A 57,671-nucleotide genomic window follows, 5' to 3' on the forward strand; every position below is an offset into this window, starting at 1 on the left:
ATTTACGCAGGCGGTCGAAATCGCAAGTAAACCAATGCATACTTTTATGCTGCAACAAACAAGGGAAGATGATCTGTCTATGTTTGCAGAGATGGCAGATGTGAAGTTGGATGAACCAGAAACTGTGCCTTTTAAGGTGTTAATTCCCGCTTTTATGACCAGTGAGTTAAAAACGGCCTTTCAAATCGGTTTTATGATTTTCATTCCTTTTTTAATTATTGATTTGGTGATTGCTAGCTTATTGATGTCCATGGGGATGATGATGCTCTCACCCATGATTATCTCCCTGCCTTTCAAACTCATGTTATTTGTTTTAATTGATGGTTGGACATTGATTATGGGGACTTTGGCCAATAGTTTTGTAGTTTCTGGAGGCGTTTAAATGCAACCCGATACAGTACTGACTTTGGGACAGAAAATGTTGGAAGTGGTTATCCTGCTTTCAGCTCCGTTGCTTATTCCTACACTGATCGTTGGATTGTTGATCGGGATGTTTCAAGCGGCTACGCAAATCAATGAGATGACCTTAAGTTTTATTCCTAAGTTGGCAGCAGTGGTTTTGGTGTTAATTTTAGCAGGCCCGTGGATGATGGATACCTTGCTTTCTTTTACCCGAGAACTTTATACCAATATTCCGAATTTGATTGGATAGGAAAAGGGTCGTGACCTTCTCCTACTCTGAATTTTTACAACTGATCAGTCTTTACTTTTACCCTTTTGTTCGCTTGACGGCAATGTTTGCTGTTCTGCCAATTTTTAGTAGTCAAGCAGTCAGTAATCGTTCTAAAATCATTCTCTCTATCTTCATTACCATGGTGATTGCCCCTAATTTAACTCTGCCAGAAGCGGTTTCGCCCTTTACTTGGGCTGGAATTTTATTGATTTTGCAACAAGTGGTGATTGGTTTAGCCATGGGCGTCATTTTTCTGGTGGTTTTTCAAGCATTTGTCTTTGCAGGTCATATGATTGCTTTAGCCATGGGGTTGTCTTTTGCGACAATGGTGGATCCAGCATCGGGTGTGCAATCACCCGTTGTCAGTCAATACTATATAATTTTAGTCTCACTCCTATTTCTGGATATGAACGGTCATTTATTGGTCATTCAATTGTTGAGCCAATCGTTTGAATATTTGCCGGTTTCATTACATGCGCTCTCGATAGAGAGTTTAAAAAGTGTTTATCAATTTGGCAGCTTTATTTTTAGTGCAGGCTTATTAATTGCCTTACCAGCTGTGACCGCACTGTTGTTGGTGAATATTGCATTTGGCGTTATCTCGCGTGCGGCGCCTGCTTTAAATATTTTTGCTGTGGGCTTTCCCATTACTTTAATTGCGGGGCTTGTGTTGCTCTATCTCACAACACCAGTACTGGTGCCCCATTTTCAAGAACTGATGAATCGGGCAGTTGACGTTGTACGTCAGCTTCACTTTTAAACGAGAAAAGTAAGTGAATCATGGCTGAGAACGAAGACGGTTCAGAAAAGACAGAAGACCCCTCCGAGAAAAAACTTCGAGAAGCGAGAGAAAAAGGTCAAATACCGCGGTCTAGAGAGTTGACGACGCTCTTGATGACGCTTTCAGCGGCGCTTTATTTTCTTTTTTTTGGTCAGGGGATGATGGAGGGCTTTATTACCATCATGACCAAAGGGCTCTCTTTTGACCGATCCTATGCTTTTGACCTCCAAAAAATGGCCGGTCTCATTTTTGAGCTTTTTAATGAAGCGTTAATCATGTCATTGCCTTTTCTATTTTTAATGGTCTTGATTGCGATTGTTTCGCCAATGCTGTTAGGGGGTTGGAGTTTTTCTACCTCTACTTGGGTGCCCAAGCTGAGTAAGTTGAATCCGATTTCAGGTTTTAAAAGAATGTTTTCTCTTAAGGCATTGATGGAGCTTTTAAAAGCACTCGCAAAATTTTTATTGGTGACGGCTGTGGCCACCTATTATTTATACAGTGTTTTTGATCAAGTGTTGGCTGTCAGTCAAGAGTCCCTTTACCAAGGGATGCTGCATTCAGCCATTTTAATTATGCAAGCTTTTGTCTTTGTGAGTTTATCCCTGTTAATCGTGGCGATGATTGATGTCCCTTTTCAACTATGGGAGCATACGAAACAGTTAAAAATGACAAAGCAAGAAGTGAAAGAGGAGTTTAAACAGCAAGAAGGGAATCCGGAAGTTAAAGGTCGAATTCGTCAGTTACAACGACAGATGGCTCAGCAGAGAATGATGCAGAAAGTTCCAGAAGCAGATGTTATTGTAACCAACCCGACACATTTTGCAGTGGCATTAAAATATGATCCAGAGCAGATGCAAGAGCCGGTCGTTGTGGCAATGGGTGCGGATTTTATGGCCAGTCAAATTCGAGTCATTGCTCAAGAGCATAATATTCCTGTGGTAGAAGCGCCGCCATTGGCACGTGCTTTATACTATAATGCTGAGATTGATCAACCCATACCTTACGAACTGTTTAAAGCGGTAGCAGCAATTTTAGCTTATGTTTTTCAGTTGCGTCAGGGACAAAAGGTGGCAGAAGTTGATTTTAATAATCTGCCGATTCCTGAAGCGCTTCAAGTAGAACAATAATAGATATTTATGGATGTTAAGCAAATCGTTCAACAAGTTAAGAACTTTGTAGCCAGTGGGTTAGGGATCCCCATTGCGATTTTAGCTTTGTTGGCGATGATGGTAATTCCGCTGCCACCATTTTTATTGGATGTCTTTTTTACCTTTAATATTGCGCTTTCCTTAGTTGTTTTAATGGTCACGCTTTATGCCAAGCGTCCGTTAGATTTTGCAGTGTTCCCGACCATTATCTTGGTGGCAACGCTTTTTCGTTTGGCATTAAATATCGCTTCAACGCGAGTGATTTTATTAGAAGGACATAATGGGCCCCAAGCAGCTGGACATGTGATCGAAGCCTTCGGGGAATTTGTAATTGGTGGTAACTATGCTGTGGGGTTAGTGGTTTTTGCGATCTTGGTGGTGATTAACTTTGTGGTGATTACCAAAGGCGCAGGTCGCGTAGCAGAGGTCAGTGCACGATTTACCTTGGACTCGATGCCCGGAAAACAGATGGCAATTGATGCTGACCTGAATGCGGGTCTAATTACGCAAGAAGAAGCGCAAAAACGGCGAGAAGAGATAGCAGCAGAAGCCAGCTTTTATGGTTCAATGGATGGTGCCAGTAAATTTGTAAGAGGAGATGCCATTGCAGGCATTGTCATTCTGTTTATTAATATTATTGGTGGTTTTGCCATTGGTATGGGACAGCATGGGATGTCTTTTTCAGATGCAGTCAAAGTTTATACCTTACTCACTTTAGGGGATGGTTTGGTTGCACAAATCCCAGCCCTGTTACTCTCAACCGCTACAGCAATTATTGTTACGCGCGTTGCGGGGGATAAAGGTGAGATTAATGAACAATTGATGAAGCAAATGTTTGGCAGCCCTCGAGCTTTAGGGGTGACCGCTGGGATTGTTGCCATTTTTGGTTTAATTCCGGGAATGCCAAACTTAGCTTTCTTGACCTTTGCGGCCGTAGCTGGCTTGGGTGCTTGGTTGATTTCCAAAAAACAAAAAGAAGCGGAACAAATTGAAGCTGAAGAGGGGTTAGAGTCTACGGAAGCAGAAGAAGAGACTGCAACCGAATTAAGCTGGGAAGATGTGCAAAATGTTGATACATTAGGATTAGAGGTGGGATATCGCTTGATTCCAATGGTTGATCCAGCTCAGAATGGACAGCTTTTAGATAGAGTTAAAGGTTTACGCCGTAAGCTCTCTCAAGAATTAGGGTTTTTAATCCCATCTGTGCATATTCGAGATAACTTAGACCTGGGTCCGAATCAATACCGGATTATGCTGCATGGGGTGGTCGCTGGTGAAGGCGAAGTTTATCCGGATAAAGAATTGGCCATAAATCCTGGGCAAGTCTTTGGAGAGATACAGGGGATTCAAACCAAGGATCCCACTTTTGGTTTGGATGCTGTTTGGATTGATCCGAGTGATCGTGAACAAGCTCAAGCTTTAGGCTATACTGTGGTTGATGCCAGCACGGTTGTCGCTACCCATTTAAGTCAGGTCATTAAAGACTATGCTTATGAATTGTTGGGCTATGATGAAGTGCAGAAATTATTGGATAAGGTGAAACAGAATTATCCTAAACTGGTGGAAGACCTGATACCCGATAAATTGCCACTTTCGACGCTGGTGCAAATTTTGCAAAATTTAATTATGGAAAATGTCCCTATTCGAGATATGCGAACGATTTTAGAAGTGCTCACTGAAAAAGCGGCAATGACTCAGGATCCTTATGTACTGACACAATATGTTCGTGAAGGATTAGGTCGAGCGATTGTTCAAGAGATTGCAGGATCTGAAGATGAGTTGCAAGTCATTACTTTAGATCCTGGGTTGGAACAGTTATTGCTTCAAGCGACTCAAGGCGTACCTGAGGGACAAATTGCGATAGATCCCGGCTTGGCGGAAAGATTGCACAGTGCGCTCAGAGATGAGGTACAAAAGATTGAAAATGAAGGGCATCCGGCGATATTATTGGTTGCCCCTCAAATTCGCGCGCAGCTAGCTAGATTATTTAAGCATAGTTTGCCCACATTGCATGTATTGGCATATTCTGAAATTCCAGAAAATCGTCGAATTAAAGTGGTGGCAAATGTGGGGCAGAATGCTGCACAAGGGGAAAATGAATGAAGCTTAAGCGTTATGTCGCACCGACTTCGCGAGAAGCTATGGCGCTTATTAGGGAAGAGTTAGGTCCAGAAGCTGTCATTATGTCCACCCGAAATACGGATGAAGGCATTGAAGTGGTGGCGGCGATTGATCCTGAAGTGCTTGAAGAGAAGGCGCGTTTAGCGAAAGAGAAAGCGCGTGGTTCAAGAACGCATTATGTTTCGAATGAAATAGAGCCTGCCAGTACCCAGCAATCTCAATTAGAGATTTCTAAAATGGCTCAAGAGCTGCAAGCTGTGCGCAATATGTTAGAAAATCAGCTTTCGGGGTTGGCATGGAATCACTCTGAGGCGATGGAACCGCATAAGGTAGATCTAATTAAACGTTTGATGCGTTTGGGGATTGGTTGGGAACTGTCACAAGATTTAGTCAATAGCGTAGATATCTCTTTTGAGCGTGCATGGGGATTAATTCTGCAAGAAATTGAGGCCAGGGTACCTGTCCATCAAGAAGATATTATTGAAAAAGGTGGAATTGTGGCCTTAGTAGGCCCAACAGGGGTGGGTAAAACAACCACTATTGCCAAGATGGCCAGTCGTTTTGTCATGCGTAATGCCCCAAATGCTCTTGCTTTGGTGACGACAGATTGCTATAAAATTGGCGCTCAGGCACAACTTAAAACCTTTGCGGATTTAATTGGCGTACCAGTGTATGTGGCCAGTACGCAAGCTGAGCTTTATAATTTATTAGCCTCATTGGCACACAAAAAATTAATTTTGATTGACACGGCGGGCATGAGCCAAAGAGATATAAAACTCTCACAACAGCTAACGGCACATCAAGAAGCCTTTGATAGAGTTCATAATTACTTAGTAATGTCAGCAGCTACTCAACTGCATGTCATGCAAGATATCGTGCAAGCCTTTGATCAGATTGGATTAGAAGGGTGTGTCATGACGAAAATGGATGAGGCGTTGCAATTAGGGAATATTTTAACAGTCCTTATTGAAAATAAACTGCCACTCTCCTACATCTCAAATGGGCAAAAAGTGCCGGAAGATTTAGAAAGAGCAGATGTTAGGACATTGATTGATAGAGCGATTGTTTTGAGTCAGCAGAATCAACATTATCGTTCTTATAATGAAGCATTAAGATTGGGAATGGGAAAGGAAGTGAGTGATGGTTAAAGATCAGGCTGCAGGCCTAAGAGCCATGCAAGCTCAAACAAGACAAACTGCAGAAATTTCACATGATGCGGATCGACAAAGAACAGAAGGTCGAAAACCAGTCAAGGTGATTACGGTTGCCAGTGGAAAAGGGGGCGTCGGTAAAACCAATATTTCGGTTAACCTGGGTGTGAGTCTCAGTAAGTTAGGTCATCGTGTCCTATTGATGGATGCGGATATGGGGCTGGCTAATGTCGATATTATGTTAGGTTTACAAACTCGATATAATCTTTCTCATGTTTTAGATGGTGAAAAGAGTTTAAAAGAGGTCATGATAGAAGGACCAGCAGGGTTAAAAGTGATTCCTGCGGCCTCAGGCGTGAAAAGAATGGCACAACTCTCTCCCATGGAGAATGCTGGCATTATTAATGCTTTCTCAGAATTAAGTGATGATCTAGATATTTTGATTGTGGATGCAGCTGCCGGTATTGCAGATAGCGTTGTCAGTTTCTGTCGAGCTGCACAAGAAGTGGTTGTAGTGGTTACAGATGAGCCGGCTTCTATTACCGATGCCTATGCATTGATAAAGGTTTTAAGTAAAGATTTTGGATTGACCCGTTTTAGATTATTGGCTAATATGACACGAACTTCCAAACATGGTGAAATGCTTTATCAAAAGTTAGCAAAGGTGTGTGATCAATTTTTAGATGTCGCCATCGACTATTTGGGAAGTGTTCCTTTTGATCATGATCTTCGTGCAGCTGTGCAGAAGCAAACACCGGTAACCATTGCCAGTCCGAATAGTGATGCGGCAAAAGCTTTTCGTCAAATTGCCCGGAAAGTTGAATCCTGGCCTGTGCAAAAGGGGCCTACAGGATATTTACAATTTTTTGTTGAGCAGCTTTTTCAACAAAATACATAAGGGTTGAAACAACGAATGACAGGGACACAGGCATACGCAAATATTGCGAAGAGTACTCAAACAGAAGAAATAAAAATCGAGGACTACTTGCCATTAGTCAAGCGCATTGCGTATCACTTGAAAGGGCGTTTACCAGCCAGTGTTTTTGTTGAAGATCTCATTCAAGCTGGAACAATAGGGTTAATTGAGGCAGCCGCCAAATATAATGCCGCTCAGGGAGCCAGCTTTGAAACTTTTGCGGGAATTCGTATTCGTGGGGCGATGCTGGATGAAATTCGTAAGGGAGATTGGACACCTCGTTCAGTCTATCGAAAGGGACGAGAAGTCGCTGAAGCGATTAATCGGGTTGAGTCAAGACTTGGTAGAGAAGCGAGAGATGAAGAGGTCGCTAATGAAATGGGTGTGAGTCTAGAAGAGTATTATCATATCTTGCAAGACACAAATTCCACACAACTGTTGTCTATAGATGAACCTGATCATGACGAGCTTTCAGAAGATCGAATGTTGGCACAAACGAAAACACCTGTGGCGGAATTAGCTGAGGAGCGTTTTCAGCAGCAGTTAAGTCAAGAAATTGGCAATTTGCCAGAAAAGGAAAAACTTGTGATGGCGCTCTACTATGATGAGGAATTAAACCTCAAAGAAATTGGTGAAGTGCTTGGAGTCAGTGAATCTCGAGTCAGCCAAATTCATAGTCAAGCGATTAAACGGTTGAGATCTCGTTTATCAGAGTGGATATAGTCTTGAATTTTTTGATTTGAGAAATATATCATGGTACATAATTAAAACTACAAAAAATAGGGAATGCTGATGAATCTTGATAGAGACATTAATATTTTAATTGTAGACGACTTTTCTACAATGCGTCGTATCGTAAAGAATTTACTTAAAGAGCTTGGTTTCAGTAAGTTTGATGAAGCGGATGATGGTGCAACCGCATGGCCCATGATTCAAACCGGTAAATATGACTTTATCGTCAGTGACTGGAATATGCCTAAAATGACAGGTATCGACTTATTGCGTCATGTGAGGGCGGATCCTAAATTAAAAGATACGCCTTTTTTGCTGATTACTGCGGAGGCAAAACGTAGTCAAATTTTAGAGGCAGCACAAGCAGGCGTTGATGGTTATATTGTGAAGCCTTTTACTGCTGCAACGTTAAATGAAAAAATTCAAAAGATTTTTCAGCGGCAGGCGGAAAAGAAAAAAGCACAAGCATCAGCTCAATAAAAATCAAATGAATCATCGATATTAACTAAGCCCTAGCTTTTTACAAATAAAAGCAGGGCTTTTTTATTAGGAGAGAAAAATGCTAAGTGAAAATATAGAGTTAGAAACTGTAGAAGCATTAAAACAAGCCATCATCGAGCAAAATTTTCAAAAAGGTGATGAACTTTTGCATCAGCTGTTTGCTCAATCAGAAAGGGAGATTGTGGAGGGCATGGAGGATTTGGCAAACCAGATTCAAAACACCTTAATCTCATTTGCTGAAGAAACCGATTTACTGACTCAGGCGAAACATGATTTGCCCGATGCCACTGAAAGATTGAATTATGTCATCGAAGAAACTGAAAAAGCCAGTCATTCTACATTGGAAGCCGCAGAGAAAATCTATGAGACTTTAGAACAAGCTTTGAATGAAGCTGAACAAGAGTCAGTAAAAAATCAAATTCAAGAAGCGATGAGTTTAATTAATACAATAATACTTGCTCAAGGCTTTCAAGATTTAACGGGTCAGGTTTTGAAAAAAGTGATTCACTTAGTCACAGAGCTGGAACGAAATTTAAAAACATTAATTGAAAAGTCTGGCATTGATTATGATTTTATTTCGAATAAAACAGAAGCGGAAAAGCAAGCGGAACGTGAAAAAGGAATGGGCCCCAATGTCACACAAAAATCCAAACAAGATGCTGTTTCCGATCAAGGCGATGTCGATGACTTATTGGCAAATTTAGGGATTTGAAAGGAAAAAAGTGCCAGTTGCTCAGCAATAGACAAACAACCCTCTTTTTTATGGCATGAAGCTTGCTTTGACTTAAGCATTGAGAAAGTCAGAAAAACTAGACCTGGAAGGAGCCTTGCAGTGGATGAAGAAATTTTACAGGACTTTTTAGTCGAAGCAATGGAGCTGGTTGAGCAGCTTAATGAAATGCTGGTTGATTTAGAAAAGACACCAGATGATACAGAGCTGTTAAATGCGGTGTTTCGCGCTTTTCACACCATTAAAGGCGGTGCAGGATTTTTAGGGGTTAAGCCATTAATAGAAGTCTGTCACCGTGCTGAAAATGTATTTGATAAGATTCGAAATGGTGATTTGGCTTATGATAATAATGTTGCTGATGCCATTCTTAGAGCTTTTGATGTGATTTCAGAGTACATTCAAGCTTTGAATGAGGGGGAGCGTGAGCTATCTGATGTAGATCCAGAACTGTTACAGGAATTAGACGCCTATAGTAAAGGGCAGGTTCCGGAAGCATCTCAAGAAGATACAAAAGTAGAAACTGACGCTTCTGTTGTCGATGTTCAGTTGGAATTACCGGAAGGCGTAGATCCAGAGGGCGAAATTAGTGATGATGAATTTGAAGCCTTACTGGCTCAACGGGAAGAAAAAATTTCAAGTCATGTTGAGAGTACGCCTACAACGCCAGAAGTGAAACTTGAATTACCTGAAGGGGTGGACCCAGACGGTGAAATTAGTGATGAAGAATTTGAACAATTACTACAACAGAGAGATAGCTTGATTTCAGGGGAACCCACTAACCCCCCTGAGAAATCAGAAAATACACCGATAGAAAATGTTAAGCCGACTGCAGTCAATCCAAAAAAAGAGAGTCCGCAAATGAAGTCGGAAGAGAAAAAAGATCATAAACCTTCTCCTGCAAAATCCTCTAATACCACTGAATCAACGGTTCGAGTGGATACTCGTCGACTAGATGAGATTATGAATTTAGTGGGTGAATTGGTGTTAGTGAGAAACCGCTTATTAACACTTAAAGACAGTCATGATTCTGGGGATGACTTGGCTACAGCAGTTGCCAATTTAGACCATGTGACCACAGATTTACAAAACTCGGTGATGAAAACCCGTATGCAACCGGTGAAAAAGGTCTTTGGCCGTTTTCCTCGAGTGGTTCGTGATTTGGCAAGAAAACTCAATAAAGAGATTGAGCTTGAGTTGAGAGGAGAAGAGACAGATTTAGATAAAAATTTGGTAGAAGCCCTTGCGGATCCGTTAGTGCATTTGATCCGAAATTCTGTTGATCATGGAATTGAATTGCCCGAGGAAAGGGAGAAGAAAGGTAAACCTCGCGTTGGTAAGATTATTCTAGAAGCTAAGCAGGAAGGGGATCATATTTTACTTTCTATCACGGACGATGGACGTGGGATGGATCCTGATGCATTGAGAAGAAAAGCTGTTGAAAAAGGATTGATGGATGAGGTCACCGCCAATCAATTGACTGACAAAGAAGCTTTTGAATTGATTATGGCCGCAGGTTTTTCTACAGCTGAAACCATTAGTGATATTTCCGGTCGTGGCGTCGGCATGGATGTGGTGAAAAACATGATTTCAAAGCTCAATGGGAGCATTGAAATTAATTCTGTGTTAGATGAAGGGACCCAAATTATTATTCGTGTTCCGCTCACTTTAGCTATTTTACCGACGCTTATGGTCAGTTTTGGTATAGAAAGTTATGCCATTCCTTTAACCAGTGTTCAAGAAATTTTTGATTATGACGAAGAACAAACCAATCGCATTGATGGACAAATGATGGTTCGGCTTCGTGAAAAAAGCATCCCCTTATTTTTCTTAACAGAGTGGTTATCGCCAGAGAATGAAAAGCATGACTATTCCGATAATAAGGTGGTGATTGTTTTAGTGGGTAATCAACGTGTAGGACTGGTGGTGGATCAAGTAGATGGTCAAGAAGAAGTTGTGATTAAGCCACTGGGAATGATGTTAAAGCATATTGAAGGTTATGCAGGCGCAACCATTACCGGTAATGGTAATATTGCGTTGATTTTGGATTTACCAGGCGTAATTCAACGTTTTCAATAGGAAGGGAAGATAGTGGAATTTACAAATCAAACAACAATGTTAGAGCAACCAAACTCTATGCCTGATCTGGATGATGAAGTTATTGGACCAACCATGCGTTGTGTTTTATTCCAGCTGGATTCTGAAATTTATGGGGTAGATGTTAAGCGCATTAAAGAGGTTCTAAGAGTTTCAACAATTCGACCTGTACCAGGGACAGAAGCGCAAGTTTTGGGTGTCATTAATGTTCGTGGGGTGATCGTCACCATTTTAGATTTGCGTCGATTTTTTGGGATTCAACCTAAAGAACATGATGATCTTTCACGGATCATTATTTTTGAACTGTCTGAAGATCAAATGGTGGGGGTCTTAGTTGATTCCGTAATGGAAGTCAAAGATATTCCTGAAGATAAGTTCGATACCATTACAACTGGAAAAGAATCAAAACGAGTAGATAATCGCCATATTCAAGCGATTGCGCATTACAATAATAATGTAGTCATTTTGATCGATATTGATTCCATGTTTGGTGAAATTGAATAACACAGAACAATTACATTAGATTTATTTAAAAATGGGACGTCTTTGATGACAATAAGGGCGTTTTCCTGTTTTTTGGTAATAATTTTGATGGTAGGCTTCGGCAGGGTAAAAGATGTGTTGCCTAGCATCAATCAATTGAGTTGCAGGTTGATAGCCTAAATTTTGTAATATGTTGATCAATTTTAACAAAATCTGTTTCTCTGCATCATTTTGATAAAATGCAGCAGACAGATATTGAGGGCCTAAGTCGGGCCCTTGACCATTCGTTTGTTCAAAGTCGTGAATTTCAAAAAATAGTTTTGCCAGTCTTGTAAAGTCGACTTGGTTAGGGTCATACAAAACTTCAACTGTTTCTAAATGTCCCGTATTCTTTTGACAGACCTGTTCATAAGTCGGGTGGGCAATTTGCCCTCCCATGTAACCGCTGGTAGCTTTAATCACACCGGGACACTGTTGATAGAGATATTCAACTCCCCAGAAGCAGCCCCCTGCGAAATAAGCTTTCATCAGGTTAGTCATTATTAGGCTCAGGTTTAAAAATAAGAGACAGTGAATTCACGCAATGGCGTGTATTTTTGGGTGTGAACCCTTCACCATAAAATACATGGCCTAAATGCGCCTGACAATTGGCACAAATGATCTCAGTGCGTCTTCCATCAGGGTCAGCGCGAGTTTGAACCTTATTCTCTATGCTTTCATCAAAACTTGGCCACCCACAGCCGCTGTGAAATTTAGCCGATGCGTTATAAAGTGGTGCATCACATCGCTTACAGTGATAAATTCCAGGTTGGAATAAATCTGTATATTCTCCTGAAAAAGGGGGCTCTGTCCCCCTAAGTTCAATAATATGACGCTCTTCATCGGTTAAAGAGCGGAATTGATCTTTCATCGGCTGCCTTCTTTTAAAATTTCTTCATTAATGACATCCATCACGCGCATTTCACAGCCTAGTGGAAAGGCTTCTCCTGCGATTTCGGTATTGATTTCTAACTCTTTGACAGAAGCAGGCGGATAGGGCTCTGAAGCCATTTCTTGTTCGGTATCGGTTAGTGTATATTTACCGGTCGCAAAATATTCTGATAGTTGCGCTTGGAAAACACCAAAAGCTTCAGAGTCGATATCTCCATAATAAGCTTTAATGATGATTTCATCTTCATTTAGGATTTCTTGTAAAGAGAAGGTACCGAAGATGAGCTTATTGGCATCAAACTCTTCTCCCTCTTCTAAATCAATTTCAAGATCGAACCAATCCCCTTGCTCTTTTTGCACAACCGCTAAGCTGGCCAACTGTTGTTGTGAGGCTTCTTCTTCTGAATGAATGATCCCTCGACGCACTGCATCGGCAGCAGAGGGTTTGATGGTTAAGATATTAAAAGTGCGAATTTCTTCAGCTAAAAATAATGTCTCTTCATCTTCATTATCTTCCTCATCTTCAGAAACCATTTCTATGTCTAAATCTAATGCATTGGCTGTATAGTAATGAAAAATGTGGTCAATGGTGGTGAGATCGTACTCTTGGTTTTCGGTGATAATGGATTCACACGGGATATAATCATCGGCAAGTACGGCTTCTTTTTGCTCTGGTGTAAGATAGCCCGCAAAGTATTCTCCCCCTGTCCCTGAAATATGTAGTTCAACGCGTTTCATAGATGTCTCCTAATTAAGATGTTGGAATAATGTATAGTATAAAACAGAATAAGGCCTTTTAACGAGCGATATGCGAATTCTGGCTTCATAGTTTAATTGACACCCTTTCTCTACTAGAGTAGCATTTACTCAATTTTTAGGCTTCTAAGTTTTATATGGATAAAGTAATTGATTTAAAGGGCTCGATTCTCTCTTTAACGGTTCTACAGTTATTAAATGAGGATATTGCAGTCACAAAAGCAGCCATTGTCAAAAAAGTTGAAAAGGCGCCTGCTTTTTTTACAGGTATTCCTATAGTGATTGAACCGAAGGTAAAGATTGAAGATGCGACTTATTTGGCGCTATTGGTGGAACAGTTGCATCAACTGCAGATGATTCCCATTGGCATTCGGACGGATGATCCTCAGATACAAGAACAGGCTGAATATGCTGGATTAGCACTGTTTCCTAAAGAAGAAAAACGAAAAAAAGAGAAAAAGAAAAAAGCAGTTGCCACTGAAAATACGCAACCCGAGTCTCCAGGATTAAAAACCGCGCACCTTGTAAAAGGGACGGTGCGTTCTGGTCAGCAAGTCTATGCAAAAGATCGTGATTTGATTGTCATGGGCGATATCAACCCAGGTGCCGAGGTTGTGGCTGATGGACATGTTCATATATTGGGCAAGGTTCGAGGCAAGGTTTTTGCAGGTGCCAGCGGGGAAACTTCTGCTCAAATTTTTGCGGATGCATTAGAGCCAGAGTTGATTTGTATTGCGGGAATGTATCAACTTGATGAAGATATTGATGATAAATATAAAGGATGTCGAGTCGCTGTTATGCTTGATGGCGAACAACTCGCTTTTACGCCTTTAAATTCATAATATTTAAAGATAGCAGCCAGTAACAGTAAGGAGAAAAAATGTCTAAAGTGATTGTGGTGACCTCAGGAAAAGGTGGTGTGGGAAAAACCACCACCAGTGCCAGTTTTGCAACTGGTTTGGCACAAAAAGGATACAAGGTCGCAGTGATTGATTTTGATGTGGGTTTGCGTAATTTAGATTTAATTTTAGGCGTTGAACGCCGTGTGGTTTATGACTTTGTTAATGTGGTTCAAGGTGAAGCTTCTATAAAACAAGCTTTGATTCGGGATAAGCGTGTCAATAATCTCTATATTTTAGCGGCTTCTCAGACGCGTGATAAAGATGCGCTAACAAAAGAAGGTGTAGGTCAGGTCATTGAAGACCTAAAATCAGATGGTTTTGATTTTATCATCTGCGATTCTCCTGCAGGGATTGAAAAAGGCGCGCAATTGGCCCTTTATTATGCAGATGAAGCTTTAATTGTCACCAATCCAGAAGTTTCATCTGTGCGTGACTCTGACCGTATTTTAGGGATTTTACAAGCCAAGTCTAAACGAGCTGAAGAAGGGGCAGAACCCATAGTTGAACATTTAATTTTGACACGTTATAACCCCGAACGGGTTGAAACAGGTGAGATGATGTCTGCGGAAGACATCGTAGAAGATGTTTTGAAAATTCCATTATTAGGTGTTGTGCCAGAATCTGAAGAAGTTTTGAATGCGTCCAATGCCGGTACTCCAGTGATTCTTTTGGAAAATACCGATGCAGCTGAGGCCTATAAAGACATTATTGATCGTTTTTTAGGAGAAGAGAAGCCACATCGCTTTTTACAGGTGGAAAAGAAAGGGTTACTTCAAAAACTATTTGGGAAATAAGCCATGGCATTATTAGATTATTTTTTAGGACAGCGCAAGAAGAAAAGTGCAACCGTGGCGAAAGAGCGGTTGCAAATTTTATTAGCGCATGAACGCTCAGAACGCAAAGCCCCAACTTATCTGCCTCAAATGCGTGAAGAGATTTTACAAGTGATCGCAAAATATGTAGAAATTGATTCGGAAAATCTACAAATTTCCATTGATGAAGCCAATGGCGTAGAAGTTTTGGAGTTGAATTTGGTTTTGCCGGACAATCAAAAAGCGGGATGATATGGATTGGTCGAAAGAAGAATGCGCCATTTTGAATCGCGTGGTAGACAAACCTGAGAAATCTCGTTTTGGAATGTACATGGATTTGAGCTATTTTTCGATGAGCGTTTACACTCTTTTATCAATAGATTTAAAAGGTAGGTAAACGCACATCTATATGGGTGGAATACCGGTTTATTATTGCGTTAAGTTGGCAATCGCATGTTTAACTTGTATGATATACATCAATGCTGGCCCGCCATGCATTAACACAGCCTGCATTGCGGCTTCTAAAACCTCTTGTTCAGTGGCGCCAGCATCTATTGCATTTTTGACGTGTAAGGTTATGCACCATTCGCATTGAGCTGAAACAGCTAAAGCCACATTGATCAATGCCTTATCTTTAGTCTGAATTGCCCCCGCTTTTTCTGTTTGCTGAGCAAAGTGCATAAAAGCATTTATTTCATCAGGGAGTTCTTTTTTTAAATTTGTTATTAATTCATTGATTTCTAAAAGTTTTTGCTGACTTTCATTCATGATCTATCCCTCCGTCTTTTGTATTAATGCAAGAAAGTGACTACTATCCAAATCAACTCCATTAAAAGCGTGAATAGCTAGTTTTTAAATTATAGAGAAATTTCCTATTTTTATGAGGTTTTTTCAAGCTTAGCAATGTCTTCAATGGTTCTGAGAACACTGTCTGGATTGAGACTGATCGAATCAATCCCTAATTTGACAAGATATTCTGCGATTTCAGGATAATCTGATGGAGCTTGACCGCAGATGCCGCTATGGCGATGATTGCGCTGACAACCTTCGACTGCTAAACGAATCATCTCTTTAACCCCTTCATCCCGTTCATCATAGTCAAAAGCCACCACTTCACTGTCTCGATCGACCCCCAATGTCAATTGGGTTAAATCGTTACTGCCAATGCTGAAGCCGTCAAATAGTTGGCTGAAGCGATCAATTTGAATAACGTTGTTGGGAATTTCACACATGACATAAATTTGGAGACCATTTTCCCCTTTTTTGAGTCCATATTTTTTCATCGTCTCTAAGACACGTTCACCTTCATTAACACGACGGCAAAATGGAATCATTAAGATGACATTTTCAAAGCCCATCTCATCACGTACACGTTTCATCGCGGCACATTCCAGGGCAAAGCCTTCTTCATAATTTGGATGTGAGTAGCGGGACGCACCACGGAAACCAATCATTGGGTTATCTTCTTTGATTTCAAAAATTTCTCCACCGAGTAGGGAAGCATATTCATTGGATTTAAAATCACTCATGCGAACCACGCAAGGCTTTGGATAGACGGCTGAAGCGATGGTGGCGACCCCTTCTGAAAGGGTTTTGATAAAGAAATCTTCCATAGAAGTATAGGCTTGAGATAAGCTTTCTAACTTTTCTCGAGTGGCTTCATCCACTTTTTCAGGATGTTTAAGAGCCATGGGGTGTGCTTTGATGTATTCATTGATAATAAACTCCATTCTGGCTAATCCGACTCCATCTACGGGTAAAGAAGCTAGAGAAAAGGCCAAATCAGGATTACCTAAGTTCATCATAATTTCAGTTTTAGTTTTTGGAAGGTGACTTAAATCGGTTTGAATGACTTCATACTCCAGAAGCCCTTCATAAACACGGCCAATATCACCTTCGGCACAACTCACAGTAACATCGCCTACATCTTTAAGCACTTCGGTCGCATTCTCACACCCCACCACCGCGGGAATACCCAGTTCACGAGAAAGAATGGCGGCATGACAGGTTCGTCCACCTTTATTGGTAATAATGGCACCTGCGATTTTCATAATCGGTTCCCAATCGGGATTGGTGGTGTCTGCTACCAGCACTTCACCCGCTTTAAATTGATCCAGTTCATCAACACTGGCAATATAGTGGGCTCTTCCTTGTCCTATTTTGGTGCCAATGGCTTGTCCGGTAACCAGAACCTTGCCAGTTTCTTTAAGATGATAGGTTTCAAGTAGAGTGCCTTTTTTCTGTGATTGAACGGTTTCAGGTCGTGCTTGCACCATATAGAGTTGGCCATCTAATCCATCTTTGGCCCACTCCATATCCATAGGTTTGTGATAGCCTGCTTTTTTAGAATAGTGATCTTCAATCTTTATGGCGTAATCCGCCAGTACCATCACCTCTTCATCACTGATGCAGAAATGATGCTGTTCTTCTGGTGTGGTTGGGATGTTTTGGGTATATTCAACTGCAATATTGTCTAAATTAATATTGTCTGATAAGACCATCTTTTTCTCTTTGCTTCCCAATGAGCGTTTGAGCACCGCTTTAAATCCTTTTTTAAAGGTCGGTTTATGCACATAAAACGCATCTGGATTAATGGTGCCTTGCACAACATTTTCCCCCAATCCTAAAGCGCCATTGATAAAGACCACATCTTTAAAGCCGGTTTCGGTATCAAGAGAAAACATAACACCGCTTGCAGCCAAATCGCTGCGAACCATTTTCATTACGACCACAGAAAGATAAACCTTAAGGTAATCAAACCCATGATCATATTTATAATGAATCGAGCGGTCTGTGAAGTTAGACGCTAGGCAGCGCTTATAGGCGTCTAATAACGCTTCTTCAGTGGAAATATTTAAATAGGTATCATTCTGGCCAGCAAAAGAGGCTTCAGGGGAGTCTTCTGCTGTCGCTGATGAACGCACAGCCAGTGAAAGCGTCTCTCCATACTCAGCTTTGAGTTGTTGAAAACCTGCTAAAATTTCTGATTGTAAATCTTCTGGTAATTTCGCTTGGTAGACAATTTCACGACACTGTTTACCCGCTTTTTGTAGGGCGTCCACATCATTGACATCTAAGTTATCTAGGAGTGCATGCAGTTGCCCCCATGCATCATTGGCATCCAGAACATATTTATAGGCATGAGCCGTTACTGCGAAACCATTTGGCACGAGTACGCCTTCTGCAGTAAGGTTTTGATACATCTCGCCGAGGGAAGCATTCTTACCGCCTACTTCATCAACATCTTCGATTGAGATCTCTTTAAACCATTTAATATATTGTGACATTCTGAACTCCTTGAGATGCATTAAGAAAGTGATTGTTTAAATCAGTATATCTTTTTAATTTTCAAAGAAACATCATTCAGTGCAAGATTCATGAAAATTTAATATTTTGCATTTTGATGTAACTTTTCTGTTCTCATTTTCTTCATCTTTACCGTATTATTTAATTAAAAAACTAGGAACTAAATAGTGTAGACTTTTCAAAAAGTCATGCGTGTGTTGTGGCCAAAAAAGTTCCGCGCTCTTGACGCCTTTTATTGATTTATGGTGAATAAAGGAAAGAAAATGAACAAGTTAATCGCAGAAGAGATGTACTATTTGATGGCGCTTGGTCGAGCCTTTGAGTATGCTGCTAAAGAACATTATATGAAAGGAAATATATCTGGATTTTTACACCTAGATATTGGTCAAGAAGCGTTAAGCGTGGGGGCAGTTAAAGCTTTCGAAAAAGGAGATATTTTTGCCAGCTATCGAGAGCATGTGATTGCTATGGCTCGCGGGATTGAACCAAAAGCGGTGATGGCTGAGTTGTTTGGTAAAGCAACGGGCGTTAGCGGCGGTAAAGGGGGGTCAATGCACCTGTTTGAACCAAATGCCTATTTTTATGGTGGAGATGCGATTGTTGGCGGACACATTCCCAATGCAGTGGGTTGTGCTTATGCTAGAGCCTATCAACAAGAAGAAGCAGGTGTCATGGCGATCTTCGGAGATGGGGCTGCTAATGGTGGCGCATTTTTTGAATCCTTAAATATTGCGGCCACGCATAAATTACCGCTGCTATTTTTATGTGAAAACAATGAGTATGCCATTGGCACTAAAATTACACGCGCTGCCCCTTTTAGAGAGCAGGCTAAAAAAGCGGAACCCTTTATGCCAACCTACGAAGTGGATGGCATGGATGCAGAAGCGGTGTATGAAGTCATTAGCGAGGCGAAAAAGTTAATCGAGATGGGACATGGTCCCATTTTTGTCGAAGCCTTTACCTGCCGTTATGAAGGGCACTCCATGAGTGACGCCAACCGTTACCGTAGTGCACAGGAAATGGCACATTGTAAAGCCAAAGATCCGATTGAACGCTTTAAAAAATCCTTGCTGGAGAAGTGGCAATTGACACCCCAAGAAATTAAAACAATAGAAGACCGTGCACAAAATGCAGTAGAGGAAGCGGTTCACTATGCCGAAACTTCCCCAGAACCCGATGCCGACACACTGTTTGAACATGTTTTTTATGAGGAGAATCGCCATGCTATATCGTGAAGCCTTAAATAAAGCCCTGGATGAAGTCATGGAAGCAGATGATACGGTAGTCATTTTGGGAGAAGATGTGGGTCTTTATGGGGGCAGCTATCGAGTCACCGAAGGCTTGGTCGAAAAGTATGGTGAAAAACGGGTGATCGATACGCCCATTGCTGAATTAAGTATTGTCGGCAATGCTGTGGGAATGGCCATTGGCGGTTTACGCCCAGTAGCAGAAATAATGACTGCAAATTTCTCCCTTTTGGCCTTCGATCAAATTATGAATCATATGGCTAAATTACATTACATGAGTAATGGCAAAATCGTTTTACCTATGGTGGTGCGTTTCCCTCAAGGTGTGAGTCGTCAACTGGCGGCCCAGCACAGTGAAAGCTATGAACAGATGCTCTCTGCTGTACCCGGTCTAAGGGTTTTGAGTGCCAGTGATGTGAACTATGCGTATCATGCATTGAAATATGCCGTCTTATCTGATGACCCTGTGATCTTTATTGAACATGAATTGTTGTACAACAAAAAAGGGGAAGTGAATTTTGCACAGCTTTTAGACCCTTTTAAAGCAAGAATTGTGAAGCCAGGACAGGACATCACGATTATTAGCTACCTGAAAATGGTTGATGATGTGATGCAAGCGGTGCCTGAAATTGAAAAGACACTGGGATGCAGTTGTGAAGTGATCGACCTCTGTGCACTTAACCCTATAGATTATGAAACCTTAAAACAATCCATTGAGAAAACAGCCCATCTGGTGGTGGTTGAAGAGGACCACAAAACGGGCGGTTATGGTGCACAAATTGTGGCCTGGGCAGCCGAAAATCTATTTTACGCTTTAGATGCTGCGCCCCTGCGCATAGCAGGAGCAGATGTTCCTATTCCTTATAATCGAAGTTTGGAGTTGAGTAGTATTCCGACACCAGAATCGATCACTCAAGCAATCGTTGCATGGGGTAAGCAAAATGAGCTATGAAATTGTCATGCCACAGCTGTCTGATTCCATGGAAGAGGGCACCTTAATTAGTTGGAAAGTGAAAGAGGGGCAAACGGTTAAAACTGGCGATGTGATTGCTGAAATAGAGAGCGACAAAGCCATTATGGATGTGCAGACCTTTAAGAGTGGAACTGTGCAGAAATTATTGGTCAAAGAGAATGAAGTGGTTCCTGTTGGACAAGTTATCGCCGTGATTGATACGGAATCCTCATCTAATGAGTCTATTTCAGAGTCATCAGCAGCAGCGCCACAAGAAAAAAGCCGTGCACCGGCTAAAGAGCAAACGCCCATAGAAAAGAAAATACCGACTTCAAAGCTTGTTCCTAACGCAGACTCAAGTCAAACGGATGAGCCAGCCACTGCCGTTAAGATCCCTTCGATTAAAGCTCAGGAACAAACCGGCATTTCACCTAAGGCTAGAGCCAAAGCTGCGCAATATGGCATTGATATTCAGGCCATTTTAAAGCGATCTTCAACAAAAATTGTGCATGAAAAAGAGATTGATGCTTATTTAAAAATGCATTATTTTACGCCCAAGGCCTTGTCACTATTGGAGCAGTATCATTTAGATTATGCGCTCTTTGATTTAAACCACAAAATAGATGAAGCTGAGGTTCAAGCTTATATTGAACAGCATCAACTTGCTTTACCTCAACCGCTCACTTCCATGCAAAAAGCGATTATTGCTAGTGTGAGTGAAGCCGCGCAAAAGCCAATTTATCATCTTTATGATCACCTGGATGCGAGCCTGCTTTTAGCGCATAAAAAAAACTACAGTATGACCACTTGGCTGATTAAAATTTTTGCTAAGACGATGATGGCGCATGAAGCTTTTCGTTCACACCTAGAAAAGGATCATTTGATTATAGATCCACATGCTTCACTCGCCATTGCGGTGGCAGATGCTAAAAACCTGTATATGCCAGTGATTAAAGCGGCGGACAAGCTTTCTGTGGTTGAAATTGGTAAGCAACTCGCCCGTTTTAAAGATAAACTTCAAACGAAATCTTTCCGTGCAGAAGAGATGCAAGGTTCTAATTTCGGTATTTCCAATCTAGGCATGTTGGGTGTGGAATCCTTTGATGCGATGATCAATAAAAATGACTCAGGAATTGCCGCCATTGGTGGACTGATCGATAACAAAATTTCCGTGACCTTAACGATTGATCACCGTTTAATTAATGGCTATGAAGCGGCCTTATTTATGCGCGATCTAAAAAATGAAGTGCTAAATCCACAAAACTTTGAGGAGTAGAGGCGATGTATGACATTATTTTTATCGGCGGTGGACTCAACTACGCAGGGGCGGTCAAGGCTGCAAGAAAAGGTAAAAAGGTCGCTCTGATTGAAAAAGATTTAGCGCATCTAGGCGGTGTCTGTCTGCACAATGGCTGCATTCCCTCTAAGATGTATTTAGCCTATGCGGAAACGGTTTTAGCCAGCCGAGCATCGGTGTTAGACGGTGAAGTCCAACTTTCCCTACAGAAGCTGTTGGATGAAAAAAAGGCGTTAATTGACCGCGCCACTCAAGGCGTGAGGCACCAATGTGCTCAGGTGGATTTAATTGAAGGTGAAGCTAAGCTTACTGCGCCCCATCAAGTTGCGGTCAATGGTCAAGTTTATGAAGGGGAAGCAATTGTGATGGGCACTGGTGCTTCTCATGAGATCCCCAGCGGCATTGATTATAACGCCCGAGATATTATTACCAGCGATGAAGTGTTAACAATGGAAACCCTACCTGAGTCAATAGCGATTTATGGGGTAGGTGAAATTGGTTTAGAGATGGCCAGCTTTTTTGCGGCCTTACAGACAGATGTAACCTTGATCAATCCCGGTGACAAAGTTTTAGAGTCAGCGCACCCCAAGATCCAGAAAGCCATTAGAAGCCAGTTGGCACAATTGGGGATTGAATTACTGGAGAATCAACGCATTCAAAGCGCAAAAAGCACGAAAAAGGGTGTGCATATCACTTTTGAAGACAAAAGCAGTTTGTATACGCCTATTCTTTTAGTCGCTGTAGGAAGGAAAGCGAATACAGCCTTTATTGAATGTCCAGAGATTCAGGTGGATGAAAAGGGGATTGTCACCGATCGATTTTTTGAGACCACACTGCCTAAACATTATGCCATTGGGGATTGTAATGGAAAGGTGCAATGGGCACATGCTGCACGCGCTGAAGTATTAAATGTTGTTGCACGTATTCTAGGTGAAGCGCCTCCACCCTTAGACCTGGATCAAGTGGTCAAATTTATTCATACTTTACCGATGAGTTATGCGGCGATAGGCAATACAAAAACAGAAGCCTCTAGCTGGGAACCCTTAAATCAATACCCCTATTCGGCTTATCATCAAGCCACTGCTGGAATGATGATCAGTTATGCGGATCATCAAGGCTTTATCACAGGGGCAGAGATTTTTGCACCTCGTGCGGAAGAGTTGGCTGCGATCGTAGGCATGAGTTTGGCCGGTGAAATGGATGCCAATCATGCTAAAAAAACCATTTTTGGCCATCCTACCTTCAGTGAAGCCTTGCAGAGTAGTTTTGCAAAGCTTCATAAATAAGTCTATCAAGGAATGCTAATGAAAAATTCGCAACTCATTTTAGTGCGTCATGGACAGAGCACCTATAATCAAAAAAACATCTTTACTGGCTGGACAGATGTTGATTTAACTGATCAAGGAAGGGAGGAAGCGACAAAAGCAGGGTTACTCCTTAAACAACATGACCTCTATCCTGACATCTGCTTTACTTCCTGGTTAAAACGCGCCATTCATACGGGACAAATTATGCTCAATGCATTGCAGTGGGAGCATATTGATGTTTTAAAAAGCTATCAGCTCAATGAACGCCATTATGGTGATTGGCAAGGAAGAAATAAAGATGAGGTTAAACAGATCTATGGCGAAGAAATGTTTCTGGCTGTCAGACGAGGTTACGACGTCGCGCCGCCACCTCTGCCTGAAGAGGATGAACGAAATGCTTGGCATGAAAAAAAATATGCCCAATTTGATCGAACTCAATTACCCCGTCATGAATCACTAAAAGACACGCAGAAAAGAGTTTTAGCCTATTATCATGCGAAAATTGTTCCACAATTACAGAAGGGGAAAAAAGTACTCATTTCAGCGCATGGTAATACCCTTCGCGCTTTAGTGATGGAGCTTGAGCAAATGTCCCCAGCAGCCATTGTTCAGTTTGAAATTCTAACCGGTGAAATTCTGGTTTATGATTTTGATACAGCCATGCAAGTGATCCATAAAGAGATGCTGGTGGTCAATGAATGATCTCGTTTTAACTTATTTATTCATTGTCGATCAACCAGCACTCCTTGCTTCCTTTGTCGTATAACCTTGGCCAATAACTTACTGTGCAGATTCAAATAGGGTTTTCATAAAGTTTTGAGCTTCTTGTTGGATCTGTGTTAAATGCTCCTCTGACAAAAAGCTTTCTGCATAGATTTTATAAATCTCTTCAGTTCCAGATGGGCGCATGGCGACCCAGCCATTTTGGGTAATGATCTTAAGCCCCCCAATTGGAGCATGATTTCCTGAGGCTTCTGTCAAGATGCTTTCTATTTTTTCACCTGCAAGGGTGTCAAGTTGGAGGGCATCGGCATTAAGATTTTTTAGAATCCGTTTTTGTTCTGAAGAGGCGGGCGCATCAATGCGAGCGTAATAGGAGGTACCAAACTCAGCTTCAAACTCTGCATAGATATCCGCAATATCTTTACCTGTGACCGCCATGATTTCCGCTGCGAGCAAAGTCAAAAGCAGACCATCTTTATCGGTCGTCCAGACAGTGGCATCTTTTCTTAAGAAAGAGGCGCCAGCGCTCTCTTCTCCGCCAAACCCAAGCCAGCCTTCAAATAAGCCCTCTGCAAACCATTTAAAACCGACCGGAACTTCATAAATTTCTATGCCTAAACTGGCACAGACTCGGTCTATCATGGCGCTGGAAACTAAAGTTTTACCTACTTTTAAATGATGGGTGAAATTTTTGCGGTGGGTAAAGAGGTACCAAATCGCTACGCTCAGATAATGATTAGGATTGATTAAACCGCCTTTAGGGGTCACAATTCCGTGTCGATCTGCATCGGTATCGTTTGCAAAGGCCAGGTCATATTGGTCTTTTAGTTTCAGTAACGAGGCCATGGCATATGGGGAAGAACAGTCCATGCGGATTTTACCGTCATGATCCAAAGTCATAAATGAAAAAGTGTAATCAACATAGGGATGGATAATATCCATATCCAGTTGATAGTGAGACTTTATCTTTTCATAAACGGGGATGGCAGATCCACCAAGCGGGTCTGCAGCCAATTTGAAGCGAGCATTTTGAATGGCTGAAAAATCAATGATTTCGTCAAGCGCTTCAACATAGGGTGTTATGAAGTCATACTCAGTTACTAAAGGCGATTGAAGGGCCTCTTCATAAGAAAGCAAAGCCACTTCTTTGAGTCCATTTTGTAGAATTTCATTGGCGCGTTTTTCAATGACGGAGGTGACATCAACATCAGCTGGCCCACCATTGGGTGGATTATATTTAAATCCCCCATCTTCAGGCGGGTTGTGAGAAGGGGTAATCACAATGCCATCAGCCAGTGCATGCGTATTTTTATTATGCTCAATAATCGCGAAAGAGACTAAAGGCGTCGGGGTATAAGTATCTTCTTTAGCGATAGCTACTTGAATACCATTGGCTGCACAAACGCGTAAGGCGCTAATTTGTGCCGGAGTAGAAAGGGGATGCGTATCTTTACCAATATACAAAGGCCCCTCATAACCCATTTTTTGCTTATATTCACAGACCGCCTGAGTAATCGCAAAAACATGCGCTTGATTAAAGCTTTTCTTAAACGCACTGCCGCGATGGCCCGAAGTGCCAAAACTAACTTTTTCACTGGTTTCAGCTGGGTTCGGATCTTTTTCATAATAATCGCTTAAAAGCGCAGCGACATCAATGCGTTTAGAATAGGGCGCAGGTTTACCTGCTAATGGATTCAACATTTTTAAACTCCGAGCAAAGGTTTTTTTATTTCTTAGAGACCTTTGCATGAGTGGGATGCGAGCTAAAAATGAGAAAAAATTTTCCATATCTAGGCGGGAAATGCAGGTAATAGCCAGCTATTGCCAAGTTTTCCAACAACGATAGGGGAAATTTTAGCCATTTTTAGCCGTAGAACCATCTCGTGCAAAGGTCTCTCTTACTCAGAATATATAAGTAAAGCGCAGATGTAAAGTGAAGATTAGATGAAATTTAGGGTAGGGAATGTGAAGAATCGAATAGAAATTATTAATTAATCAAGCCATTCAGCTTGATTAATTAATTGAGCAGGATTATTTTTATTTTCCGCGATAGGTAATACGACCCTTTGTCAGATCGTAAGGGGTGAGTTCCACTTTAACCTTATCGCCTGCCAGAATACGGATGTAGTTTTTGCGCATTCTGCCAGAAATGTGCGCTAGAATTTCATGTCCATTTTCTAGCTGAACTTTAAACATAGTGTTAGGAAGGGTTTCAATGACCGTTCCTTCAAATTCGATGACATCTTGTTTTGCCATATTTCCTCATTTATGAGTTTTTTAAGAAAGCAATTATTATACGGATTTTTACTCAAAAAACAAGTCGATCAGAATTAAGTTTCATTTTTTTTATGATGATTGAGGTTTCCAGTTTAAGGCTAAAGATGGCCAATCACAGTCAAATTGCCATTTTTTGAGAGGTGCTGGCACCTGAGTTGCCTGTTGTAAAATCTGTTCAAATTCTGATCTGAGGATATTGATCGCACCAAAACGATTAAGGTGATCGGTTTCGACTTGAGTGTCAATTAAAGCAAATTCCCACTGAATTAGCTGCATCACCAGCGCAGTAAAAGCAATTTTTGACGCATCCGGTTTTAAAGCAAACATGGATTCTCCATAAAAAACCTTACCGATGGCCACGCCATAGAGTCCGCCTACGAGGTTGCCTTCTGCATCCCAAGCTTCTACCGAGTGTGCATAACCTGATTCGTGCAGCTGTCCATAGGCGTGTTTAATTTCCTCTGTAATCCAGGTGCCTTCTTGATCAGGTCGAGGCACGGCGGCACAGTGTTTTAAAACTGATTTAAAATTATGATCTAAAGTAATGATATAGGGTTGTTTTTTGATTTTTTGTTTTAAGCTTCGAGCAATTTTAAAATTGTGAGGAAATAGAACTGAGCGCGGATTAGGTGTCCACCATAGAATGGGCTCTCCGGGATTAAACCAAGGAAAAATCCCTTTTTGATAGGCATGCAAAAGCCATTCCACTGTCAATCCGCCACCAATGGCAAGCAGTCCATTGGGATCTTCTAAAGCTAATGATGTCGGAGGGAAGGTTACAGGGGCAGGTTCTAACCAAAAGGGACCAGTGCTATTCATATAATGTGATTCAATCTCTATTCATGGGATAAAATAATCAGCGAGAGATCTTAGCATGAATGATATGCGAGCTAAAAATCAAAAATTTTTACCATGTAGCCGTTTTGTGCAAAGATCGTGATCTAATTAGAGACCTTTGCATGAGTGGGATACGAGCTAAAAATGAGATAAAATTTTCCATATCTAGGCGGGAAACGCAGGGAATAGCCAGCTATTGCCAAGTTTTCCAACAACGATAAGGGAAATTTTAGCCATTTTTAGCCGTAGAACCATCTCGTGTAAAGGTCTCTATAAATCTTTTGGAATCTCAAATCGTTTATGACGCAATTTGTACACCTTCACGTTCATTCTGAATACTCCGTTGTTGATAGCACTTTAAAAATCAATCAACTCATCGATTTTTGCCAAACCCAACAGCAGCCCGCCATTGCGCTAACAGATCAAAATAATCTGTACGCTTTAGTGAAATTCTATAACGCCGCTCGAAAAGCCGGGGTTAAACCCATTATTGGTGCAGATGTTTGGATTGAGAATGAACAGAATGAAGCCTATCGACTGGTGTTGCTCTGTCAAAATAATGAAGGTTTTTTAAACCTCTCGCGATTAATCACAAAAGCGTTTAAAGAGAATCAAAGATTGGTTGAAGGGGAGGTTCTGCCCCTTATTCAAAAGTCATGGTTGGCTGAACGCAATGCCGGCTTGATTGCACTTTCTGCCAGTATAGAAGGGGAGTTAGGGCAAGCGATTTTGAGTGAAAAAGTGAATCAAGTGGCCAAACAAATTGAGTGGTGGCAACGCTTTTTCCCTAACCGCTTCTATTTGGAGCTGACAAGAACCGATAAGCCTGAAGAGGAACCCTATATTCAAACCGCCTTAGAGGTGGCACACCGTTATCAATTGCCAGTGGTGGCGACCAATAATGTGCGCTTTTTAACGGAAAAAGATTTTGATGTTCATGAGGTTCGGGTCTGCATTCATCAAGGCTATGTGATGGAAGATCCCAATCGTCCTAAATCTTACTCGCCGCAACAGTATCTTAAATCAACAACTGAGATGGTCTCGCTGTTTGCAGACATTCCTGAGGCCATTGAAAATACGGTGGCCATTGCACAGCGCTGTAATGTTGAGCTGACCTTAGGCACCTATTTCTTGCCCAATTTCCCCGTGCCGGAAGGCATGACGATGGATGAGTATTTTGTCGTGGAGAGCCGTAAAGGCTTAGAGGAACGGCTTCAATTTCTATATGGGCATCTACCACAAGCAGAATTTGAAAAGGTGCGTCAGCCCTATGATGAACGCCTGAAATTTGAGCTTGAAATCATTATTCAAATGGGCTTTCCAGGCTACTTTTTTATCGTTGCAGACTTTATTCAGTGGGCCAAAAATCATGGCATTCCGGTGGGGCCCGGTCGAGGTTCTGGCGCTGGGTCATTGGTGGCCTATTCTTTAAAAATTACCGATCTGGATCCTCTACAGTATGACCTACTGTTTGAGCGCTTTCTCAATCCAGAACGGGTTTCGATGCCGGACTTTGATGTTGATTTCTGTATGGAACGTCGCGATGAAGTGATTGAATATGTGTCTGAACATTATGGGCGAGACCATGTTTCGCAGATTGTCACCTTTGGTACCATGGCTGCAAAAGCGGTAGTGCGGGATGTAGGCCGCGTGTTGGGTTATGGCTATGGTATGGTCGATTCAGTCGCCAAATTGATTCCGAATGATTTGGGCATTAAGCTAAAAGATGCTTTAGAAGTTGAAGAACTAAAAAGGCGCTATGAGCAAGAAGACGACGTACGCTTGCTCATGGAATTTGGTCTAAAACTTGAGGGAACGGTTCGCAATACGGGCAAGCATGCCGGAGGCGTGGTGATTGGCCCGAAACCTTTGGAAGAGTTTTGTCCAGTGCAGTGCGAAGCCGATGGCAGCTCTGCGGTGACACAGCTGGATAAAAATGATGTTGAAACCGCAGGACTGGTGAAATTTGACTTTTTAGGCTTGCGCACCTTAACCATTATTGATTGGGCGCTGAATGCCATTAATGAAGGTAAGCAGCCAGGGGATGAAGGCTTTGTGGATATTGCCCGTATTCCTTTAGATGACGCCAAAACATTTGAATTAATCAAAACCGGTCATACCACAGGGATATTCCAGTTGGAATCCTCTGGGATGCAAAAGTTGATTGTCAAACTGCGTCCAGACAGTTTCGAAGATATTATCGCCTTGGTCGCCCTGTTTCGTCCGGGTCCTTTAGATTCGGGAATGGTGGATAACTTTATCAAGCGTAAACATGGTGAAGAGCGGATCGCCTATCCCGATCCACAATATCAACATGAGCTGTTAAAGCCAATCTTAGAACCTACCTATGGCATTATCCTTTATCAAGAGCAAGTAATGCAGATTGCACAGGTTCTGGCTGGCTATACCTTAGGTGGCGCGGATATGTTGCGGCGCGCGATGGGGAAAAAGAAACCAGAGGAGATGGAAAAGCAACGTTCGGTTTTCCGGGAAGGGGCAATCAAAAATGGAATTGATGCCGATCTGGCGATGAAAATTTTTGATTTGGTAGAGAAATTTGCCGGCTATGGTTTTAACAAATCTCACTCAGCTGCTTATGCCTTAGTCTCCTATCAATCGGCTTGGCTCAAAACCCATTATCCTGCAGAATTTATGGCCGCTCAGATTTCTTCTGATATGGATAACACCGATAAGGTGGTGCATATGGTTAATGAGTGTCATAAGATGGGATTGACGGTTTTACGACCGGATATTAATCAATCTGACATTCAGTTTACCGCAGTTAAAGAGCAAGAAAAAACGATTCGCTTTGGCTTGGGTGCCATAAAAGGCGTTGGTGAAGCGGCGCTAGAAGGGATTATCGCTGAAAGGAGAGAAAATGGACCTTACCAAGATCTATTTGATTTCTGTTTAAGGGCCAATAAAAAAGCCAATAAAAGGGTCATTGAAGCGCTGATTTTAAGCGGTGCTATGGATTGTTTGCATGACAATCGACAAGCGATGTTAGCCAGTCTGCCCATGGCGTTGAAGCAGGCTGAACAGCATCAAAAAAATGCTGACAGTGGGCAGGTAGATCTGTTTGGAGAATTGATCGGCGAAAATGATCCAGTGCAAACCCAATTGCTTGAGGTGCCGGAAATGTCGCTAAAAATGCGGCTTAAGGGAGAGAAAGAAGTTTTAGGCCTCTATGTGACCGGCCATCCTATTGATCTATATGATAAAGAAATTCAATCACTTGTTGGCCATACTTTAAGTCAGCTCAAGCCTGAAAAGTGGCAGAAAAAATGGGCGGCAGGCTTGATTGTGGAAATGCGCACCAAGTTCACCAAAACAGGCAGTAAAATGGGATTCCTCCTGTTAGAGGATAGAACCGCACGGATGGATGTTGTATTGCGTCCCAATGTTTTAGAGGCAGTCGAACCCTTACTCAAACCCGATACTGTGATTATGGTGCAGGGGGAAGTGTCAGAAGACACCTTTAATGGGGATAGGAAACTTAAGATTAATGCGGAAACAATTATTAATTTGGCAGAAGCGCGCGCCGAAAAAGGACGAGCGATTAAAATTTTTGCAAAACAAGCAACCTCCATTGAACAACTTCAAGCGCTATCCATACTTTTAGGGGCTTATGGCATCGATAAAACAACTGAAAATGAAAGCGAAAACAGAGGGTTGCCGATTGTTTTAGAGTATGAAAACGAGGCAGCAAAAGGCCAAGTGGTGACGAAATCTCAAACCTATCGCCCGGAAGATGATTTAATCGAAGCCTTAGCTGCCCAAGGCTGGTGTCCGCAAATCGTTTTTTAGAAATGCCAGGAGCTTATTGACCGTTTCATAAAAAATTTGGGTTTTATCTTTAAAGAATAATTTAAATTTTATAGGGTTTGCAGTAAGATGAGCAAACTATCATTTTTCCATTAACTTGAATCGATATTTATCCAGATTCAAGTCTTTCAAGGAGTATGTTATGTCACAAAATATCGAGTCCGTTTTAAACGAAAATCGTGTTTTCCCACCTTCTGAAGCTTTTACTCAGCAGGCAAATGTCACGCCTGAAATTTATCAGCAGATGCTTAAAAAAGTCGAAGAAGATTATGAAGGCTTTTGGGTGGATTTAGCTAAAGAGAAGTTGGATTGGTCCAAACCCTTTACTCAAGGTTTAGATGAAAGCCGAGCTCCGCATTTTTCCTGGTTCGCCGATGGGGAGCTGAATGCTTCTTATAACTGTATTGATCGCCATCTAGAAGAAAAGGAAGATAAGGTCGCGATTATTTTTGAGGCTGACGATGGTGAAGTGACGCAATATACCTATAAAGAATTACACGATGAAGTGGCACGTTTTGCCAATGTACTTAAAGCGCAAGGCGTTGAAAAAGGGGATCGTGTGGTGATCTATATGCCAATGATTCCCCAAGCCGTGTTTGCGATGCAAGCCTGTGCACGCATTGGCGCGATTCACTCTGTCGTATTCGGTGGCTTTTCTGCCGAAGCTTTAAAAGATCGCATTGAAGATGCTGGCGCCAAAGTGGTGGTTACAGCAGATGGCGGGCATCGCGGCGGCAAGACGGTTCCTCTTAAGGCGGCAGTAGATGAAGCCCTAGAAAACGGCGCTTATTGTGTAAAAAAAGTGATCGTCTATCAGCGCACCGGCGATGAGATTGAGATGAAAGAAGGGCGAGACATCTACTGGCATGAAGCTGAAGCGGGGATGAGTAATTATTGTGACCCTGTTATGGTTGAAGCGGAACATCCTCTATTTTTGCTTTACACATCTGGCTCGACAGGTAAGCCGAAAGGTGTCCAACACAGTACAGGTGGCTATCTATTAAATGCCTATGTCACCAATGAATGGGTGTTTGACTTAAAAGATAATGATGTTTTCTGGTGTACAGCAGATGTAGGTTGGATTACAGGGCACACCTATGTTGCTTATGGGCCATTGGCCATGGGGATGACGATAGTCATGTTTGAAGGGGTGCCGACCTATCCGGATGCGGGACGCTTTTGGCAGGTCTGTCAAGATCATGGTGTCACGGTTTTCTATACTGCCCCTACAGCCATTCGGGCACTGATGAAATCTGGAGATGAGATTCCAAACCAATATGATCTCTCAAAACTTCGTCTATTAGGGACTGTGGGTGAGCCGATCAACCCTGAAGCATGGATGTGGTATTACACCGTAATTGGTAAAGAAAAATGCCCAATCGTTGATACTTGGTGGCAGACCGAAACCGGTGCCCATATGATCGCCCCTCTCCCTGGCGTCACCCCTTTAAAACCAGGTTCTTGTACCTTACCGCTTCCTGGCATTGATGCAGCCGTGTTTGATGAGCATGGGAACGAAATCCCTTATGGGGAGGGTGGGCTGCTTGTGATTCGTAAGCCTTGGCCTTCGATGATTCGAACGGTCTGGGGAAATGATGAGCGCTATCAAAAAACCTATTTTGGTGAGTTTGGTGACCACACTTATGTGGTGGGGGATTCAGCGCGCCGAGACGAGGATGGCTATTTCTGGATTATGGGTCGAATTGATGATGTAATCAATGTCTCAGGGCATCGACTCGGGACAATGGAAATTGAATCTGCATTGGTTTCGCATCCAAAAGTGGCAGAAGCTGCAGTTGTGAGTCGTCCTCATGAAATCAAAGGGGAAGCGATTGTCGCCTTTGTGGTGCTGAATACAGAGATTCCAGAAGGGGAAGCGCGCCAAGCCCTCATTCAAGAACTACGCAACTGGGTGGCAAAAGAGATTGGCCCGATTGCGAAACCGGATGACATTCGTTTTGGAACCAACTTACCTAAAACCCGTTCCGGTAAGATTATGCGTCGTCTGTTACGCGCCATTGCCAAAGATGAGCCGATTACTCAAGATACTTCAACCCTAGAAGATCCCTCTATCTTGGATCAATTTATGCAAAAATAAAATAACCTGCTGATAAGGTTACGTTTAAGGGGCTTAACAGCCCCTTTTTTGTCGTTGAATCCTCTCGTGCAAAGGTCTCTTTTATTGTGTTTTCAATAAACATCTTTTATAATGCTACGTTTTTAAGTGCTTTTGTGCTTGAAAATTCCTTGTCTCACTGACGGTCACTTTTTGAAGACTGGACAGGAGACTGTTTTTAATCCATAAGGAGAAAGAGAATGCGTCATTATGAAGTCGTATTTTTAGTGCACCCTGATCAAAGTGAACAGGTACCTGCCATGTTAGAGCGTTATCGTACGCTTATCGAAGGAAATGGTGGAAAAATCCATCGTTTGGAAGACTGGGGTCGTCGTCAATTAGCCTATCTAATTGACAAAGTCCACAAAGCTCACTATATCTTGATGAATATCGAATGTGATGCTGAGACTTTAAAAGAGCTGGATAGCTTGTTTTATTACAACGATGCAGTTTTGCGTAACCTCGTCATTAAGCGTGACAAAGCGATTACTGAGCCTTCAGTAATGGCGAACCAAAAAGATTAAGGAGAGCGATCATGGCAAAAGGTTTTGGTAGAAAAAAATACTGTCGTTTCACTGCAGAGGGTGTAACTGAGATCGACTATAAAGATCTAGATACTTTGAGAAGTTACATCACTGAAACAGGCAAAATTGTCCCGAGTCGTATTACAGGGACCAGTGCGAAATACCAGCGTCAGTTAGCAACAGCGATTAAGCGTGCTCGCTTTTTGGCTTTGCTACCTTACACTGATCAGCATAAATAATTAGAGACGGAAATAGCATGTTAGCCATTGCTAATACGGTGATGAAGGGGCCTAAACAGGCTTACCTATTAGCAAGTTTGTTGGCTTTTTTGACCCTTTTATTTTCGCCTGTTGGCCTTTTATGGGGGGCCGTGATAGTGCTCGTCACTTTAAGGGTCGGCACGCAGGAAGGGTTAAAACTTTTGGCAGTATCTGCTTTGGTGAATATTTTAGGCACGCTGGTGATCACGGGCAGCTATCTGCCTGCATTGGCGGCAGTGATGGAATATGCTGCCCCAGTTTGGGCTTTTGCCGCCCTATTAAGACAAACCCAATCGTTAGAAACCACTTTAACAGCCATTATGTTGGTCGTGGTGGGCAGCATCCTAGCCTTTTATCTAGCAGTGGGTAACCCAGAGCAATGGTGGTTACAAGTGATCACACAGATCCTTGAACCGGTGATGACTCAGGCGAATCTTGATCTGCCAGCTGAGGCTTTACAAGAATTTGCCCATATGCTGACCTTTTTAATGGGCATGTTTATGGTCATCCTCTGGTTTGGCATTGTGCTTTGGGGTCGCTGGTGGCAGAGCCGTTTGTATTATCCAGGTCAATTTCAAAAAGATTTTTATCGTTTGAAATTGCCGGCAAGTGTGGTTTATGCAGCAATTATTCTATCTGTTGCTGGATTGATTTTCAGTCAATCCACCTTGTTAATGGATCTTACTGGCGTGTTGATGGCTGGGCTCATGTTCCAAGGGCTGGCAATTGCGCATAAGGTATTTAGCGCTAAACATAAAGCGTGGTTAATTGGCCTCTATGTGCTGCTATTTCTATTTCCGCAAACGATTTTGATATTGGCAACCATTGCCTTGTTGGACTTCTGGTTTGATTTCCGCAAGCTTGATGGTGAGACACCCAGTAATGGGTAACAAATTTTTAAAGAGGTTTAAGCTATGAATGTTATTCTGCTTGAAAAAATACCTAATTTAGGTGACTTAGGTGATGTAGTTTCTGTTAAAGCGGGATTTGCTCGCAACTTTTTAATCCCACAAGGTAAGGCAAAACCCGCAACAAAAGAGAATTTAGCCGATTTTGAAGCGCGTCGTGCTGAGCTGGAAAAACAAGCGGCTGAAGCGAAAGCGGCAGCTGAAGCGGTTTATGAGAAAATGAATGGCACTGTGGTGACGATTCCTGCTCAAGCGGGTGATGAAGGTAAACTGTTCGGTTCTGTCGGCACGCAAGATATTGCAGATGCTCTAAAAGTGGCTGGTTTTGAGGTCGAGCGTCGTGATATCCGTTTGCCTGAAGGTGTTTTCCGTCATATTGGGACTTATGAAGTGGCGGTTCAGTTGCACTCCGATATCGTTGCAGACATTACAATTGATGTCGTCCCTGAAGACGCGGAGTAAGTTAAAGGGATTTTTTCCTTTAATTGATTGATGTTAAAAGGAGCTTCGGCTCCTTTTTTTGTGCTTCAAGCAGTGGTCACTTAAAGATTTGAGTATAATATCAAGCTTGCTAAGTTAATCGAGAACGCCCCATTTTATGCAATCAAATTCTCAATCTTCAACAGGTTTATTGAAAACCCCTCCCCACTCTATTGAAGCAGAACAAGCGGTTTTAGCTGGACTGATGTTGGCTAATGACAAGATGGATGATGTCATGGCCATTCTCAATGAGTATGATTTTTATACGCAAGCGCACCAAGCCATTTTCGCCACGATCATACAACTCCATCAACAAAAACGACCGTTTGATTTGGTCAGTGTGGTTGAAGCCTTAGAAAATAATGGAAAATTGGCTGAAGTAGGGGATAAACAGTATCTCGCTGAATTGGTAGAGAATTCATCTGGGGCAGCTAATTTAACCTATTACGCCCAGATTGTGCGAGATAAATCGATTTTGCGCAGCTTAATTAAAGATGCCAATGAAATCTCTGAAACTTGCTACTTCCCGCAAGGAAAAAGTGTGCGAGATATTTTGGATATTGCAGAATCCAAAATTATGGCAATTGCAGAGCACGGCTCTGGAAAGCAGCGCAACTATAAAACGATGGAGACATTACTGGAAAGTGCGCTCAATAAAATTGATGAACTGTTTAATTCAGATGGTAATATTACCGGGGTAGAGACGCATTTAACCAAATTTGATGAGGTGACTTCGGGCTTACAAGCAGGAGACTTGATTATTGTGGCCGGGCGTCCATCCATGGGGAAAACCACTTTTTCGATGAATATTGCCGAAAATGTGGCCACCCGAAGCGAGGTTCCAGTGGCGGTATTTAGTATGGAGATGCCGGGCGAGCAGCTGGCGATGCGGATGTTGAGCTCTTTAGGACGTATTGATGCGCAACGCATGCGAACCGGGAAATTGACCACGGATGATTGGCCTAAACTCAATCGAGCGGTTGGACTCTTATCCAATGCTGAAATCTATATTGATGATACCCCAGCCTTGATGATTACTGAGTTGCGTGCGCGAGCGCGTCGAATTGATATGGATATCCGAGAAAAACAACGAAAAGCCGCTGTTGAAGCAGGCGTGGAGGATCCAGAATCACAGGTCACAGGGTTAGGGTTAATTGTGATCGATTACCTGCAGTTAATGCGAGGCTCTTCAGCAAATTCCGATAATCGTGTGAATGAAATCTCTGAAATCTCTCGTGGCCTCAAGGCACTGGCCAAGGAGCTCAATATTCCAGTGATTGCACTTTCTCAGCTGAACCGAAGCTTGGAACAGCGCCCCGATAAACGCCCTAAAATGTCTGACCTGCGTGAATCCGGTGCTATTGAGCAGGATGCGGATTTGATTGTCTTTATTTATCGTGATGAAGTCTATAACCCTGACAGTGAAGCGGCAGGAACGGCCGAAATCATTATAGGTAAACATCGAAATGGGCCTTTGGCAACTATCCGACTAACCTTTTTTGGTGAATACACGCGTTTTGAAAATTTTGCAGGCTTTGAAGAATCAGAGGCCTATTAATGTCACATCATTTTCGTCCCACTCGTGCGACCATTGATATTTCAGCACTGCGCCACAACTTGCAGCAAGTTCGCCGTTTAGCGCCCAAAAGTCGGGTGATGGCGGTGATTAAAGCCAACGGCTATGGACATGGGTTACTGACGGTGGCCAAAGCGCTGCATCAAGCAGATGGATTTGCCGTCGCGTCTCTTGATGAAGCCTTGCAACTGCGTCAAGCAGGATTTTTGCATCCCATTCTTTTACTGGAAGGGGTCTATTCTGAAGCGGAATGGTGCTGGGTGTTTCAGCATCGGATCGATACCGTTATCCATCATTTTCAACAACTGGAGACGTTAGATCAAGCTTGGCGCAACCGTAACCATTTAAATAAACCTCAAAACCCAAACCCTAAAGTGGCTGCAAAAAATGCTAAAAACCCCAGTCCTGCCGCCAATGGTTATGGGTATCCCACGCTTTGGATTAAATGTGATACCGGCATGCATCGATTGGGGTTTGCAGCTGATGAAGTGCCAGCCCTAAATCAGCGGTTACAGCAGTGGTCGGGACTGAATACAGTTTGGATGAGCCACTTTGCTACGGCCGATGAAGATTTAAGCTTTGCGCGTCAGCAATTGGATTGCTTTCTGCAATTGGTGCCCCAACAAGCGGCTAAAAGTATGGCCAATTCAGCAGCGATTCAAAATCTACCGGAAAGTCATTTCCATTGGGTACGACCTGGGATTATGCTCTATGGTGCAGCCGATAATCGACTGATCAATACAACAGACATCTCCCATTTTAAGCCTGCCATGACCTTTGAAACGCAAGTCATCGCACTAAAGCCATTACACCCAGGAGAGTGTGTCGGCTATGGGTGTGATTTTACCGCCTCAAAAACAATGCTATTGGCTGTGTTAGCCGTGGGTTATGGCGATGGTTATCCGCGCACAGTTGCGAATCATCCTGACGCTTCGGTGAGTTATCACCATCAGCGCTTGCCAATCGTAGGACGAATTTCTATGGATATGATGACGGTGGATGCTTCCAGTGTAGCTAAACAGATTCATGTGGGGGATTGGGTTGAATTGTGGGGCAAACATTTACCTGTACAAGAGGTGGCTAAGTGGGCGCAAACCATTAGTTATGAATTGGTGACCGGTCTCACACAAAGAGTCCCAAGAATTTCAAGATAAAAGCACAAATTATGAAAACAAAATGCCCTAGAAAAATACAGTTATTACAAAGTCAGCTGGGTTATAGCGGCTTTTTTAATATTGAGATCCTAAGTTATCGTCACACACTTAACCAAGGTGGTTGGAGCCCAACATTAGAACGAGAGCTTTTTACCCGTGGAGAAGCGGTGGTGGTCTTATTGTATGACCTGAAGCAACAGTGTGTCATCTTGGTTGAACAGTGTCGAGCCGGTGCAGTCAAACGCGCTCTGCAAGCCAATCAGCCGGAGCAAGCTTGGCTAATCGAGCCGGTGGCCGGTATGATTGATCCTGGAGAGTCTGCAGAACAGGCGTGCATTCGAGAAGCAGCAGAAGAAGCCGGCGTTCAAATTTCCCAACTCGAGTATGTGTGTCAATTTTATCCCAGCCCGGGTGGCAGCGACGAGATTTTACATCTCTATGCCGCATCCGTCGATAGCTTAACAGTGCCCGAATTTGCCGGGCTAGCAGAGGAGGGTGAGGATATCCGCTTGATTAAGTGGTCTTTTTCGCAAGTGGCAAAGAAAGTCAAACAGGCAGAAATTAATGTAGCCAGTACTTGGATTGCATTACAGTGGTTTGTTTATCAGAGTGGTTATTTCAAAACGGAGTCTTAAGTGTTTTGTCTATTTAAAAATGCTATGCTCCCTCGCTGGGGTCAATGGTTAACTTGGCTAGTCGGCTGGGGAGCAGCTTTAGCGTGGTTATATTTTAGTTTGATTGATCAAGGCTTGGGGCATAAGATTGTCAATGGAGGAGCCCTCATGGTGGATCTGTTACTCGCTTTACCCTTGACTCTCTTTATGGCGGTGATTCTTTACGCCTTTTTTTATTGGTTGGCGCGCTTAATGGTGATTTTGCTCTTTCGCAATCAAATCACCTTCAAAACGCCTGATCCTTCAGAGGAAGATTTAAGTGCTGAAGAAGCCCTTTACGGAAAAGAATACTGGAAACAAAAAGCAGACGAAAATTCAACAGAGCAGCGCCGTTTTTAAGCCATGACGTTAAGCGCTTTTCAAAAAGAGTTTTCCATCTTAATTAAGCTGGCTTATCCGATTTTTTTTGCTCAGTTGGCCCTGACAGGACTGGGGTTTTTGGATACCTTAATGTCAGGTTGGGTGGGGCGAGATGATTTAGCGGCAATCGGTCTGGGATCGAGCTTATTTTTACCGGTGTTTATGATTGCAACGGGAATTTTATTAGCCTTAACACCGATTATTGGTCAACTTGTTGGCAGTCAACAGACGCAAAAAATTGCACCTGCTTTAGCACAAGGTCTGTGGCTTGCGCTTCCTTTAGGGTTTTTAAGTGCGCTGTTACTGATTAAAGTGGAGTGGATTTTAGACTTTCTGCAGCTCACGCCCAAGGTGTATCAACTGACAGAATCGTATTTATCCTATGTGGCCTGGGGCTTGCCAGGGATCGCACTGTATCAAGCTTTAAGGTTTTTTTGGGAAGGATTAGGGCATACGTTGCCCACCATGTATTTCAGTTTTTTTGCCTTAATGCTCAATATTCCACTTAATGCTTTGTTTATCTATGGTCTGCCCGGCTGGGTGGAGGCCTATGGTGCAGCCGGTTGTGGGATTGCCACCAGCTTGGTGATGTGGAGTATGTTAATCGCTGCGCTTTTCTATGTATGGCGCCACGCAGAAATGGGACATTTTGTGCAGCAAGCCTTGCGTATTGCCCCCAGTTGGCAGCTCGGTAGCAGGGACATTTTAAGTATCGGTGTGCCCAACACACTGGCGTTCTTATTTGAGGTGGGGCTGTTTAGTTTTATTGCGCTATTTGTTGCTAAATTAGGTACCTTATCTTTGGCCAGTCATCAAGTGGCCATCTCTTATACCTCTATGGCTTATATGTTGCCTTTAAGCTTATCCTTGGCGCTTTCTGTTCGCACGGCAAAGGCCTATGGTCAAAAAAACAGTGATCAATTAAAGGTGATTATGCTCACTGGCTTAGGAGGGGCTCTGCTGATGGGATTAAGTTTAGCTTTGATCACCTTTCTGTTTCGAGATCTCATTGTCTCTTTTTATACGACTGATAAAGAGGTGGTACAGTTAGCTTCCCTTTTGTTAATTTATGCGGCCCTCTATCAAGTACCCGATGCGATTCAATCCACAAGTGCCGGCATTCTAAGAGGGATGGGGAAAACTAAATATACCATGGTCGTGACCTTCATTGCCTATTGGTTGGTCGGTTTAGGGGGAGGCTATTTACTGGCATTCTCCGAGGTGAACGGACGCTCAATGGGGGTTTCTGGTTTTTGGTTAGGCATAGTGCTCGGGTTGAGTTTGGCTGCCTTACTCCTATTTTGGCGAGTCTGGCAGCAATTTGGTCAGTTTAAAGCTTCGATTAATCGTAACAATTAACTGTTTGAGACATAGATTATTGATCAGATGATTGATGCCCATCCTCATCAGGCGATTCATTATCAGAGAAAGCTTTATACAACCCCCATAAGATCAGCCCAACGACGGTGACCGATGCGACCAATAAACCTAAACCAATTAAGATACCTTGCCATATATCGTAATGCATAGAAGTCCTTTTTATTTTACTGAAGTTTCTATGGAAATCGTATAAAATCGAGTTATTGTAAATTATCTCCCATTGAAAGTAACCTATGGCACAAACTATTTCCGAGTTAGAAAAAGAACGCGCCGAATTACTGAAAAAAATTGAAGAAGAAGCGCGTTTGGCCAAACAGAAAACGGGTCAAGAGCCACTGCCTACCTCCGATTCAGAAAATTCGGACAATCTTACTTTAAATGATTTTTTAATGGCCGCTCAAGAGGTCATTCCCGATGATGCGACGCCTCTATTAAAAGATAAGGAATCTTCGACCATGAAAAACAGTCGTGCTCAAACTCAGAAAGGTCAAGTGGGACAATCTGGGCAAGCTGCTCAAACTACTGCTGACACTTCATCGAACGGTCAAAAATCGACCTTTTTCGGCGTTGTGATTATGCTCACCCTCCTGTTAACGGTTATCGGAGTGATGGGATTGGTGTATATCACTTTAAAAGAGTCGATTGATCAATTAGATAAAACCACCCAATCTCAAAAGGAAAGTGTGGTTGAAATTGCCAATGAGTTAAAAGCGTTAAAGGCGCAGCCGACTTCCAATGAATCTATTCAAGATTTAAAACAAAAAGTCGAAAGCTTAGAGCAAAAAGTGATGCAACTTGAACAGAAAATAGATGACATGGAAGCGCAACCAGTCGCGCAATCGGCTGATATTCCACAATTAAATATTTCAGGCGACACTGTGATTACCGCAGACTTATTAGACCAGAAATTTTCCCTCTATACAAAATATTTAGAACAGAAATTGGATCGAAAATTTGATCTTATTTTACAGTACTTAATTAAAGGAAAAGCCAACCCTGAAAATACACAGCCAGCTTCAGAAAGACCGACTCAATCTGATATCACTAATACGTATCAACTGCCGAAACAAGTCAAATCGCCGAAGACGCCTGAGGTAAAAGCCCCTCAATCGCCTCAATCAGCACAAACAATAAAGCCAACTGAACCGGTGGTGACACTGGTCAAACCGGCCACAACGGTAAAAGCCCCTGAAACCCCCTCTGCTTACTTTACAAAAGAAGTGAAATGGTTAACACAACAGCCTTTATTAAACTATACACTCCAGCTGGCAAGCTTGGCTGATAAAAGCAGTTTAGAGCGTTTTAAACAACGCAAAAAGTTAGAGTCAGCCAAAATTATTCCTCAAAAAAATGGAAAAAGTGTGCGTTATGTCTTAATTATCGGCAGTTATGCAACACGCAACGAAGCGCAAAATCAAGCTCGAAAAATTAAACAGCAAACAGGCATCTCTCCATGGATGCGTCAAATCAAAGCATTAACGTCTCGGTTACCTTAAGCTGAATCTATTCCGCTATAGGGAGTGTGATTTTAAAAACCACACGCCCTATGTTTTGTTGACCTTCCTTTTCATTATAGGCTTCAATTTTGCCACCATGATATTCAGCAATTAATCTGGCAATATACAACCCCAGTCCCAAATGCGTCTCTTCATCTTGATTCACGGTTCGAATAGAGGTCATGCCATCAAAAATCTGTTTCTCTTTACCTTGAGGAATTAGGGGGCCCTGATTCACCACCGTAATCACCACTTGACCGTTTTCTATTCTACAATGGATTTCAATACGACTGTCAGCGGCTTTGAAATCCATCGCATTACTGATTAATTTGTCAAGAAGTTGTTCCATCATAAAACCATCGCCTAAAACCCGAGTCGGATGTGGAAGCTGACAATTGACGGAAAGATGGGGACCTAAGGGCGTTTCATTCAAATTTTCAAAATAAGCTTGTAGCATTTCATCCAGTGGATAGGGCTCAGGTGCCTGTTGCACTAAACTCTCTTCAATGCTAGAGGCTTCAGAAAGACTATTAATGATTTTTTTTAACTGATCGAGTGCTCTCTGCGCATAGAGTAGCTGCTGGGGGTCGTAGCGCTTTTCAAGAAGTGACAGCGCCATGCTAAGTCGATTAAGCGGATTATGAAGCTCATGTCTAAGCATTTTCGGCAACTGTTTTAAGTAATGCTCGTAGTTTTCCAGTTGACTGAGCATCTGATAAATATGATGCCTTAATTGAGAGATTTCATCATAATCCACTTCTTTTTGGGTGTCAGGAAATGACTGTAACTTATTGATACCATATTGAAATATACGACTCACATCTGCATCTAAGCGAATAATTCGCTTAGAGAGTGAAACCGTATACAGTATGAGTCCAAAGAGGATAAGGACAAAAACTAAGGTGAAAAGGCCGATAAGATGGTAGAAGCGCAAAAGGGTGGGACCAAATAGGGTATCCAGCCGCTGTTCAAGAACTAAAGCGCCTATAATTCGGTCATTAAGCACAAGCGGAGTCGCAGACATCAAGGTGATTGGCCTGTGTCTTCCATCGAGTCGATATTGCTGATAGGTTTTCCCATGGAGTGCCTGAGAGATTAAGGTATTTTCTGGGGTTTTACTTTGTGGATAGGGATAAGGAATGCTATAGGGAATGATTTTGGCAAAGGATTGAATAAACAGATAGCCAAAAAAGGCAAAAGGGTCCTGTGAAAAGGGTAAATCCACCTTGCCTTTGGGTAGATTTCCCACTACATAGCTGGTTTGTCCTTGATCATTTACGATCCAGATTACTGAATTTTGCAGGTTAAGATGAGGTAAATGATTGGGCACCCCTTTTTGAATTTGTAACGCCCAAAGATCGGTGCGGTTTTCTAAGATCAGGGCTAAGTTTTCAACCGTTTGCTGTTGAATCGTAGCTTGGTTTGCTAATAAGAGTCGGTGGAGATCAATGGCAAAACGATAAGCGATAAAAGGGAGCAAAGCCAATAAAAAGAGCAGGAGAAAAAAGCGTGCTCGGATAGAAAATTTAAATCTGGATCGCGTCACAACATTTAACTTGTTTTATCCTGCCAAAAATAGCCTTTTCCATAAGAGTTGTGGATATGGTTAAAGTCTGGCGATATTTTTTTAAAAGCATTACGAATACGACAAATATGGGTATTAAGGGTGTTGCGTTCAACCACGCCTTGTGTGGATTCTTGCAACTTTTGGTAGGTCACCACTGTTTCCGGACCTGCTTCTGCAAAGTGTTTCAACATTTCATATTCTGTGGCGGTCAGTTCTAAAGGCTGATCATGCCAATAGGCCTTAAGTTGATCGTCGGCAAAAGTAAGATGCGGAATTTTTCCGCTGATCTTAGGATGCGCTTGCTGAGTAAATCGTAGTAAGTTTTTGATTTTAGCACTTAAAACAGAAATCGAGATCGGCTTGGGTAAGTAATCAATCGCACCTAAAGCGTGCCCCATATGAATATCAAACTCTGATTGCCTTTCAGAAAGAAAGATAATGGGAATGGGGCGTTCATAGCTCATTAAACTTCGAGCCAGGTCAAATCCCCCATCCATCTCTTGTCCTAAAATAATATCTGACACCACTAAATCGGGCAGGGCTTCACTAAACCCCGCTTCCGCCTCTTCTCGAGAGGTATAACACTGCAACTGGAACCCTTGCGCCTGCAGAGCAGTGCACAGCGTATCGAGCTGGATAGGATCGTCTTCAACCACAGCGATGGTGTATTTTTGTAGATTCATTGACAGTTTCTTTCTTATTTAACAAAATCGAAGTCAAGCACCTGCATATTCATCACCAACCCTGCATCTTGAATAGGTAAGACCACCGCATCTTCTTTTGAATCATTATGATGAGAGTGCCACCAACCAGGAGGGGTGACAAAAACAGCCCCTGGTTCCCAAACTGCTTTAACAGGATCTTTAATAGAACCATCTTCATTGAGTTCTTTACCGATCAATGTATAGGTATCAGGCCCGGCAGAGACGCAATAATCTAAAGCGACTGAATTGTGACGATGGGGTTTTTGCACGACACCAGCGGGCAAGACATTATAAAGAGACCAAAGCGTGTGGGTAATGGTCATGGTTTGAGGGAAATTGGGGTTAGATAATAAAACACCCGTACGATTACGGTTTTCAGCTTCGGTTGCCAAACGGACTTTTTCTAATTCATCGTCCAATTTTTCTTTGGTATAGAGCACGGGCTCAAATCGTTCTTTAGTTGGCGTAACACCTAAATATTCCAGCAAAGGACTGTCCGTCACCCAATAAAAAGCGGTATCTTCTTCAGCAGTATGAATCGCATCCGGCACGGCAGGCAGCGTGAAAAGATCGCCTGTTTTCCACTTAATGGCGCCATGTTTCATCTGGGTTTTTCCCTTCCCACGAATCACATAAAACAACTGAGAGGTGGCAGACTCCTGAGTTTTAAGCGTGTCTTGGGCATTGATATGAATAAAATGCGCAAGTAAGTTTGGCGTGGTGGCAGGATAATCCGTTTGTAAAGATTCAGAACAATCAAATGGGATGATTTTGGTTTGTTGAATTTGATGCAGTTTAGCAGGGTAGTCCATCACCTCTATTTTAGGCATAGGGGGATTCACCGCTGACATATATTCTTTCACTTCGGCTTGTTGCTCCCACTTCTGTTGAGCTTGTTGTTGAATCTGTTCTGTTGAATATCGCGTGCTAGGAATCATATGAGGGCTCCTTATTTTATTATTTTCATTATTTTAAACTTAAGTGCTTTAAGGCATACGCTTTTTTCCGTTCACTGGAAGAGGGGATACCCATCGCTTCACGGTATTTTGCCACAGTTCGTCTTGCAATGATAATCTCCCGTGCTGCAAGCATTTTGGTTAACTTACTGTCACTCAGAGGCTTGGCTGGGTTTTCATTTTCAATCAGTTCTTTTATATGGGATTTGATCGCAATCGAAGACTGATCTTCAGCCCCATACTGACTGACACCTGTAGAAAAGAAGAATTTAAGTTCATAGGTGCCTCGAGGCGTTTGAATATATTTTTGATTAGTGGCTCGAGAGATGGTGGACTCATGAAGCTCTAAAGCCTCAGCGACATCCCGTAACACCATTGGTTGCATGGCCTGTTCGCCTTCCTCGAAAAATCGTGCTTGCGATTGCACAATATATTGGCCAACACGCATCAAAGTCTCACCACGATTTTGAATACTTTTAATTAAGCCTTTCGCTTCCAGAAGCTGCTCTTTAATTTGCATCGATTGCTTGTCATCTTTTAAGGCGCGCGTTAAGTCAAGGTAAATGGGATTGATGCGCAGTTTGGGAAAAACATTTGGGTTGAGTTCAACTTTCCAGGTGTTATGCTGCCGAGAAAGGATTAAGTCTGGAACAATGACCGACTGCTCAGTATTACAAAACTCCCCACCTGGTCGAGGATTGAGGCTTTGAATCAGTTTTAGAAGGGTGGTGAGTTCTTCGTCGGTTAAATGGTAAGCTTTTTTAATGCGCTTATAGTCATGATCCGTTAGCCAGTCAAAATTTTCTTGAATCAACTGCTGGGCAGTGACCACGTAGGGCGTTTGTCCTTGTGAGGCCAGTTGAATTAAAAGCGTTTCCTGTAATGAGCGCGCGCCAACCCCAGTGGGTTCAAACTGCTGAATCACTTTTAAAACCGCTTCAACTGATTCAAGTTCCAGCTCAATTTCAGGCAGTTGTTGCTGAATTTCATCGGTTAAGGATTCAAGCGAAACGGTTAAAAATCCGTCTTCATCAATGCGGTCAATAATAAATTCCGCAATGGCTTGTTGATGTTCATCTTGCCATGGGTAAATGTCAGATTGCCAATAGAGTTTATCGTGAAGGGTTTCATGGGAGGCCGTATAGTTTTCAGCTGCGGTATATTCCTCATTGCTGACGGTTTGTGCTCTCGGCATTTCATAGTCGCTATACACCTCTTGCCAATCACAATCGATTTCCAGCTCTTGTTGAATTTGATCGGATGTTTCTAAATCAACAGGTGTTTCAGTTGAGTTGTTTGTCTCTTCAGTGGAAACGTCATCAGATGAAGTCTCCGGCTTTTCTTCATCCAGGGTTTGCTCAAGTTCAGTGGTAAAATCCTCTTCTAACTCATCCACCACTTCTAACATGTAGTTGGTTTGCAGTGTGGTCTCTATGGTCTGCTGTACCTCAAGAGCAGAGTATTGCAATATTTTTATCGATTGCTGTAACTGCGGCGTTAATTTGAGGTTTTGACCAATATTGATATGTAAGCCTGGCATGATTGCCATAAACTACTTTCTCCTATCTACAAACGCGCTCGCGTCTCATTCGCGCAAAGGTGATCTCTTTTAGATATAATAAAGCAAAACCTCGAGGAAGGTAACCACAAATTCATAAACTATGCCAAAATTGAATTTTAATGTTTTCATAAACAGTTTCTGGTATAAAAAATAAATGACTGAGGAGGAAGCTTAAATGTCGATAAAGGATGAATTGCCCGCCATCTTGGCGCAGTTGGATGATAATGCCACTTGGGATGATCTCGTTAAGGAGCTCTACCGACAAAAGAAGTTAACCATTGGCTTAACGGATGAAGAGTTGTTAAAGACAGAATTGAATGAAAGTGATATCAATGCGATTGTTGGACGCTTAGAATCCGCAAAAGCAATTCCAGATGATATGCGCAACACCCAAGATTACAAACCCGGCAATGCGACAACATTGGGTATGGTAGGGGGCGTAATTGCGATTGTATTTTCTTTTGTTTTCCCACCCATAGCCTGGATGGGCGGTGTCGCTGCAGTCGTCGGTGGGATCATTGGTCTTAAAAACCATGAAGAGAAAGCTTGGGTGCCCATTTTATTAGCGATTATATCCCTTATTCCATTATTAGTGATTTTTAAACACTAATTCATAAATAACACCCTTTAAGAGACCTGTGCATAAGTGGGATGCGAGCTAAAAACCATCTCGTGCGCAAGGTCTCTTTATTCAGAAGAATTGAGCGCAAGTGTCAAAGGCTTAAAGGGTTTATGAGGTTTCTATCTGCGCACTGTTCGCACACAAAAATCACCATTCTAAACTTTTCAAACTTTCAACTTTCTGAATATGGATTTAATCCCAATCAATTTCCATCGCTGAATTTTTGATGCAGTGGACTCATTCTCCCTTCTAACTTTGCTCCAAATGTTCGCATAATATATATTATGTTAAATTGAATAAAAGATACCAAAATCCACCCACTACTCTCGATGATTCTCTTCAAGCTTTATCGGTTTTATAGATTATTTGCCATTTAATCAGAGGATCGGATTTTACTCGCAAGATTGATCACGCAGCGCACATCATTTCATTATTTCTGTTTGAACCGCTGCGCTCGATAAGCTCTTAAGGCGTTTTCCAACTGTAATGAGTAATCTAGAGAAATTTGACCTTTGTCAAAAGGTTCAGTGGGTTTAAGGTTACGAAAATATTTGAGTTTCTGCTGATCATTGCCTTTTGGCCGTTTATTTAAAGGATGCGGCCATTGCGCCATACTGTGACACGCTAAACAGGCGCTGCCTCTTAAATCCATTGGCCCATTTAACCGTCCTCCCCAGCCTAGACGCTCAAGTGCATATTTAGGTGCGTTAGGTAAGACAATGGTCTCTTTGAGTTTTATCCCTTGTTGCACCATTTTTGGGGTAATCCCCGGATCATTGCCCCATTGTACACCCAGTGGCACCATACGCTCCCAGCCTGTCTTGCCCGGTGCATCCTTATCATAAACATAGGTGCCCATGACCCAACTGGTGGTCTCATCCGCGCGTTTATCTCGAATAGCAAAGTCCATCTGTACTAACCGCACCGGTCGAATGGCTTTAGGGCTTTTACGGCTGATTTCACGATTAATATTGGCATAAAACAGCGGTGCACCTTTTAAAATCGGCAACTGCGTATCATCACCGGTAACAAATACCCACTTAAACACTAAGGTGCCTTCTGGAAATTCGGTTTGTGTTAAATCAGGTGCGCCTTTTAATTTAGGGTTTTTCCAAATCTTCCCAATCTGATAAGCCCCGATCGGATTGTAATAAGCCACTTCCCATTTCTGTTGCGTTTGCGTTTGGTGTGGATCTAGCTCAAAAGGTTTGACATCGCGCTCCCTTTGTAATCCATGAATTGCTTCCCGCGCACGCCGGCCTGTGGTGAGCCAAGGCATGTGATACCAATCATGCACCTTATTTTGTGCAGGATAATAATTGGCTTCAGCCATGCCTGCTAAGAGGTACTGCTTAATGAAATTTAAATATTCAACGGGCTCTTTTTTAAAATTAATCGCCTCCCAAGGTCTGGGGATATCAGGAAACTGGGTTGGATAGTCTTGGCGCAGATGGAAAACCGGTCCCCGGTAATCAGGCGGTAAGGTGTCTTGAGTGCTTGGAAATACGATTTGCGCTTCTTTTTGCGCTTGCGCATGCAAAACCGAACTAAAACAGACGAGACAAACGCAACAAGGGCGCAAAAAGCGTAAAAAAAGTCTAGAATCCCCAGTCCTGCCAGTAGACCCCCCCTTTTTAAAAGGCCTTTTTTGACGACAGGACTGGGAAAATTGGCTTTTTTTCAACATTTTTTGGTCATTTTTTAGTCTTTTAAGGCAAAATGGCTTTAACATTTTCCGGTGGCCGCCCCATCACCACTTGATCCCCTATTTTAACAATGGGGCGCTCAATGAGCCGGGGATTTTCGACCAAAATTTGCAGCCACTCTTTGCGCGATCGGACGTCGTCTTTTGAAAGCTCAAGCGCTTTAAATAGGGCTTCTTTCGTCCGCGTAATTTCAATAGGTTCCACCCCCATCGCTTGGCACAGCTGATCTAATTCTTCCACAGTAGGTGGGTTGTCTAAATAGCGAATCTCTTCAATATCCAAACCCGCCTCATCTAAAATCTGATAGGTCTGTCGGCTCTTTGAACAGCGGGGATTGTGATAAATGGTCGCTTTCATACATCTTCCTCATCTTTTTCCAATCGCTTATTTAAAGCGGCTTCGACTGCTTCAATGCGCTGTTTGCACAGCTGATAAGCGCGCGTGGCTTCGTCCACCATGGGCACCAATTCATCAATATCGACCTCTTGAGATTGACTGAGCGTCTGTGCAATCTCTTGCAGTTTCTGATAATTTTCTTTAAAGCTTTCACTGCTCATTGGATTTCCTCGTTAATTTTTGCGCCAGAATCTGACCATCATTAAATTCTAAAATGACGGACTGTTTTTTTAAAGCGTGTTCTGCAGATTTAATGGGCTGCCCTGCTGTATCCTTAACCACGACAAACCCTCTTTGCATCTGTCGTTGCGGCCCTGCACTTAAAATAAAGCCCATCCACTGTTGTATGGCCTGCTTTTGATGCGCTAACTGTTTGGGGGCATGCTGCTTAATGGTTTGATAAGCATAAGTCATTTGCTGCTTTTCACTCTCTAACTGCTGCTGAATCCGATTTTGCAGCTGCTGATAATGTTGCTCAAGCTGATGTCGACTTTGCGTCAGTTGCTGTTGTGCCACCTGTTCAATTTGCTGCTGACATATTGAAACGGTATGGACAATGTTTTGAACGGCTTGCTGACTCTTATGGACAATGTCCAACCAGAGCGGCTGCAGTTCACGCTGCCATTGATGCAGCTGTTTTTGACTCTGCTGCTGAATGGTTTGTTCGAGCTGATTGAGTTGATTTAAACGATTTTGCACCTGTTTTTGTGCCTGCTGCTCAATGAGCATCCAGTGTAATTTGGCTTGCTGCGCCTGCTTAAAAATAGCTTGACGAATGGCCCCAATGACTTTACTGGGTGTATCAAAGCGCACCGCAGCCACTTCATCTAAAATGGTATTATCTCTTTCATGACCAATACCCGTTAACACAGGCAGCTCCGCCAAAGCGATGTGTTTGGCAATTTCATAGCTATTCAGTGGATTCAAATCGAGCTTGGCGCCCCCACCTCGAATAATCACCAACGCATCAAAGGGGTTCGCTACGTGCAGGGATTGGAATGCAGAGAAAGCGGCCTGCATCTCTTTTTCCACTTGCTGCTGTTCCCCTTGAAAGCTGGAGTAGAAATAGTGAAATTCACATAACCCTCGTTTTTGCAATTCATCCGCATCCGCCCGAAAGTCGCCCAATCCTGCGGCCTGTGGTGGCGCAATCACCGCAACTCGAAAAAAGTCACTTGGCAAAGCAAAACGTTTATTATTCTCATACAGTTTTTCTGCGATTAACTGTTTGCGAATTTGGTTCAGTTTGGCTTCTAGAGCGCCCAAGGTAAAGCTGGCATCAATGTCCTGTATCACCAGAGAAAAGCCAAATTTCTCATGAAAATTGACTTCGGCTAGAAGCAAAATATTTTGCCCCACTTGCAATTGACTGCCGGTTTCAGACTGGAATTGCGTTAACAGCGCCTGTGCCGTATTGGCCCACATCATGGCGCGTGTACTGGCAAGCTGCTGTCCATTTTCATTGGTTTCGACCAGCTCTAAATAATAGTGACCTCGACGCTCATTGATATTGGCGATTTCTGCTTTAACCCAAACCGCACCAGGAAAGCCACCCCGTAAAACCGTTTGCACTTGATGCATCAGTGCCGATAAGGAAATGCCCTTTTGCTCGACGGATTGCAGCGTTTGCGCGAAGGCGTCCTGAGCCGGCTCGGGCGTTTGGTCGGTGGGGGCCACTTGCCCCACCTCTTCTAAAAGTGATGCAGGTAACCAACGTGAAAATTCTTGTTTTTTGGCTTCCAAATCATCGGGAATATACCATTTTTTGATCGCTGGGTTCCATCGAGCCCCAAGCGCCTTGGCTTGGTCTTTTTCCACAAAAGGGACCTCCAATTCAATCAAGCGTTGCCCTCCTCTCTATTTTGACGCTGCTGTTGATAAGCGGCAAACCGCTCCATCTCTTGTTGCACCAGCTGTAATGCCGCCTGCACAGTCTGTACACCGGCTTCAGGCTTAAATGCATTTTGCGACAAATAGCGACGCCATATTCGTCCACCTGGCAGACCATGGAATAAACCTAACATATGACGCGTCACTTGAATCAGCTTACCGCCCTGCTGCAGATGCTGCTCGATATAGGGTAACATCTGTTCAACCACTTCAAACCGTGTCGGGATTGGATGCGGATCTTGATAAAAGCGTTGATCCACTTCAGCCAATAGATAAGGCTGTTCATAAATGGCTCGCCCCAGCATTACGCCATCGACTGCGGGCAAATCTTGCCACGCCTGCAAATGCGCTTTGGCTTGGGTTAAATCCGTCAAGCCGCCATTCAGGCTAATGGGCAGTTGTGGAAAATCTGCCTTTAATTGATGCACCCACTCATAGCGTAAAGGGGGAATTTCACGGTTCTCTTTGGGAGAGAGACCTTGTAACCAGGCTTTTCGCGCATGAATAATCACTCCATCCACACCTGCTTCAACCAACCCTGCCACAAATTGATGCAGCGTTTCATACGCATCCTGATCATCAATACCAATGCGGGTTTTCACCGTCACCGGAATGGAAACAGCGGCCTTCATCGCCGCCACATCTTCTGCCACCAATTGCGGATGCCCCATGAGACAGGCACCCATCAAATTATTCTGCACGCGATCGGAGGGGCACCCCACATTTAGGTTGATTTCAGAATACCCCCATTCCTCTCCAACTTTAGCACACTGCGCCAACTCATCTGGCTGAGAGCCGCCTAATTGCAACACCACAGGCGACTCTTCTTCCACACTCAAGCCGATAAAACGCTCTAAATTTTGACCATAAATCATGGCACCAGTGGTCACCATTTCACTGTAAAGCCAAGCGTGTTTCGATAATTTTCGGTGAAACACACGACAATGACGATCGGTCCAGTCCAGCATGGGGGCAACGGAAAATTGATGGGCTGAATTTGTTTGCGGTTGTTGTTTCATTATTTTCTATTATGACAAAGTGGAATTTATTAAGTTTATCTTATAGACTTCATTTTTAAAACTTAAGTCGGCCATTAAGCATAAAAAATCCTGTCAAATTGGTGACACCACCAGGTTTAATGACTGATTCCTTGAATAGGCTGGAAAAGATGGCACCAACAGTCGCCGCTGAAAAATAGAAGGTCATGGTTAAAAAAGCACAACATTTTCTGATTGCACCGGATAGCTTTAAGGGCTCTTTATCGGCAATTGAATTTTGTGAGATTGCCAAACGCGAAATTTCACAAAGCGTCCCTGAAGCCACCATTTGGTCATTTCCACTCTCCGATGGCGGAGAAGGCTTTATTGACAGCATCGTTTACGCAGGTCTAGCCACCCCTATTTCTGTTTCCACTCTGGATCCTCTACACCGACCCATACAAGCGCAATTTGCTTGGGATGCGCAAAACCGCATGGCTTATATTGAGATGGCGCAGGCATCGGGTTTGACGCTGTTATCCCCTAATGAACGCAATCCGCTACAAACCAGCAGTTATGGCACCGGCTTAATCATTCAACAGGCACTTAACCAAGGCGCGCAAAAAATTGTGATCGGCTTAGGTGGCAGTGCCACCAATGATGGGGGAGCAGGCGCTTTGCAAGCGCTTGACATTCCTTTTTATGATCAAAGTGGCCATGTGATTGATTTTCGACAAACGGGTGCCATGGGGTTAGCGCAACTGGCAAGCATTGGCTCGGTTCCTGATCCATTAAAAACCATTGAATGGCGCTTAGCCGCTGATGTCACCAATCCTTTATTGGGAGAAAATGGCGCAACCGCTGTTTTCTCACCGCAAAAAGGGGCGACTGAAGCACAGATGCTGCCATTAGAAGCGGGTTTAGCCCATTTTGCGGAAAAAATGGCACAAGCTTTTGATACTTCTATTGCCAATCGACCGGGTGCTGGCGCAGCAGGCGGCTTTGCAGGGGGCTTTATGGGCATCTTGCAAGCCCATTTACAGCCTGGATTTGAACTGTTAAAAGAGGCTTTAAAGCTGCCCCAGCTGTTACAAAATCAGTCGATAGATTATGTCATTACTGGTGAAGGGAAAATCGATGCCCAAACCTTAATGGGAAAACTGCCCTATCGATTAGCTGAATGGGTAAAAAGTCAGCATCAACACGCCCCATACTGTGTTGGCCTTTGCGGACAGTTAGAAGTCGATCAACTCCCCTATTTTGATGCCTTACACTCAATTCACCCTAGTGAAATGCAGCCAGCAGATTGGGAAATGCTCGTTGCTCAAACCCCCAGCCACTTATCCCAGACACTGCGGCAACTTTTAAACAGTTGGGTATAATAGTTCCCATGACCCCAAAAAGTTTAGCTCAAACCCTATTTCAATTAGAGCCTGAAGCGTCCGTTACTCAGCCTCAACTCGAAGCCTGCCAGCTTGCATTAGAAGCGGTCAATTTACCACAACGTAGCTCCGTGCGCAGTTTTGAAGTGGCAAAGTTGCTCTCTGAGCTCAAATTGGATGAACGCACGCTCATCGCCACCCTGTTAAGTGATGCCAATTTAGAGCCCTTCTACTCTGAAGCGGAATTGGAACTGCGCTTTGATGAAGCCACCGTCCAATTAACCCATGGGATCCGTAAGCTTAATGAATTTAAGCACTTTGATCGTCAGACGATGGATGACGAAGTGCAGAGAGAGCGCTTACGGCAAATGTTATTGGCGATGACCTCTGATATCCGCATTATGATCGTGAAGTTAGCCTATCGCGTGATTCGCCTTCGCCATTTAAAATATGAGGATGAAGAGACCCAGCGACAGATCGCCTATGAGACCCAGCTTATTTTTGCCCCTTTAGCCAATCGGCTCGGCATTGCACAACTCAAATGGGAACTGGAAGACCTCTCTTTCCGTTTTTTACAGCCTGATACCTATCAATCCATTGCAAAGCAACTGCAAACCAAACGTACTGAACGCGAAGCCTATATTCAAAGTGTGATCGGTATGCTTGAAGAGATGCTGCAACAGCAGCAAATACCTTGCAAAATTAGCGGTCGTCCTAAGCATATTTACAGTATCTGGCGGAAAATGCAGAAAAAGCAGCTGCCGATTGATGAACTTTATGATTTGCGTGCCGTACGCATTTATGTGGACGATGTCAAAACCTGCTATGAAGTACTCGGCTTAATTCATAGCCGCTGGAATTACATTAAAGAAGAGTTTGATGACTATATCGCCACCCCTAAGGAAAATGGCTACCAATCGATTCATACGGTAATTATTGGTCCCCAAGGGAAAACGGTTGAGATTCAGATTCGCACTTGGAAGATGCACCACCATGCAGAATTTGGGGTGGCCGCGCACTGGAAATATAAAGAGGGGCAAGGCCATTTTGATGAAAATTTAGAGCGTAGTATTGCGGCAGTTCGTCAACTGCTGGAAAATGTGGATGATCCAGAAGTTTTTAACGAAATCAGCACAGAGTTACAGAGTCAAAATATCTATGTATTGACCCCCAAAGCGGAAATCATCACCTTGCGTCAAGGGGCGACCCCGTTAGATTTTGCCTATCATATTCACTCCGAACTGGGGCACCGATGTCGAGGGGCCAAAGTGAATGGGCGCATTGTGCCTCTCACCACCCCTTTGCAAACCGGGGATCGCGTTGAAATTTTAGCCGCTAAAGAAGGTCAACCGAGCCGGAACTGGCTCAATCCCAACCTGGGTTACTTAAAAAGTGCCAGCGCTCGCAATAAAGTCCGCCAATGGTTTAATAAATTTAACCGTGAAGCCAATATTGAAGCTGGACAAGAGCTGCTGAAAAAAGAGCTTAAGCGACTGCATGCGCAACAACTCTCCTCTCAATGGTTTGTGGAGCGCTTTCAACTGGAAAGTGAAAAACAGCTGTTTGAGTTTATTGGTAAAGGTCAAATCAATGAACGCCAACTGTCCGATGCCATTCAGCGTTACCAACGCTCCTTAAAAGTTGAACAGCAGTCTGACCTACCTTTACAAGAAGCCGCTCAGTTACCTGCTGAAACCGCTTATGTTGTGGGTGCACCACAGATTAAAACCCATTTAGCGCCCTGCTGTCAGCCTCAACCAGGTGATGCCATTATTGGCTATGTCACGCGTGGCAGAGGCGTGACCGTGCATCAACAAAACTGCCCCAATATTCTAAATTTAACTCCAGAAGAGCAAAAACGATTAATTGAGGTCGATTGGGGCCCTGAGCGTGAGGCTCTAACCCTAAGCCAAGCCCAGTTAACCATCCAACTCTTAGAAATGCCCAATGTGATCAAACAGGTAGTGAACCTCTTAACACAATCAGAAGTCAATTTACTCAAAATGGAGCAGAAACGCCAAGCAGAAGGTGAAATCGTATTGCAATTAGAGGTTCAAGTGAATCAATCGTTTAACACCGGTCGGTTATTAGATCAGCTTGAAGCCCTACCGGCAGTGATCGAGGTTGATTGGAAAAGTCTTTAGACAGGCTTCTTAACAAAGCGGCATCGGAAGGATCGAAAGGTGAGCGCACTTTTTAAAAAGGCAATAAAAAAGCCAGTCAAGTACGCATGACTGGCTTAAGCATATGGCGTCCCGTAGGGGAGTCGAACCCCTGTTACCGCCGTGAAAGGGCGGTGTCCTAGGCCTCTAGACGAACGGGACAGATTGTTTGCTCATATTTCAATGAGCGTTGTACTGTTTAGTGAATGAATCGGCCTAGAGATTCCTAAACAATCCAACTGAATTTGGAGCGGGAAACGAGGATCGAACTCGCGACCCCAACCTTGGCAAGGTTGTGCTCTACCGCTGAGCTATTCCCGCATAGTGGCGTCCCGTAGGGGAGTCGAACCCCTGTTACCGCCGTGAAAGGGCGGTGTCCTAGGCCTCTAGACGAACGGGACACTTTAAAAATCGTTACCTGAAATTAAGTTATTTACGGCCTAGAGTAAATAAAAATCTTAATTCAGTTGCGGTTGAATCGGTAATTGGTGGAGCTAAGCGGGATCGAACCGCTGACCTCAACACTGCCAGTGTTGCGCTCTCCCAGCTGAGCTATAGCCCCATTACCAGCCGTTTCAAACTGCTGTGTAACTGATGGGTGCGTATTATAAAGAGATAGATTTGAAGGTCAAGAGAAAGTTTCAAAAAAATGTCATTTTTTCTTCAATCACTCGCCTTCTCATTCGATCTCCCGTTAATTGTTTTGTTCTCTGGCTTCAATAAACGCTAGCGCTTGATTAATCCGCTTTAGACAACGTTCCTGACCAATCAACTCAGCTGTTTTATCAATTGCGGGCGATTGCCCTCTCCCAGTAATGGCAACCCTTAGCGGCATGCCGACCTTTCCCATGCCCACTTCAAGTTGATCTGCGGTAGCTTGAATGGCTTGATGGATATTTTCAGCAGTCCAAGGCGCCACCTCTGAGAGTTTTTCAGAAACCGTTATCAGCGCTTCTTTGGCGACAGGGCGCAGATGTTTTTTAGCCGCAGTCGGCTCAAAGGCTTCAAAGTCTTGATAAAAATAGTCCGCATTCTCTGCCATTTCGACTAAAGTCTTGGCTCTTTCACGCAAGAGATCCGCAACTTCTGCTAACTCAGGCCCCTGCTCTAAATCGATGCCTCTTTCAGCCATAAAGGGGGCTAAATGACGTGCCAAATGTTCAGGTTTGGCTTGTTGAATATGTTGCTGATTGACCCAAAGCAGTTTTTCTGTATTGAAGGTCGAAGGTGATGAATTGACATGGTCTAAATCGAACAGCTCAACCATCTCATCAACTGTAAAAATCTCTTGATCTCCATGAGACCAACCCAGACGCACCAAATAGTTGAGCAGCGCTTCAGGTAGATAGCCCTCTTCTTTATATTGCAGTACGGAAACGGCGCCATGGCGTTTGGACAAACGGCTGCCATCCTCTCCCAGCACCATAGGTATATGGGCATACTTGGGAATTGGCGCACCTAAGGCTTTTAGGATATTGATTTGTCTAGGGGTGTTGTTGAGATGATCATCGCCGCGAATCACATGGGTAATACCCATATCCCAATCGTCCACCACCACGCTTAGATTATAGGTTGGTGTACCATCAGAACGTGCGATAATCAGATCATCCAATTCTTGATTGCTGATGCGCACCTCTCCTTTGACCAGATCCTCAATCACGACTTCCCCATCCAAAGGGTTTTTAAAGCGAATAACAGGCTCTACCCCTTCAGGTGGGGTGCCGTCAAAATCGCGATAGCGTCCATCATAACGCGGCTTTTCGCCCCGTACTTTTTGTTCCTCACGCATCGCTTCCAACTCTTCCGGCGTGGCATAACAGTAATAGGCCATATCATGATCTAACAGGTATTGAATGACCTCTTTATAACGCTCAAATCGTTCTGTTTGATAAAAAGGACCCTGATCATAATCTAAACCTAGCCAGCTCATCCCTTCTAAGATAGCATTCACCGATTCTTTGGTCGAGCGCTCTAAATCGGTATCTTCAATCCGCAAAACAAACTCCCCACCTTCCTTACGCGCATAAAGCCAAGAAAACAGGGCGGTTCTTACGCCACCAATATGTAGATAACCAGTTGGACTGGGGGCAAAACGGGTACGAATCACAACAAACTCCTTCAAAAAATAGGTGAACGTATTATACGCCATTCCCTTTGGGAATTTGTTTGATTAACCAGGTTGAAATCAGAATCACAAAACCGAGCGTGACCAAAAAGAGAACGCCACTCCACACCCATAAAAATGGGGCGTGCACCGCTTCAGCCATATATTGGCTGGCCAGCCCATAAGCCGCAAGTGGATAAACATAAGCCCAACTC

General features: G+C 43.1%; 55 protein-coding genes and 4 tRNA genes (2 of these 59 only partly in view). 35 read left to right on the forward strand and 24 right to left on the reverse strand.

The features are described from left to right. The 12 genes from fliP to ACYQ05_RS02540 form a co-directional block, all read left to right on the forward strand. On the forward strand, positions 1-382 hold the 3' portion of the coding sequence (fliP, locus tag ACYQ05_RS02485) for a flagellar type III secretion system pore protein FliP (RefSeq protein ID WP_459818014.1). Its footprint begins 368 nt before the window's first position; only the last 382 of its 750 coding nucleotides appear in the window; its start codon lies off the left edge, out of view; the stop codon is at positions 380-382. After that, positions 383-652: a flagellar biosynthesis protein FliQ gene (gene fliQ / locus ACYQ05_RS02490; protein WP_459818016.1), complete on the forward strand. Its 270-nt coding sequence runs from the start codon at positions 383-385 to the stop codon at positions 650-652. A 10-nt stretch (positions 653-662) separates the two neighbouring features. Beyond that, entirely contained in the window at positions 663-1,433 is a 771-nt protein-coding gene (gene fliR / locus ACYQ05_RS02495) for a flagellar biosynthetic protein FliR (RefSeq protein ID WP_459818018.1), read from the forward strand. A 20-nt stretch (positions 1,434-1,453) separates the two neighbouring features. Further along, positions 1,454-2,581, forward strand: coding sequence for a flagellar biosynthesis protein FlhB (gene flhB, locus ACYQ05_RS02500; RefSeq protein WP_459818020.1), 1,128 nt, complete (start codon positions 1,454-1,456; stop codon positions 2,579-2,581). A 9-nt stretch (positions 2,582-2,590) separates the two neighbouring features. Beyond that, positions 2,591-4,705: a flagellar biosynthesis protein FlhA gene (gene flhA, locus ACYQ05_RS02505; RefSeq protein ID WP_459818022.1), complete on the forward strand. Its 2,115-nt coding sequence runs from the start codon at positions 2,591-2,593 to the stop codon at positions 4,703-4,705. Continuing rightward, entirely contained in the window at positions 4,702-5,871 is a 1,170-nt protein-coding gene (gene flhF / locus ACYQ05_RS02510) for a flagellar biosynthesis GTPase FlhF (protein ID WP_459818024.1), read from the forward strand. The genes flhA and flhF overlap by 4 nt, the downstream gene beginning before the upstream one ends. Then, entirely contained in the window at positions 5,864-6,772 is a 909-nt protein-coding gene (locus ACYQ05_RS02515; protein ID WP_459818026.1) for a MinD/ParA family protein, read from the forward strand. The genes flhF and ACYQ05_RS02515 overlap by 8 nt, the downstream gene beginning before the upstream one ends. A gap of 15 nt (positions 6,773-6,787) precedes the next feature. Further along, a complete protein-coding gene (locus tag ACYQ05_RS02520) occupies positions 6,788-7,513 on the forward strand; it encodes an RNA polymerase sigma factor FliA (protein WP_459818028.1) in 726 nt (241 codons plus the stop codon). A gap of 69 nt (positions 7,514-7,582) precedes the next feature. Continuing rightward, complete coding sequence (locus ACYQ05_RS02525; RefSeq protein ID WP_459818030.1) at positions 7,583-8,002, forward strand: chemotaxis response regulator CheY; 420 nt, start codon at positions 7,583-7,585, stop codon at positions 8,000-8,002. Positions 8,003-8,081: 79 nt separating this feature from the next. Then, a complete protein-coding gene (locus ACYQ05_RS02530) occupies positions 8,082-8,735 on the forward strand; it encodes a protein phosphatase CheZ (RefSeq protein ID WP_459818032.1) in 654 nt (217 codons plus the stop codon). Between the two features lie 120 nt (positions 8,736-8,855). Next, a complete protein-coding gene (locus ACYQ05_RS02535) occupies positions 8,856-10,829 on the forward strand; it encodes a chemotaxis protein CheA (RefSeq protein WP_459818034.1) in 1,974 nt (657 codons plus the stop codon). 36 nt (positions 10,830-10,865) lie between these two features. Further along, the gene (locus ACYQ05_RS02540; RefSeq protein ID WP_459818036.1) at positions 10,866-11,351 is read left to right on the forward strand and encodes a chemotaxis protein CheW; all 486 of its coding nucleotides are present in this window, start codon (positions 10,866-10,868) and stop codon (positions 11,349-11,351) included. A 21-nt stretch (positions 11,352-11,372) separates the two neighbouring features. Here the strand turns inward: ACYQ05_RS02540 and msrA are convergent, their stop codons facing one another. From msrA to ACYQ05_RS02555, 3 genes are read right to left on the reverse strand one after another with little or no spacing between them, the layout of a single operon-like run. Beyond that, a complete protein-coding gene (gene msrA, locus ACYQ05_RS02545) occupies positions 11,373-11,858 on the reverse strand; it encodes a peptide-methionine (S)-S-oxide reductase MsrA (protein ID WP_459818038.1) in 486 nt (161 codons plus the stop codon). A 4-nt stretch (positions 11,859-11,862) separates the two neighbouring features. Then, complete coding sequence (locus ACYQ05_RS02550) at positions 11,863-12,240, reverse strand: methionine-R-sulfoxide reductase (protein WP_459818040.1); 378 nt, start codon at positions 12,238-12,240, stop codon at positions 11,863-11,865. Then, positions 12,237-12,998 carry a hypothetical protein gene (locus ACYQ05_RS02555; RefSeq protein ID WP_459818042.1) on the reverse strand — a complete coding sequence of 254 codons (762 nt, stop codon included), beginning with the start codon at positions 12,996-12,998 and terminating at the stop codon, positions 12,237-12,239. The genes ACYQ05_RS02550 and ACYQ05_RS02555 overlap by 4 nt, the downstream gene beginning before the upstream one ends. Positions 12,999-13,153: 155 nt before the next feature. On the opposite strand from ACYQ05_RS02555, the gene minC reads away from it, so the two are divergent. The 3 genes from minC to minE are packed head-to-tail and all read left to right on the forward strand — an operon-like array spanning position 13,154 to position 14,982. Then, positions 13,154-13,858, forward strand: a complete 705-nt coding sequence (gene minC / locus ACYQ05_RS02560) for a septum site-determining protein MinC (protein WP_459818044.1) — start codon at positions 13,154-13,156, stop codon at positions 13,856-13,858. A gap of 38 nt (positions 13,859-13,896) precedes the next feature. Next, entirely contained in the window at positions 13,897-14,712 is an 816-nt protein-coding gene (minD, locus tag ACYQ05_RS02565; protein ID WP_459818046.1) for a septum site-determining protein MinD, read from the forward strand. Between the two features lie 3 nt (positions 14,713-14,715). After that, positions 14,716-14,982 (forward strand): cell division topological specificity factor MinE, encoded by a 267-nt coding sequence (minE, locus tag ACYQ05_RS02570; protein ID WP_459818048.1) that lies wholly within the window; start codon positions 14,716-14,718, stop codon positions 14,980-14,982. 177 nt (positions 14,983-15,159) lie between these two features. Here minE and ACYQ05_RS02575 read toward each other — a convergent pair whose 3' ends face one another. Then, positions 15,160-15,498: a carboxymuconolactone decarboxylase family protein gene (locus ACYQ05_RS02575; RefSeq protein WP_459818050.1), complete on the reverse strand. Its 339-nt coding sequence runs from the start codon at positions 15,496-15,498 to the stop codon at positions 15,160-15,162. A gap of 110 nt (positions 15,499-15,608) precedes the next feature. Then, positions 15,609-18,017, reverse strand: a complete 2,409-nt coding sequence (ppsA, locus tag ACYQ05_RS02580; RefSeq protein WP_459818052.1) for a phosphoenolpyruvate synthase — start codon at positions 18,015-18,017, stop codon at positions 15,609-15,611. A gap of 282 nt (positions 18,018-18,299) precedes the next feature. Between ppsA and ACYQ05_RS02585 the strand changes: the two genes are divergently transcribed. Genes ACYQ05_RS02585 through ACYQ05_RS02605 form a run of 5 tightly spaced genes read left to right on the forward strand, consistent with a single transcriptional unit; the run spans position 18,300 to position 23,541 of the window. After that, a complete protein-coding gene (locus ACYQ05_RS02585) occupies positions 18,300-19,271 on the forward strand; it encodes a thiamine pyrophosphate-dependent dehydrogenase E1 component subunit alpha (protein WP_459818054.1) in 972 nt (323 codons plus the stop codon). Then, positions 19,258-20,235 (forward strand): alpha-ketoacid dehydrogenase subunit beta, encoded by a 978-nt coding sequence (locus ACYQ05_RS02590; RefSeq protein WP_459818056.1) that lies wholly within the window; start codon positions 19,258-19,260, stop codon positions 20,233-20,235. Before ACYQ05_RS02585 ends, ACYQ05_RS02590 begins: the two co-directional genes overlap by 14 nt. Beyond that, positions 20,225-21,511 (forward strand): dihydrolipoamide acetyltransferase family protein, encoded by a 1,287-nt coding sequence (locus ACYQ05_RS02595; RefSeq protein WP_459818058.1) that lies wholly within the window; start codon positions 20,225-20,227, stop codon positions 21,509-21,511. Before ACYQ05_RS02590 ends, ACYQ05_RS02595 begins: the two co-directional genes overlap by 11 nt. A gap of 5 nt (positions 21,512-21,516) precedes the next feature. After that, entirely contained in the window at positions 21,517-22,818 is a 1,302-nt protein-coding gene (locus ACYQ05_RS02600; RefSeq protein ID WP_459818060.1) for a dihydrolipoyl dehydrogenase family protein, read from the forward strand. Between the two features lie 18 nt (positions 22,819-22,836). Further along, on the forward strand, positions 22,837-23,541 hold the full coding sequence (locus ACYQ05_RS02605) for a 2,3-bisphosphoglycerate-dependent phosphoglycerate mutase (RefSeq protein WP_459818062.1): 705 nt from the start codon (positions 22,837-22,839) through the stop codon (positions 23,539-23,541). Positions 23,542-23,619: 78 nt separating this feature from the next. Here the strand turns inward: ACYQ05_RS02605 and pgm are convergent, their stop codons facing one another. From pgm to aat, 3 genes are all read right to left on the reverse strand, one after another. Further along, a complete protein-coding gene (gene pgm, locus ACYQ05_RS02610; RefSeq protein ID WP_459818064.1) occupies positions 23,620-25,263 on the reverse strand; it encodes a phosphoglucomutase (alpha-D-glucose-1,6-bisphosphate-dependent) in 1,644 nt (547 codons plus the stop codon). Between the two features lie 336 nt (positions 25,264-25,599). After that, positions 25,600-25,818 carry a translation initiation factor IF-1 gene (infA, locus tag ACYQ05_RS02615; RefSeq protein WP_459818066.1) on the reverse strand — a complete coding sequence of 73 codons (219 nt, stop codon included), beginning with the start codon at positions 25,816-25,818 and terminating at the stop codon, positions 25,600-25,602. 90 nt (positions 25,819-25,908) lie between these two features. Then, entirely contained in the window at positions 25,909-26,658 is a 750-nt protein-coding gene (gene aat, locus ACYQ05_RS02620; RefSeq protein ID WP_459818068.1) for a leucyl/phenylalanyl-tRNA--protein transferase, read from the reverse strand. Between the two features lie 318 nt (positions 26,659-26,976). Between aat and dnaE the strand changes: the two genes are divergently transcribed. The 11 genes from dnaE (at position 26,977) to ACYQ05_RS02675 (ending at position 39,912) form a co-directional block, all read left to right on the forward strand. Next, positions 26,977-30,483 (forward strand): DNA polymerase III subunit alpha, encoded by a 3,507-nt coding sequence (dnaE, locus tag ACYQ05_RS02625; RefSeq protein ID WP_459818070.1) that lies wholly within the window; start codon positions 26,977-26,979, stop codon positions 30,481-30,483. A 160-nt stretch (positions 30,484-30,643) separates the two neighbouring features. Continuing rightward, entirely contained in the window at positions 30,644-32,599 is a 1,956-nt protein-coding gene (gene acs / locus ACYQ05_RS02630; RefSeq protein ID WP_459818072.1) for an acetate--CoA ligase, read from the forward strand. A gap of 218 nt (positions 32,600-32,817) precedes the next feature. Then, the gene (gene rpsF, locus ACYQ05_RS02635) at positions 32,818-33,141 is read left to right on the forward strand and encodes a 30S ribosomal protein S6 (RefSeq protein WP_459818074.1); all 324 of its coding nucleotides are present in this window, start codon (positions 32,818-32,820) and stop codon (positions 33,139-33,141) included. Between the two features lie 11 nt (positions 33,142-33,152). Further along, positions 33,153-33,380: a 30S ribosomal protein S18 gene (rpsR, locus tag ACYQ05_RS02640; protein ID WP_459818076.1), complete on the forward strand. Its 228-nt coding sequence runs from the start codon at positions 33,153-33,155 to the stop codon at positions 33,378-33,380. A 17-nt stretch (positions 33,381-33,397) separates the two neighbouring features. Then, complete coding sequence (locus tag ACYQ05_RS02645) at positions 33,398-34,291, forward strand: DUF2232 domain-containing protein (RefSeq protein WP_459818078.1); 894 nt, start codon at positions 33,398-33,400, stop codon at positions 34,289-34,291. Positions 34,292-34,315: 24 nt separating this feature from the next. Next, the gene (gene rplI, locus ACYQ05_RS02650; protein ID WP_459818079.1) at positions 34,316-34,771 is read left to right on the forward strand and encodes a 50S ribosomal protein L9; all 456 of its coding nucleotides are present in this window, start codon (positions 34,316-34,318) and stop codon (positions 34,769-34,771) included. Positions 34,772-34,907: 136 nt separating this feature from the next. Beyond that, a complete protein-coding gene (gene dnaB, locus ACYQ05_RS02655) occupies positions 34,908-36,347 on the forward strand; it encodes a replicative DNA helicase (protein WP_459818080.1) in 1,440 nt (479 codons plus the stop codon). Further along, complete coding sequence (gene alr / locus ACYQ05_RS02660; protein ID WP_459818082.1) at positions 36,347-37,519, forward strand: alanine racemase; 1,173 nt, start codon at positions 36,347-36,349, stop codon at positions 37,517-37,519. The genes dnaB and alr overlap by 1 nt, the downstream gene beginning before the upstream one ends. Positions 37,520-37,530: 11 nt before the next feature. Next, positions 37,531-38,154, forward strand: a complete 624-nt coding sequence (locus ACYQ05_RS02665; RefSeq protein ID WP_459818084.1) for an NUDIX domain-containing protein — start codon at positions 37,531-37,533, stop codon at positions 38,152-38,154. After that, positions 38,155-38,532 (forward strand): hypothetical protein, encoded by a 378-nt coding sequence (locus tag ACYQ05_RS02670; RefSeq protein WP_459818086.1) that lies wholly within the window; start codon positions 38,155-38,157, stop codon positions 38,530-38,532. Positions 38,533-38,535: 3 nt separating this feature from the next. Next, the gene (locus ACYQ05_RS02675; protein ID WP_459818088.1) at positions 38,536-39,912 is read left to right on the forward strand and encodes an MATE family efflux transporter; all 1,377 of its coding nucleotides are present in this window, start codon (positions 38,536-38,538) and stop codon (positions 39,910-39,912) included. Positions 39,913-39,928: 16 nt separating this feature from the next. Here ACYQ05_RS02675 and ACYQ05_RS02680 read toward each other — a convergent pair whose 3' ends face one another. Next, positions 39,929-40,081 (reverse strand): hypothetical protein, encoded by a 153-nt coding sequence (locus ACYQ05_RS02680; protein ID WP_459818089.1) that lies wholly within the window; start codon positions 40,079-40,081, stop codon positions 39,929-39,931. Positions 40,082-40,166: 85 nt separating this feature from the next. On the opposite strand from ACYQ05_RS02680, the gene ACYQ05_RS02685 reads away from it, so the two are divergent. Continuing rightward, complete coding sequence (locus tag ACYQ05_RS02685) at positions 40,167-41,429, forward strand: SPOR domain-containing protein (protein ID WP_459818091.1); 1,263 nt, start codon at positions 40,167-40,169, stop codon at positions 41,427-41,429. Between the two features lie 7 nt (positions 41,430-41,436). Here the strand turns inward: ACYQ05_RS02685 and ACYQ05_RS02690 are convergent, their stop codons facing one another. From ACYQ05_RS02690 to ACYQ05_RS02705, 4 genes are read right to left on the reverse strand one after another with little or no spacing between them, the layout of a single operon-like run. Continuing rightward, positions 41,437-42,975 carry an ATP-binding protein gene (locus ACYQ05_RS02690; protein WP_459818093.1) on the reverse strand — a complete coding sequence of 513 codons (1,539 nt, stop codon included), beginning with the start codon at positions 42,973-42,975 and terminating at the stop codon, positions 41,437-41,439. A gap of 5 nt (positions 42,976-42,980) precedes the next feature. After that, a complete protein-coding gene (locus ACYQ05_RS02695) occupies positions 42,981-43,679 on the reverse strand; it encodes a response regulator transcription factor (RefSeq protein WP_459818095.1) in 699 nt (232 codons plus the stop codon). 14 nt (positions 43,680-43,693) lie between these two features. Then, the gene (locus tag ACYQ05_RS02700) at positions 43,694-44,638 is read right to left on the reverse strand and encodes a cupin domain-containing protein (protein WP_459818097.1); all 945 of its coding nucleotides are present in this window, start codon (positions 44,636-44,638) and stop codon (positions 43,694-43,696) included. 28 nt (positions 44,639-44,666) lie between these two features. Beyond that, the gene (locus ACYQ05_RS02705) at positions 44,667-46,205 is read right to left on the reverse strand and encodes an RNA polymerase factor sigma-54 (RefSeq protein WP_459818099.1); all 1,539 of its coding nucleotides are present in this window, start codon (positions 46,203-46,205) and stop codon (positions 44,667-44,669) included. Positions 46,206-46,392: 187 nt separating this feature from the next. Here ACYQ05_RS02705 and ACYQ05_RS02710 point away from each other — a divergent pair, with 187 nt between their 5' ends. After that, positions 46,393-46,827 carry a hypothetical protein gene (locus ACYQ05_RS02710; protein ID WP_459818101.1) on the forward strand — a complete coding sequence of 145 codons (435 nt, stop codon included), beginning with the start codon at positions 46,393-46,395 and terminating at the stop codon, positions 46,825-46,827. 442 nt (positions 46,828-47,269) lie between these two features. Here ACYQ05_RS02710 and ACYQ05_RS02715 read toward each other — a convergent pair whose 3' ends face one another. The 5 genes from ACYQ05_RS02715 to dusA all read right to left on the reverse strand — a co-directional run bounded on the left by ACYQ05_RS02715 (position 47,270) and on the right by dusA (position 51,850). Further along, the gene (locus ACYQ05_RS02715) at positions 47,270-48,379 is read right to left on the reverse strand and encodes a hypothetical protein (RefSeq protein WP_459818103.1); all 1,110 of its coding nucleotides are present in this window, start codon (positions 48,377-48,379) and stop codon (positions 47,270-47,272) included. Positions 48,380-48,548: 169 nt separating this feature from the next. Then, positions 48,549-48,902 (reverse strand): arsenate reductase (glutaredoxin), encoded by a 354-nt coding sequence (gene arsC, locus ACYQ05_RS02720; RefSeq protein ID WP_459818104.1) that lies wholly within the window; start codon positions 48,900-48,902, stop codon positions 48,549-48,551. After that, on the reverse strand, positions 48,899-49,102 hold the full coding sequence (xseB, locus tag ACYQ05_RS02725) for an exodeoxyribonuclease VII small subunit (RefSeq protein ID WP_459818106.1): 204 nt from the start codon (positions 49,100-49,102) through the stop codon (positions 48,899-48,901). The genes arsC and xseB overlap by 4 nt, the downstream gene beginning before the upstream one ends. After that, a complete protein-coding gene (gene xseA, locus ACYQ05_RS02730) occupies positions 49,092-50,783 on the reverse strand; it encodes an exodeoxyribonuclease VII large subunit (protein ID WP_459818108.1) in 1,692 nt (563 codons plus the stop codon). Before xseA ends, xseB begins: the two co-directional genes overlap by 11 nt. Continuing rightward, entirely contained in the window at positions 50,780-51,850 is a 1,071-nt protein-coding gene (dusA, locus tag ACYQ05_RS02735) for a tRNA dihydrouridine(20/20a) synthase DusA (RefSeq protein WP_459818110.1), read from the reverse strand. Before dusA ends, xseA begins: the two co-directional genes overlap by 4 nt. Before the next feature lie 185 nt (positions 51,851-52,035). On the opposite strand from dusA, the gene ACYQ05_RS02740 reads away from it, so the two are divergent. Together ACYQ05_RS02740 and ACYQ05_RS02745 are read left to right on the forward strand one after the other, a co-directional pair. Continuing rightward, positions 52,036-53,190 (forward strand): glycerate kinase, encoded by a 1,155-nt coding sequence (locus tag ACYQ05_RS02740; RefSeq protein ID WP_459818112.1) that lies wholly within the window; start codon positions 52,036-52,038, stop codon positions 53,188-53,190. An 8-nt stretch (positions 53,191-53,198) separates the two neighbouring features. After that, positions 53,199-55,334 carry a RelA/SpoT family protein gene (locus ACYQ05_RS02745; protein ID WP_459818114.1) on the forward strand — a complete coding sequence of 712 codons (2,136 nt, stop codon included), beginning with the start codon at positions 53,199-53,201 and terminating at the stop codon, positions 55,332-55,334. Positions 55,335-55,438: 104 nt separating this feature from the next. Here the strand turns inward: ACYQ05_RS02745 and ACYQ05_RS02750 are convergent. The 6 genes from ACYQ05_RS02750 to ACYQ05_RS02775 all read right to left on the reverse strand — a co-directional run. Continuing rightward, positions 55,439-55,514: transfer RNA gene (locus ACYQ05_RS02750), tRNA-Glu, on the reverse strand. 84 nt (positions 55,515-55,598) lie between these two features. Further along, positions 55,599-55,673: transfer RNA gene (locus tag ACYQ05_RS02755), tRNA-Gly, on the reverse strand. Positions 55,674-55,677: 4 nt separating this feature from the next. Further along, a tRNA-Glu gene (locus ACYQ05_RS02760) sits at positions 55,678-55,753 on the reverse strand. A gap of 85 nt (positions 55,754-55,838) precedes the next feature. Then, positions 55,839-55,914 (reverse strand) — tRNA-Ala (locus ACYQ05_RS02765). Between the two features lie 132 nt (positions 55,915-56,046). After that, on the reverse strand, positions 56,047-57,501 hold the full coding sequence (gltX, locus tag ACYQ05_RS02770; RefSeq protein ID WP_459818116.1) for a glutamate--tRNA ligase: 1,455 nt from the start codon (positions 57,499-57,501) through the stop codon (positions 56,047-56,049). Beyond that, positions 57,491-57,671: the 3' end of an SLAC1 family transporter gene (locus ACYQ05_RS02775; RefSeq protein ID WP_459818118.1), read on the reverse strand. 806 nt of this gene lie beyond the right edge of the window; 181 of the gene's 987 nt are visible here — the last part of the coding sequence; its start codon lies beyond the right edge, outside the window; the stop codon is at positions 57,491-57,493. The genes gltX and ACYQ05_RS02775 overlap by 11 nt, the downstream gene beginning before the upstream one ends.

This window comes from Galenea microaerophila (assembly GCF_054657255.1).

Bases quoted from the DNA above. Each gene is read 5' to 3' on its own strand.
- ACYQ05_RS02695 (WP_459818095.1), bottom strand. From the start codon at position 43,679: ATGAATCTACAAAAATACACCATCGCTGTGGTTGAAGACGATCCTATC.
- ACYQ05_RS02550 (WP_459818040.1), bottom strand. From the start codon at position 12,240: ATGAAAGATCAATTCCGCTCTTTAACCGATGAAGAGCGTCATATTATT.
- ACYQ05_RS02525 (WP_459818030.1), top strand. From the start codon at position 7,583: ATGAATCTTGATAGAGACATTAATATTTTAATTGTAGACGACTTTTCT.
- gltX (WP_459818116.1), bottom strand. From the start codon at position 57,501: ATGGCGTATAATACGTTCACCTATTTTTTGAAGGAGTTTGTTGTGATT.
- ACYQ05_RS02645 (WP_459818078.1), top strand. From the start codon at position 33,398: ATGTTAGCCATTGCTAATACGGTGATGAAGGGGCCTAAACAGGCTTAC.
- xseB (WP_459818106.1), bottom strand. From the start codon at position 49,102: ATGAGCAGTGAAAGCTTTAAAGAAAATTATCAGAAACTGCAAGAGATT.
- flhB (WP_459818020.1), top strand. From the start codon at position 1,454: ATGGCTGAGAACGAAGACGGTTCAGAAAAGACAGAAGACCCCTCCGAG.
- ACYQ05_RS02700 (WP_459818097.1), bottom strand. From the start codon at position 44,638: ATGATTCCTAGCACGCGATATTCAACAGAACAGATTCAACAACAAGCT.
- infA (WP_459818066.1), bottom strand. From the start codon at position 25,818: ATGGCAAAACAAGATGTCATCGAATTTGAAGGAACGGTCATTGAAACC.
- ACYQ05_RS02595 (WP_459818058.1), top strand. From the start codon at position 20,225: ATGAGCTATGAAATTGTCATGCCACAGCTGTCTGATTCCATGGAAGAG.
- flhF (WP_459818024.1), top strand. From the start codon at position 4,702: ATGAAGCTTAAGCGTTATGTCGCACCGACTTCGCGAGAAGCTATGGCG.
- ACYQ05_RS02575 (WP_459818050.1), bottom strand. From the start codon at position 15,498: ATGAATGAAAGTCAGCAAAAACTTTTAGAAATCAATGAATTAATAACA.
- ppsA (WP_459818052.1), bottom strand. From the start codon at position 18,017: ATGTCACAATATATTAAATGGTTTAAAGAGATCTCAATCGAAGATGTT.
- arsC (WP_459818104.1), bottom strand. From the start codon at position 48,902: ATGAAAGCGACCATTTATCACAATCCCCGCTGTTCAAAGAGCCGACAG.
- msrA (WP_459818038.1), bottom strand. From the start codon at position 11,858: ATGAAAGCTTATTTCGCAGGGGGCTGCTTCTGGGGAGTTGAATATCTC.
- fliQ (WP_459818016.1), top strand. From the start codon at position 383: ATGCAACCCGATACAGTACTGACTTTGGGACAGAAAATGTTGGAAGTG.
- acs (WP_459818072.1), top strand. From the start codon at position 30,644: ATGTCACAAAATATCGAGTCCGTTTTAAACGAAAATCGTGTTTTCCCA.
- pgm (WP_459818064.1), bottom strand. From the start codon at position 25,263: ATGTTGAATCCATTAGCAGGTAAACCTGCGCCCTATTCTAAACGCATT.
- minC (WP_459818044.1), top strand. From the start codon at position 13,154: ATGGATAAAGTAATTGATTTAAAGGGCTCGATTCTCTCTTTAACGGTT.
- ACYQ05_RS02685 (WP_459818091.1), top strand. From the start codon at position 40,167: ATGGCACAAACTATTTCCGAGTTAGAAAAAGAACGCGCCGAATTACTG.
- ACYQ05_RS02605 (WP_459818062.1), top strand. From the start codon at position 22,837: ATGAAAAATTCGCAACTCATTTTAGTGCGTCATGGACAGAGCACCTAT.
- ACYQ05_RS02705 (WP_459818099.1), bottom strand. From the start codon at position 46,205: ATGGCAATCATGCCAGGCTTACATATCAATATTGGTCAAAACCTCAAA.
- dusA (WP_459818110.1), bottom strand. From the start codon at position 51,850: ATGAAACAACAACCGCAAACAAATTCAGCCCATCAATTTTCCGTTGCC.
- ACYQ05_RS02600 (WP_459818060.1), top strand. From the start codon at position 21,517: ATGTATGACATTATTTTTATCGGCGGTGGACTCAACTACGCAGGGGCG.
- dnaB (WP_459818080.1), top strand. From the start codon at position 34,908: ATGCAATCAAATTCTCAATCTTCAACAGGTTTATTGAAAACCCCTCCC.
- ACYQ05_RS02710 (WP_459818101.1), top strand. From the start codon at position 46,393: ATGTCGATAAAGGATGAATTGCCCGCCATCTTGGCGCAGTTGGATGAT.
- ACYQ05_RS02530 (WP_459818032.1), top strand. From the start codon at position 8,082: ATGCTAAGTGAAAATATAGAGTTAGAAACTGTAGAAGCATTAAAACAA.
- ACYQ05_RS02745 (WP_459818114.1), top strand. From the start codon at position 53,199: ATGACCCCAAAAAGTTTAGCTCAAACCCTATTTCAATTAGAGCCTGAA.
- rpsR (WP_459818076.1), top strand. From the start codon at position 33,153: ATGGCAAAAGGTTTTGGTAGAAAAAAATACTGTCGTTTCACTGCAGAG.
- minE (WP_459818048.1), top strand. From the start codon at position 14,716: ATGGCATTATTAGATTATTTTTTAGGACAGCGCAAGAAGAAAAGTGCA.
- ACYQ05_RS02675 (WP_459818088.1), top strand. From the start codon at position 38,536: ATGACGTTAAGCGCTTTTCAAAAAGAGTTTTCCATCTTAATTAAGCTG.
- ACYQ05_RS02740 (WP_459818112.1), top strand. From the start codon at position 52,036: ATGGTTAAAAAAGCACAACATTTTCTGATTGCACCGGATAGCTTTAAG.
- ACYQ05_RS02680 (WP_459818089.1), bottom strand. From the start codon at position 40,081: ATGCATTACGATATATGGCAAGGTATCTTAATTGGTTTAGGTTTATTG.
- ACYQ05_RS02555 (WP_459818042.1), bottom strand. From the start codon at position 12,998: ATGAAACGCGTTGAACTACATATTTCAGGGACAGGGGGAGAATACTTT.
- rplI (WP_459818079.1), top strand. From the start codon at position 34,316: ATGAATGTTATTCTGCTTGAAAAAATACCTAATTTAGGTGACTTAGGT.
- rpsF (WP_459818074.1), top strand. From the start codon at position 32,818: ATGCGTCATTATGAAGTCGTATTTTTAGTGCACCCTGATCAAAGTGAA.
- alr (WP_459818082.1), top strand. From the start codon at position 36,347: ATGTCACATCATTTTCGTCCCACTCGTGCGACCATTGATATTTCAGCA.
- minD (WP_459818046.1), top strand. From the start codon at position 13,897: ATGTCTAAAGTGATTGTGGTGACCTCAGGAAAAGGTGGTGTGGGAAAA.
- aat (WP_459818068.1), bottom strand. From the start codon at position 26,658: ATGAATAGCACTGGTCCCTTTTGGTTAGAACCTGCCCCTGTAACCTTC.
- ACYQ05_RS02585 (WP_459818054.1), top strand. From the start codon at position 18,300: ATGAACAAGTTAATCGCAGAAGAGATGTACTATTTGATGGCGCTTGGT.
- ACYQ05_RS02665 (WP_459818084.1), top strand. From the start codon at position 37,531: ATGAAAACAAAATGCCCTAGAAAAATACAGTTATTACAAAGTCAGCTG.
- ACYQ05_RS02515 (WP_459818026.1), top strand. From the start codon at position 5,864: ATGGTTAAAGATCAGGCTGCAGGCCTAAGAGCCATGCAAGCTCAAACA.
- flhA (WP_459818022.1), top strand. From the start codon at position 2,591: ATGGATGTTAAGCAAATCGTTCAACAAGTTAAGAACTTTGTAGCCAGT.
- ACYQ05_RS02590 (WP_459818056.1), top strand. From the start codon at position 19,258: ATGCTATATCGTGAAGCCTTAAATAAAGCCCTGGATGAAGTCATGGAA.
- dnaE (WP_459818070.1), top strand. From the start codon at position 26,977: ATGACGCAATTTGTACACCTTCACGTTCATTCTGAATACTCCGTTGTT.
- ACYQ05_RS02540 (WP_459818036.1), top strand. From the start codon at position 10,866: ATGTTAGAGCAACCAAACTCTATGCCTGATCTGGATGATGAAGTTATT.
- ACYQ05_RS02520 (WP_459818028.1), top strand. From the start codon at position 6,788: ATGACAGGGACACAGGCATACGCAAATATTGCGAAGAGTACTCAAACA.